Source organism: Odoribacter sp. N54.MGS-14 (genome assembly GCF_000980295.1).
GTDB classification, from domain to species: Bacteria; Bacteroidota; Bacteroidia; order Bacteroidales; family Marinifilaceae; genus Odoribacter; species Odoribacter splanchnicus.
On sequence record NZ_LARL01000001.1, the window covers coordinates 1 to 57,671 of the forward strand.

The 57,671-nt window shown below is 41.3% G+C and carries 52 protein-coding genes and 1 pseudogene (1 of these 53 running past the window's edge); 38 read left to right on the forward strand and 15 right to left on the reverse strand.

What is annotated here, in order from left to right; translation table 11 throughout:
* Nucleotides 1-369, forward strand: a pseudogene (locus WS42_RS00005) (RagB/SusD family nutrient uptake outer membrane protein); the annotation flags it as partial.
* 301 nt (nucleotides 370-670) lie between these two features.
* On the opposite strand, the gene WS42_RS00010 reads toward WS42_RS00005, so the two are convergent.
* Together WS42_RS00010 and rbp are read right to left on the reverse strand one after the other, a co-directional pair.
* Entirely contained in the window at nucleotides 671-1,228 is a 558-nt protein-coding gene (locus WS42_RS00010) for an RNA polymerase sigma factor (RefSeq protein ID WP_013611008.1), read from the reverse strand.
* Between the two features lie 365 nt (nucleotides 1,229-1,593).
* The gene (gene rbp, locus WS42_RS00015; RefSeq protein ID WP_013611009.1) at nucleotides 1,594-1,914 is read right to left on the reverse strand and encodes an RNA-binding regulator; all 321 of its coding nucleotides are present in this window, start codon (nucleotides 1,912-1,914) and stop codon (nucleotides 1,594-1,596) included.
* 243 nt (nucleotides 1,915-2,157) lie between these two features.
* Here rbp and WS42_RS00020 point away from each other — a divergent pair, with 243 nt between their 5' ends.
* Entirely contained in the window at nucleotides 2,158-2,925 is a 768-nt protein-coding gene (locus WS42_RS00020) for a YaaA family protein (RefSeq protein WP_022160883.1), read from the forward strand.
* Nucleotides 2,926-3,003: 78 nt separating this feature from the next.
* Here WS42_RS00020 and buk read toward each other — a convergent pair whose 3' ends face one another.
* From buk to WS42_RS00035, 3 genes are all read right to left on the reverse strand, one after another.
* The gene (buk, locus tag WS42_RS00025; RefSeq protein ID WP_013611011.1) at nucleotides 3,004-4,074 is read right to left on the reverse strand and encodes a butyrate kinase; all 1,071 of its coding nucleotides are present in this window, start codon (nucleotides 4,072-4,074) and stop codon (nucleotides 3,004-3,006) included.
* A gap of 103 nt (nucleotides 4,075-4,177) precedes the next feature.
* Complete coding sequence (locus WS42_RS00030) at nucleotides 4,178-5,521, reverse strand: serine hydrolase domain-containing protein (RefSeq protein WP_022160885.1); 1,344 nt, start codon at nucleotides 5,519-5,521, stop codon at nucleotides 4,178-4,180.
* A gap of 150 nt (nucleotides 5,522-5,671) precedes the next feature.
* Nucleotides 5,672-6,457: an aminotransferase class IV gene (locus tag WS42_RS00035; RefSeq protein ID WP_013611013.1), complete on the reverse strand. Its 786-nt coding sequence runs from the start codon at nucleotides 6,455-6,457 to the stop codon at nucleotides 5,672-5,674.
* A 101-nt stretch (nucleotides 6,458-6,558) separates the two neighbouring features.
* Between WS42_RS00035 and WS42_RS00040 the strand changes: the two genes are divergently transcribed.
* Genes WS42_RS00040 through WS42_RS00065 form a run of 6 tightly spaced genes read left to right on the forward strand, consistent with a single transcriptional unit; the run spans nucleotide 6,559 to nucleotide 12,196 of the window.
* Nucleotides 6,559-7,050, forward strand: a complete 492-nt coding sequence (locus tag WS42_RS00040; RefSeq protein ID WP_013611014.1) for a hypothetical protein — start codon at nucleotides 6,559-6,561, stop codon at nucleotides 7,048-7,050.
* The gene (locus tag WS42_RS00045; RefSeq protein ID WP_013611015.1) at nucleotides 7,040-7,873 is read left to right on the forward strand and encodes a Rossmann-like and DUF2520 domain-containing protein; all 834 of its coding nucleotides are present in this window, start codon (nucleotides 7,040-7,042) and stop codon (nucleotides 7,871-7,873) included. Before WS42_RS00040 ends, WS42_RS00045 begins: the two co-directional genes overlap by 11 nt.
* Nucleotides 7,874-7,885: 12 nt before the next feature.
* On the forward strand, nucleotides 7,886-8,419 hold the full coding sequence (locus tag WS42_RS00050) for a KdsC family phosphatase (RefSeq protein WP_013611016.1): 534 nt from the start codon (nucleotides 7,886-7,888) through the stop codon (nucleotides 8,417-8,419).
* 38 nt (nucleotides 8,420-8,457) lie between these two features.
* Nucleotides 8,458-9,411: a geranylgeranylglycerol-phosphate geranylgeranyltransferase gene (locus WS42_RS00055; protein WP_022160886.1), complete on the forward strand. Its 954-nt coding sequence runs from the start codon at nucleotides 8,458-8,460 to the stop codon at nucleotides 9,409-9,411.
* Nucleotides 9,412-9,437: 26 nt separating this feature from the next.
* Nucleotides 9,438-10,013: a Maf family nucleotide pyrophosphatase gene (locus WS42_RS00060; RefSeq protein ID WP_046450609.1), complete on the forward strand. Its 576-nt coding sequence runs from the start codon at nucleotides 9,438-9,440 to the stop codon at nucleotides 10,011-10,013.
* A gap of 29 nt (nucleotides 10,014-10,042) precedes the next feature.
* The gene (locus WS42_RS00065; protein ID WP_022160888.1) at nucleotides 10,043-12,196 is read left to right on the forward strand and encodes a S46 family peptidase; all 2,154 of its coding nucleotides are present in this window, start codon (nucleotides 10,043-10,045) and stop codon (nucleotides 12,194-12,196) included.
* Nucleotides 12,197-12,254: 58 nt separating this feature from the next.
* Here WS42_RS00065 and WS42_RS00070 read toward each other — a convergent pair whose 3' ends face one another.
* The 4 genes from WS42_RS00070 to WS42_RS00085 form a co-directional block, all read right to left on the reverse strand.
* Nucleotides 12,255-12,896, reverse strand: a complete 642-nt coding sequence (locus tag WS42_RS00070) for a superoxide dismutase (protein WP_022160889.1) — start codon at nucleotides 12,894-12,896, stop codon at nucleotides 12,255-12,257.
* A 127-nt stretch (nucleotides 12,897-13,023) separates the two neighbouring features.
* Complete coding sequence (locus tag WS42_RS00075; RefSeq protein WP_022160890.1) at nucleotides 13,024-13,713, reverse strand: hypothetical protein; 690 nt, start codon at nucleotides 13,711-13,713, stop codon at nucleotides 13,024-13,026.
* Between the two features lie 17 nt (nucleotides 13,714-13,730).
* Entirely contained in the window at nucleotides 13,731-15,860 is a 2,130-nt protein-coding gene (locus tag WS42_RS00080) for a TonB-dependent receptor (protein ID WP_046405989.1), read from the reverse strand.
* A 61-nt stretch (nucleotides 15,861-15,921) separates the two neighbouring features.
* Entirely contained in the window at nucleotides 15,922-16,230 is a 309-nt protein-coding gene (locus WS42_RS00085; RefSeq protein WP_140398579.1) for a hypothetical protein, read from the reverse strand.
* A 159-nt stretch (nucleotides 16,231-16,389) separates the two neighbouring features.
* Here WS42_RS00085 and WS42_RS00090 point away from each other — a divergent pair, with 159 nt between their 5' ends.
* From WS42_RS00090 to gpmA, 3 genes are all read left to right on the forward strand, one after another.
* Complete coding sequence (locus WS42_RS00090) at nucleotides 16,390-16,815, forward strand: Fur family transcriptional regulator (RefSeq protein ID WP_013611023.1); 426 nt, start codon at nucleotides 16,390-16,392, stop codon at nucleotides 16,813-16,815.
* 41 nt (nucleotides 16,816-16,856) lie between these two features.
* The gene (locus WS42_RS00095; protein ID WP_013611024.1) at nucleotides 16,857-17,408 is read left to right on the forward strand and encodes a ferritin family protein; all 552 of its coding nucleotides are present in this window, start codon (nucleotides 16,857-16,859) and stop codon (nucleotides 17,406-17,408) included.
* A 91-nt stretch (nucleotides 17,409-17,499) separates the two neighbouring features.
* Nucleotides 17,500-18,246, forward strand: coding sequence for a 2,3-diphosphoglycerate-dependent phosphoglycerate mutase (gene gpmA, locus WS42_RS00100; RefSeq protein ID WP_013611025.1), 747 nt, complete (start codon nucleotides 17,500-17,502; stop codon nucleotides 18,244-18,246).
* A 142-nt stretch (nucleotides 18,247-18,388) separates the two neighbouring features.
* Here gpmA and WS42_RS00105 read toward each other — a convergent pair whose 3' ends face one another.
* Both WS42_RS00105 and WS42_RS00110 read right to left on the reverse strand, forming a co-directional pair.
* Nucleotides 18,389-19,450: a class I fructose-bisphosphate aldolase gene (locus WS42_RS00105; RefSeq protein ID WP_013611026.1), complete on the reverse strand. Its 1,062-nt coding sequence runs from the start codon at nucleotides 19,448-19,450 to the stop codon at nucleotides 18,389-18,391.
* A 57-nt stretch (nucleotides 19,451-19,507) separates the two neighbouring features.
* On the reverse strand, nucleotides 19,508-20,227 hold the full coding sequence (locus WS42_RS00110) for an SAM-dependent methyltransferase (RefSeq protein WP_022160894.1): 720 nt from the start codon (nucleotides 20,225-20,227) through the stop codon (nucleotides 19,508-19,510).
* 104 nt (nucleotides 20,228-20,331) lie between these two features.
* Between WS42_RS00110 and WS42_RS00115 the strand changes: the two genes are divergently transcribed.
* From WS42_RS00115 to WS42_RS00175, 13 genes are all read left to right on the forward strand, one after another.
* Nucleotides 20,332-21,123, forward strand: a complete 792-nt coding sequence (locus tag WS42_RS00115; protein WP_013611028.1) for an MBL fold metallo-hydrolase — start codon at nucleotides 20,332-20,334, stop codon at nucleotides 21,121-21,123.
* A gap of 124 nt (nucleotides 21,124-21,247) precedes the next feature.
* Nucleotides 21,248-23,770 (forward strand): DNA gyrase subunit A, encoded by a 2,523-nt coding sequence (gene gyrA / locus WS42_RS00120; protein WP_022160895.1) that lies wholly within the window; start codon nucleotides 21,248-21,250, stop codon nucleotides 23,768-23,770.
* A gap of 57 nt (nucleotides 23,771-23,827) precedes the next feature.
* Nucleotides 23,828-25,000, forward strand: a complete 1,173-nt coding sequence (locus WS42_RS00125; protein ID WP_022160896.1) for a tetratricopeptide repeat protein — start codon at nucleotides 23,828-23,830, stop codon at nucleotides 24,998-25,000.
* Between the two features lie 183 nt (nucleotides 25,001-25,183).
* Nucleotides 25,184-25,993, forward strand: coding sequence for an SDR family oxidoreductase (locus WS42_RS00130; protein WP_013611031.1), 810 nt, complete (start codon nucleotides 25,184-25,186; stop codon nucleotides 25,991-25,993).
* Nucleotides 25,994-26,000: 7 nt separating this feature from the next.
* Complete coding sequence (locus tag WS42_RS00135) at nucleotides 26,001-27,638, forward strand: DUF3078 domain-containing protein (protein WP_022160897.1); 1,638 nt, start codon at nucleotides 26,001-26,003, stop codon at nucleotides 27,636-27,638.
* A 33-nt stretch (nucleotides 27,639-27,671) separates the two neighbouring features.
* Entirely contained in the window at nucleotides 27,672-28,718 is a 1,047-nt protein-coding gene (locus tag WS42_RS00140; protein WP_013611033.1) for a nucleoid-associated protein, read from the forward strand.
* Between the two features lie 20 nt (nucleotides 28,719-28,738).
* Nucleotides 28,739-29,761: an endolytic transglycosylase MltG gene (mltG, locus tag WS42_RS00145; protein ID WP_022160898.1), complete on the forward strand. Its 1,023-nt coding sequence runs from the start codon at nucleotides 28,739-28,741 to the stop codon at nucleotides 29,759-29,761.
* A gap of 199 nt (nucleotides 29,762-29,960) precedes the next feature.
* Nucleotides 29,961-30,311, forward strand: coding sequence for a 30S ribosomal protein S6 (gene rpsF, locus WS42_RS00150; RefSeq protein WP_013611035.1), 351 nt, complete (start codon nucleotides 29,961-29,963; stop codon nucleotides 30,309-30,311).
* A gap of 3 nt (nucleotides 30,312-30,314) precedes the next feature.
* Complete coding sequence (rpsR, locus tag WS42_RS00155; RefSeq protein ID WP_013611036.1) at nucleotides 30,315-30,584, forward strand: 30S ribosomal protein S18; 270 nt, start codon at nucleotides 30,315-30,317, stop codon at nucleotides 30,582-30,584.
* A gap of 18 nt (nucleotides 30,585-30,602) precedes the next feature.
* Complete coding sequence (gene rplI, locus WS42_RS00160; protein ID WP_013611037.1) at nucleotides 30,603-31,043, forward strand: 50S ribosomal protein L9; 441 nt, start codon at nucleotides 30,603-30,605, stop codon at nucleotides 31,041-31,043.
* A 132-nt stretch (nucleotides 31,044-31,175) separates the two neighbouring features.
* The gene (uvrA, locus tag WS42_RS00165) at nucleotides 31,176-33,941 is read left to right on the forward strand and encodes an excinuclease ABC subunit UvrA (RefSeq protein ID WP_022160899.1); all 2,766 of its coding nucleotides are present in this window, start codon (nucleotides 31,176-31,178) and stop codon (nucleotides 33,939-33,941) included.
* Nucleotides 33,942-33,978: 37 nt separating this feature from the next.
* Nucleotides 33,979-34,740, forward strand: a complete 762-nt coding sequence (locus WS42_RS00170) for a dihydroorotate dehydrogenase electron transfer subunit (protein ID WP_013611039.1) — start codon at nucleotides 33,979-33,981, stop codon at nucleotides 34,738-34,740.
* Nucleotides 34,728-35,633: a dihydroorotate dehydrogenase gene (locus tag WS42_RS00175; RefSeq protein WP_046450610.1), complete on the forward strand. Its 906-nt coding sequence runs from the start codon at nucleotides 34,728-34,730 to the stop codon at nucleotides 35,631-35,633. Before WS42_RS00170 ends, WS42_RS00175 begins: the two co-directional genes overlap by 13 nt.
* Nucleotides 35,634-35,682: 49 nt before the next feature.
* Here the strand turns inward: WS42_RS00175 and WS42_RS00180 are convergent, their stop codons facing one another.
* Nucleotides 35,683-36,114 (reverse strand): helix-turn-helix domain-containing protein, encoded by a 432-nt coding sequence (locus tag WS42_RS00180; protein WP_041556351.1) that lies wholly within the window; start codon nucleotides 36,112-36,114, stop codon nucleotides 35,683-35,685.
* Nucleotides 36,115-36,765: 651 nt separating this feature from the next.
* Here WS42_RS00180 and WS42_RS00185 point away from each other — a divergent pair.
* The 3 genes from WS42_RS00185 to WS42_RS00195 all read left to right on the forward strand — a co-directional run bounded on the left by WS42_RS00185 (nucleotide 36,766) and on the right by WS42_RS00195 (nucleotide 40,511).
* Nucleotides 36,766-38,544, forward strand: a complete 1,779-nt coding sequence (locus WS42_RS00185) for an aminopeptidase P family protein (RefSeq protein WP_022160900.1) — start codon at nucleotides 36,766-36,768, stop codon at nucleotides 38,542-38,544.
* 139 nt (nucleotides 38,545-38,683) lie between these two features.
* A complete protein-coding gene (locus WS42_RS00190) occupies nucleotides 38,684-39,220 on the forward strand; it encodes an RNA polymerase sigma factor (RefSeq protein WP_022160901.1) in 537 nt (178 codons plus the stop codon).
* The gene (locus WS42_RS00195) at nucleotides 39,210-40,511 is read left to right on the forward strand and encodes an outer membrane beta-barrel protein (protein WP_046450611.1); all 1,302 of its coding nucleotides are present in this window, start codon (nucleotides 39,210-39,212) and stop codon (nucleotides 40,509-40,511) included. Before WS42_RS00190 ends, WS42_RS00195 begins: the two co-directional genes overlap by 11 nt.
* On the opposite strand, the gene WS42_RS00200 is transcribed toward WS42_RS00195, so the two are convergent.
* Nucleotides 40,508-40,879 carry a hypothetical protein gene (locus WS42_RS00200; RefSeq protein WP_013611045.1) on the reverse strand — a complete coding sequence of 124 codons (372 nt, stop codon included), beginning with the start codon at nucleotides 40,877-40,879 and terminating at the stop codon, nucleotides 40,508-40,510. The two genes, WS42_RS00195 and WS42_RS00200, sit on opposite strands and share 4 nt — an antisense overlap.
* 33 nt (nucleotides 40,880-40,912) lie before the next feature.
* Here WS42_RS00200 and WS42_RS00205 point away from each other — a divergent pair, with 33 nt between their 5' ends.
* The 10 genes from WS42_RS00205 to WS42_RS00255 all read left to right on the forward strand — a co-directional run bounded on the left by WS42_RS00205 (nucleotide 40,913) and on the right by WS42_RS00255 (nucleotide 55,242).
* Nucleotides 40,913-41,392, forward strand: a complete 480-nt coding sequence (locus WS42_RS00205) for a Rieske (2Fe-2S) protein (RefSeq protein ID WP_013611046.1) — start codon at nucleotides 40,913-40,915, stop codon at nucleotides 41,390-41,392.
* A 155-nt stretch (nucleotides 41,393-41,547) separates the two neighbouring features.
* On the forward strand, nucleotides 41,548-43,083 hold the full coding sequence (gene purH / locus WS42_RS00210) for a bifunctional phosphoribosylaminoimidazolecarboxamide formyltransferase/IMP cyclohydrolase (protein WP_046450612.1): 1,536 nt from the start codon (nucleotides 41,548-41,550) through the stop codon (nucleotides 43,081-43,083).
* A gap of 47 nt (nucleotides 43,084-43,130) precedes the next feature.
* On the forward strand, nucleotides 43,131-44,153 hold the full coding sequence (locus WS42_RS00215; RefSeq protein WP_013611048.1) for a rod shape-determining protein: 1,023 nt from the start codon (nucleotides 43,131-43,133) through the stop codon (nucleotides 44,151-44,153).
* Between the two features lie 12 nt (nucleotides 44,154-44,165).
* Nucleotides 44,166-44,999 (forward strand): rod shape-determining protein MreC, encoded by an 834-nt coding sequence (gene mreC, locus WS42_RS00220; protein ID WP_022160905.1) that lies wholly within the window; start codon nucleotides 44,166-44,168, stop codon nucleotides 44,997-44,999.
* Complete coding sequence (locus WS42_RS00225) at nucleotides 44,992-45,501, forward strand: hypothetical protein (RefSeq protein ID WP_013611050.1); 510 nt, start codon at nucleotides 44,992-44,994, stop codon at nucleotides 45,499-45,501. The genes mreC and WS42_RS00225 overlap by 8 nt, the downstream gene beginning before the upstream one ends.
* A 47-nt stretch (nucleotides 45,502-45,548) precedes the next feature.
* On the forward strand, nucleotides 45,549-47,420 hold the full coding sequence (gene mrdA / locus WS42_RS00230; RefSeq protein WP_013611051.1) for a penicillin-binding protein 2: 1,872 nt from the start codon (nucleotides 45,549-45,551) through the stop codon (nucleotides 47,418-47,420).
* Between the two features lie 10 nt (nucleotides 47,421-47,430).
* Entirely contained in the window at nucleotides 47,431-48,852 is a 1,422-nt protein-coding gene (rodA, locus tag WS42_RS00235) for a rod shape-determining protein RodA (protein WP_046450613.1), read from the forward strand.
* Between the two features lie 121 nt (nucleotides 48,853-48,973).
* The gene (gene hutI, locus WS42_RS00240) at nucleotides 48,974-50,227 is read left to right on the forward strand and encodes an imidazolonepropionase (RefSeq protein ID WP_022160906.1); all 1,254 of its coding nucleotides are present in this window, start codon (nucleotides 48,974-48,976) and stop codon (nucleotides 50,225-50,227) included.
* Between the two features lie 43 nt (nucleotides 50,228-50,270).
* On the forward strand, nucleotides 50,271-51,971 hold the full coding sequence (gene ftcD / locus WS42_RS00245) for a glutamate formimidoyltransferase (RefSeq protein ID WP_022160907.1): 1,701 nt from the start codon (nucleotides 50,271-50,273) through the stop codon (nucleotides 51,969-51,971).
* A gap of 625 nt (nucleotides 51,972-52,596) precedes the next feature.
* Nucleotides 52,597-55,242 carry a calcium-translocating P-type ATPase, PMCA-type gene (locus tag WS42_RS00255; RefSeq protein ID WP_022160908.1) on the forward strand — a complete coding sequence of 882 codons (2,646 nt, stop codon included), beginning with the start codon at nucleotides 52,597-52,599 and terminating at the stop codon, nucleotides 55,240-55,242.
* 183 nt (nucleotides 55,243-55,425) lie between these two features.
* Here the strand turns inward: WS42_RS00255 and WS42_RS00260 are convergent, their stop codons facing one another.
* Nucleotides 55,426-56,316, reverse strand: a complete 891-nt coding sequence (locus tag WS42_RS00260) for a hypothetical protein (protein WP_022160909.1) — start codon at nucleotides 56,314-56,316, stop codon at nucleotides 55,426-55,428.
* A 474-nt stretch (nucleotides 56,317-56,790) separates the two neighbouring features.
* Here WS42_RS00260 and WS42_RS00265 point away from each other — a divergent pair, with 474 nt between their 5' ends.
* Entirely contained in the window at nucleotides 56,791-57,432 is a 642-nt protein-coding gene (locus WS42_RS00265; RefSeq protein WP_013611057.1) for an NUDIX hydrolase, read from the forward strand.
* Nucleotides 57,433-57,482: 50 nt separating this feature from the next.
* Here WS42_RS00265 and bioC read toward each other — a convergent pair whose 3' ends face one another.
* On the reverse strand, nucleotides 57,483-57,671 hold the 3' portion of the coding sequence (gene bioC / locus WS42_RS00270) for a malonyl-ACP O-methyltransferase BioC (RefSeq protein WP_013611058.1). 564 nt of this gene lie beyond the right edge of the window; 189 of the gene's 753 nt are visible here — the last part of the coding sequence; its start codon lies off the right edge, out of view; the stop codon is at nucleotides 57,483-57,485.

Here is a 57,671-nt window from a genome sequence, read left to right on the forward strand (position 1 = left end):
CATCCCAATGAAGCAATGCAAGCCCTTAATGATTTTCGAAAATATCGTATTGCAAACAATGCTCCCGATGAAGTTCTCAAATTAACAGCCAATAACAAAGATGAAGCCATTAAGTTAGTAATGGAAGAACGTATGCGTGAATTTCCATTTACTTTGCGCTGGAATGATATTCGTCGTTGCAATTTTAACACTGATCCGAATGATGATGTGACTATCACCCGTAATTTTTATAATATAGATCAATACAGTGTAGATACTGGAAACATTAAAACATACACATTAACCCCACAATCACGGAGATATGCAGTCGCTATACCCAATGCGGATATTATAGCCGGTAACGGAGATATTGAACAAAACAAGTATTAAGTCTAAAAGAAAAGGGACTGAATTCTAAGTCTCCTCCAAATTTTTTCTAAAGAAAATCGTGATAAAATGTGTTTTTTATTGCGATTTTCTTTTTCCCCATGTCTATTTTTTTTCAGCAATCTCATGATTTAGTGGGAGATTTTTGAAAAGAAAATAATCCTTTCCTTCGTCGATACGTCAGTTCATATATGCTTTTACCTGCGGAGCCCATACCGGGCTGCGTTACTTCCTTCCTGCTTCGTGTTACTTCGCAAGCTCCTGATGGGGGAAGCCGGACTTTTTCTGGCCTTGCCCCAAAAAACTACTTCATCATCACAAGTAAAAAAGATAAAGGCCCGAGGATCTTTTTCAATTTTTGAATACCGTGTGATTTCAGCAATTTTACGGTTGCAACTGTAATTCCCATCTTACGGGCGATTTCTTCTTGCGACAAGCCGTCGCAGGAATAGCCGATTACGGTGGCTGTACGTGGAGGAAGTTGTTTGATCGCCTCAGAAAGCAGCCGGTATCTTTCTTCTTCTATCACCCAAAGCCCTGCCTTTTGTTCAAACAGATAAGCATTGGTTTGGGCAAGATGGTTTTTCTGCATCCGAAGGTGGTTCAGGGATAGATTACGAACGGCGAGATACAGAAAATTACGTAGGGATGGGCCGGGGGATAGTTTCCGTCTTTTTTCCCAAAGGTTGATAAATACTTCCTGTACAATATCTTCGGCAGCCAACGTATCTCCCACGATCCTGAATGCAAAAGCATAGAGTGCACCTGCATAACGCCGCATAACGATTCCGAAAGCCTCGGCATCATGCCGGGTAATACGTTCGAAAAGAGTACTGTCGTCTATCGAAGCATGTTGGATCATGAAGTAAAATTAGCTAAAACCTGTCTCTGATATCTCTGAAATTTCACATTTTTAGGAATATCCTCGAAAACAAAGATAATTTTTAAAACTGATACTTCCAACGATAATCGGTCTCATCCTCTTTGTTCCGGAGAATTTATTTCGGTTTATGTAGCTTTCGGGGAAATCAAAGCCAAACCCATCGGATCAGAAACCTTCAAAGTAATGAGGGAGCTAAAAGCTCCGAGCTTTGTGATATAAAAAAAGTGGAAACAGAATTTAAACAGGATAGAAAAAAATGAAAACGACAAATATGAAAATAAAAGCAAAGACTATTTAGGAGTTGAAAAAAGAGGCTGAACTCGAATGAGACAGCCTCCACAACTTTAGTATCTTCTTTCTTTGCGTTCACCGTTGAAGTTGTTGTTACGGTGGAAACCGCCACGATTTCCTGCAGGACGTTCTGTTCTAGGACGAGCTACAGTTACGTTGATTACTTTTCCATCATATTCAGCCTGATTCAGTTCGTCGATAGCTTTTTGTCCTTGTGCATCGTCAGCCATTTCTACGAAACCAAAGCCACGTGATCTACCGGTTTCACGATCAGTAATTACCTTTGCAGAGGAAATTTCTCCATATTCCCCAAATAAATCTTTTAAGTCGCCATCATTTACGGCATAACTTAAATTTGAAATGTAAATGTTCATTAAGTATAAAACTTTAATAATTAAAAATAAATTCGAAATGAGGTTGATAGCTGAAGGAAAGTCTACTTAACGATACATTATACATGAAGGCAAGTCGCTTTAAATACAAACTGATTCAATTCTCAAATACCTCGCAAAGATAAGCTATTATTTTAAATACAACGAATTATTATCCGTGAAAAATCCATAACTTTACCCAATATGAATTTATTGGAAATTTTTTGTTAGTTAAAATCGAAATTTATGCTCATTATCCTTTCGCCGGCCAAAACTATGGATATGAAAACTTTGGGAGATACTTATCCGTTTACTTGGCCTTTATTTCAGCAAGATGCCGATCTGTTGGTTGGAAAAATGCAACAATATGGTGTTGAAGAATTGCAGAAATTACTGAAAGTCAGCAAATCTCTGGCAGAGGAAAATTACAACCGTTATCAAAAATTCGATCAGGCGGACACGCCAATGAAACAAGCCCTTTTTGCCTATAACGGGAGTGTGTTCAAAACCATGCAAACCGACACGATTCCAGTGGCCGATCTCGGCTACATTCAGGACCACCTGCGGATTGTTTCTGTGCTGTATGGTTTACTCCGCCCGTTGGATCTGATAAAAGCTTACCGGCTTGCATATACGTTAAAATTGAAAGGGCTGAACCTGAAAAATTTGTATGAATATTGGCTTCCCAAACTAACAGCTCCCCTGATCGGCGATGTGAAGCGTTCGGATGGAATATTGATCAATCTGGCCAGTTTGGATGTATGGGGAGCTTTCGATGAGAAAGAACTCCGGGCACAAGTGAGAGTGATAACTCCGGAATTTCAGGAATGGCGGAATGGAAAATATGAAACGATTCGTACTTATGCCAAACAAGCCAGGGGAGCGATGACCCGTTATATTTTGCTTCATCGTCTCGAAACTCCGGAAGAAATAATCCGGTTCGAGTGGGAGGGATTTCAGTTTAATAAAGAGATCTCGGATACAGAAAGATATATTTTTACCCGAGCCAGATAAGAAAAAGCCGATTTTAGATTTTAAACAAACGGCTATCGAAGCTTAGCAGTTATTTAAAACCTAAAATCGGAACTAAAATCAGGCATAAGTTTTTGCCTGCATTTCTCCACGTAACACCATCAGGCCATTCATAGCCAAAGCCCGCATTTCATCCTCTCCCGGATAAACCTTCACGGGGGCGATAAAGCCGACCATACGGGTAATATAATCGGTGATGGGTTTGCCATAAGCAATACCTCCGGTCAGTAAAATAGCATCAACTTTCCCTTTCAACACAGCTGCCATAGCTCCGATTTCTTTCCCGATCTGGTAACACATGGCATCCTGAATCATACCATATTCTGCATCTACCGGTGCTTTCTCTTCCACCAGCCGCATATCGTTCGTTCCCAAATAAGCAACGACTCCGCCGTTCCCTTTCAGCATTTTCTTGACTTCGGCCTTTGATTTTCCACTAAAACACAATTCGACCAAAGCACCTGTCGGAAGACCTCCCGAGCGTTCAGGGGAGAAGGGACCGTCTCCGTCCAGGGCATTATTGACATCGACGACACGTCCGCAACAATGTGCACCGACCGAGACTCCACCTCCCATATGGGCGACGATCAGGTTCATTTCTTCGTATTTTTTCCCGACTTCCCGTGCATAGGTTCGTGCAATGACTTTCTGATTCAAAGCATGGAAAATAGATACCCTGGAAAGGGCAGGGTGACCGGAAAGCCGGGCGATCGGATCCAGTTCATCCACAACAACCGGGTCTGCGATATAGGCTTTAGTTCCGTTATGCATTTCACGTACGATATCCCGGGCGATCAATCCTCCCAGATTCGAAGCATGCTCTCCCATTACCGGATACTCCAGATCATGAGCCAAGGCATCATTTACCTCATAGATTCCCGATTCGATCGGTTTAACTAAACCGCCTCTGCCAACGATTGCATGAAAGCCGTGAATGTCCCAACCTGCTTGCTGCAATTCGGATAAAATGATATTCTTCCGGAATTGGAATTGTGAAGCGACGGTTGCATAAGGACTCAGTTCCTCGGCTGTATGACGGAGTGTTTTGGAAAAGATCTCTTTTTCATCTTCAAAAATCGCAATTTTTGTAGAGGTCGATCCCGGATTGATGGTTAAAATTTGAAATGACATACTTTCACTGTTGAGTTTAGATTATTAATTATTTTACTACAAAAGTTGTAAAATGAAATCAAAACTCAAAGAAAAGCAGCAATTTTATATTAATTTTAGGATATTAGCGAATAACCAGAAGTTTTTCATGATCGAATCGTTGCATTTCAAACAAATCGCGTTCGGGCCATGAATGGACAGAAGCCATAGCTTGTCTTACCGCATTGTCGATGTAATGAGGGAAACGCGAGCCCTTCCAGCTGCTGGTGTTGGTCAGGAATACCCACGAATAACCGTCTTTTTGCTTTTTCATCAATGCACTGGTACCTGCTAATGTACCGCTACGAAACCATTCTCCCCGGCTAGTCGTCTCTATCCAACCGATGGGGTAGGCACTGGGAACTTCCTGGGTCATGTAGTCGATCGACGCATCACTCAGCAGATCGGGGATACCCGGATCTTTATCGATGACTGCCAGGAAACGTAAAAGTTCGGCTGGAGAAGCGACCCAACCACCTGCACCGTAGAGTTCTTCAATATTATTGCCACCGTTACTACGTGCAACCAATTTTCCGCTTCCATCACAAGCCTGAATCTGTTCTGCATTGGAAACTTCATAATATTTTACCTCATTAGGCAATTTATCATCATACAGATTTTTACCTAAATGCATGTCGAAACAACCGGCAGGACGCAAGATATGTCTTTTTACATAAAGTTCGTAATCTTCACCCGAGACCTTTTCTATTACTTTAGATAAGATGCCGTAACCGATATTGGAATAGCGGGCTCCGGAACCGGGAGTAAATCCCAATCTTCGGGAAAGCACGAATCGTATCATCGTATTCAGATCGGCAGGAGGAGGTACCTGCATTTTCCTGGCAATCTCAACCGGACAAAACATGGGGTCACCATAGGCAATGGAAAATCCTCCCTGATGACGTAATAAATTTTCGACGGTGATTTTAGTCGTACGGGGGTCTTTTATATCTGAAAAAATGGTATCGTTTAAAATTCCCTCGGGACCGAAAACCCGATCCTGTAAAGTCAGTTTACCTTCTTCCTGCAACTTCATGATAGCCACGGCAGTAATTAACTTGGAGATAGAAGCTATCCGGAAAACATGCATGACATCCATGGGGACGTTTTCTTCTTCATCGGCAAAGCCATATCCTTTACTATAAATCAAACGATCGTTCTTCATCAAAGCAAAAGAAGCTCCCTTAATTTCCCATTTTTGCATAAATTTTCGGATTATCCGATCGAATTTCAAGGTGATGTCCAATTCAGAGTCATTGTTATTAATAACTTGATTTGCAGGGAAAAGCATAAGCGAATCGGAGGAAAGGGTTGAAGATAACAAGGTCGTATCTTCAGCCGGGGAAAATATACTCTCTTCCAGACTCATTCTCCAGGGCTTTACAAAAATAATCAGTCCGGCGACCAGTATCAATATAATATATTTCATTACTTATTTTAATGTTGTAATGAGCGGATCTCATACACAAGATGCTCATCGAACGAGTTTTAATACCATTATTTTGCAATATTATAAAAAAGATGACTTTTATAAAACTTTTGGGGAATAAAAACTTCTTAATATTACCTAAAAGTGGCTTTAACACTCTTCAAGCAATCTGAAATAATATTTCATCAGTTCTTGTAATAATGGTAATCCGGGATCGAAACGAAGCTCATCGATTCGGTTGATTGGCAAAATTAGAGGAGAAGTCCCGGACAGAAAAGCAGCATCATACCGGGCTAATTCAGAGACAGGAATACGCTTTTCAATGATCGGAAACCGATGTTTATGGCAAATATCGAATACTCTTTTCCGGCTTGTGCCGGGAAGAACATACTCTAAAGGGGCAGTAAAGATGACATTGTCCCCGATAAAGAACACATTGGAACGGGAACCTTCTGTGATATATCCTTCTTTATCGACCAATAAGACCTCGTACACCTGTTTTTGTTTTATCAGTCGGTTCGTACGTGTCCGTAAATCCGTATTGATGTATTTTACACCGGGATTTTCACGCATGGCAGAATAAGTCAGGGTCGGAACTCCTTGTTTATAATCTTCGGAAGTGGGATAAGCATGCGGAATTTGGAAAATATATTCATCCGGTTTGCCCGATGTAAAATGCAGTACGTATTTCAGATTACCTTCGGTCATGTTTTCCAGCCGGATAAAATGCTGCAATTTATCCGGTAGGTTTAAATCTTCCACATGAATATCGATGTTTGATTTTTTTAGTGAATTATCCAATCTTAAGAGATTATCTTTTAAGAAGATGGGATTCCCTTTAAAAATCCGGATCACTTCGTATATGCTCAGGCCCTTTTCAAATATTTTTTCTGAAAATCCGGCCTCTGATGTAACAAGGTTATTCTGTAAAATCATGGCTTTACAATATTCAAATCGTTTATTCTTATAAGTTTTTACAAAGATACAAAATACCTATTTCCGTTTCTCAATAATTTGGCGTAATTTTGGGCACATTTATGGAGAATAGCTTACAAATACAACAGATCGAGCTGTTCCTGGAAGAGGTGATTATCCGGGAGCTGGGTAAAATGCAGGAAATAGAAATTTCTTATATGCCATTTGTATTGATGGGACAGGCGATCGAGGTATTGGGCGGCTTTCTGGACAATAAACCGATGAAAGCGAAAGGACAGTCTTCCCGTCGGTTTTCAAATAGTGTAAACCGGTTGTTCGGAGGAAGATATCGTTTGTTGAACGATAAGCTTTATTTATATGATAAATTGCGCAACCAAATGACACATACATTTATTCCAGGAGGGGATTTGTTGCTTTTAAACCATGCAGATCCTGCCGGTCGTTATCAGCATTTACAGTATTCCGGAGGAAAATTAGTTTTAATAGCCGACGTGTTTTATCAGGATATTTGTCAGGCTTGCCGGCGTTTGGTGAATCATTTGAAGGAAGGCCGGATAAAACCGAAAAATATAGCATTTGAGAATGAAGGATAAACGGATCATATTGATCGGAGCAGGGAATGTCGCTCATCATTTAGCTCCTGCCTTATTGAAAGCAGGGTTGAATTTGTGTCAGATTTATAGCCGGAGTATCGAATCGGCCCGGGAATTAGGCAGGAAAACCGGTATTACTTATACTGCTGATCTTTTCGGTATCTATCCGGATGGAGATATTTATATTTTTTGTGTAAGTGACGATGCATTACTCTCACTGTTCAAGAGTATCCGGATCAATAAAGAGGCTATAATCCTGCATACGTCCGGCAGTTTGCCCATGGATATTTTTAAGCCCTATGTCACTTATTACGGAGTTTTGTATCCTTTACAGACTTTTACCAAAAAGAGGGATCTGGATTTTAAAGAGATCCCCTTGTGTATCGAGGCTTCGAATCCGGAGGTTCTGGAAGTGCTCCGGGGATTGACAAGACTCTTGTCGGTGAGAGTAGAGGAAATTTCTTCAGAGAAAAGGAAAACTTTGCACTTGGCTGCAGTCTTTGCCAATAATTTCGTCAATCATTTATACGGTATTGCCGGACAGATTTTGGAACAGGAAGGATTGGATTTCAGTTTATTACGCCCTTTGATTTTTGAAACGGCTCACAAAGTCATGCTGATGACTCCCGAAAATGCCCAGACAGGTCCTGCCCGCCGGGGAGATGAGTCGATCCTGGGTATGCATAAGGCGATGCTGAAAGATAACCGGAAATTATTAAATTTGTATACCCAACTTTCTGATTCTATCCGTGCTTCCGTATTGAAGTCTGCCGAACAGAAAGCGGAGAGCGATAATAAACCTTTAATGTTAACTTTGTGGTAATCAAAATAGAAAATGAAATTTTTTAAAGACGAACTTAAAAAAATACGGGCTTTTGTATTCGATGTCGACGGAGTATTGTCACATCAATCCCAAAATCTCACACCGGACGGAGAATTGATAAGAACTTCCTGCACGAAAGACGGATATGCCATTATGTACGCTATCCGGAAAGGGTATATCATTGCCGTTATTTCGGGAGGTGGGGCACCGGGCGTACGCGAACGTTTGGAGAAATTAGGAGTCAGACCGGAGGATATTTATCTCAAAGTCGCTAATAAAACAGAGGCTTTAGCAGAAATCGAACAACGTTATTCGCTGGACAAAGAAGCCATTATGTATATGGGCGACGACATTCCGGATTATAAAGTGATGACCCAAGTCGGATTACCGGTTTGCCCGCTGGATGCTTGCGAGGAAATCAAATCGGTTGCCAGGTATATTTCTGATATCACTGGAGGAGACGGATGTGTAAGAGATGTTATTTCCCAGGTGCTGAAAGCGAAGGGAGATTGGATGGATACCAACTGTTATGTAAAAAGCATGTAAATTGAAGAAAAAGTTTATTTATATAATAATAAGTAAGTATGTATGAGATACTTCGGTTAATACGGATTCGTACCATTGCTTTTGCAGCTCTGACGATGTATGCCATGCGTTATCTGGTCATTCGGCCGATGCTGGATATCAATGGATTGGCTTTACAAATGACCGGGTGGGCGTTTTTTCTGCTCGTTGTTGCCGTATGCTGTCTGATATCGGGGGCTTATGTGATCAACGATTATTTCGATACCAAAAGCGATCGGATTTCAGGAATTAAAAAGGTCGTTGTAGGAAAAAGCATTAGCCGGAGAGTGGCCATATCGTTACATACTGTACTTAACCTGTTTGCCGTTTCTATCGCCTTTTATCTGGGATTTGCCGTGGGAGTCTGGAAAATCGGAATCCTGTTCCTGTTGGTATCCGGAATCCTTTGGTTCTATTCTTCTACTTACAAGAAATATTTTTTGACGGGAAATTTGTTGGTGGGTATACTGGCTTCTTTGATTCCAATCAGTGCTATCGTTTACGAAATTCCGTTATTGAATATGGCTTATGCAGAACTCCTCATCGAAACCGGAACGAATTTTTTATACATGTTCGATTGGGTATTTGGATTCGCCTGGTTTATCTTTTTGAATACTTTGATGTATGAGATCAATAAGGATATATACACGGTAGAAGGAGACCGGGAAAACGGGAATCATACCATTCCTGTAAAGTTGGGAATCAGGGCGGCAGAAGGAATTATTACCGCTTTAGCAGGTGTAGCTATGATTTCGGCTGTGCTGGCCTATTTCGTCGAATTCTCAGCTTCTTTAGCCATACTGATTTACATCATCTTCGCTTTGTTGCTTCCTTATGGGATATATATCATCTCCATCTTGAGCGGTAAGCGGAAAAGACGCTTCCAATTGTGGCTGATTCGTCTGATTATGGTATTGTGTTTGGGTGTCAGTGTATTTTTAAGACATTTCTTTTTCCTTATTTTTGCAGATTGAACGATCGGATAATAAAAATAAGATCTATGGAATATAAATTAATATTGGCTTCGGCTTCTCCAAGACGGCATCAGTTGATGTGTGATGCCGGATTTAAGTTTGAAGTAAGACTAAAACATACGGAAGAAATCTGGCCTGAGGGATTGGCCGTAGAGGAGGTTCCGGAATATCTGGCTGGTTTGAAAGCCAAAGCGTTCGACGGGGAACTGAAAGAAGGTGAGTTATTGATTACAGCCGATACCGTGGTCTGCTTGGATGCGAAGATACTCGGCAAGCCTGAAAACCGGGAACATGCAATCGAAATGCTACATCGATTATCGGGAAGAAAACATCAGGTTGTCACCGGAGTGTGTCTGACCACGCTTCAGGAACACCGTTCCTTTTCTGCCTATACGGACGTCTATTTCAAAACTTTGTTGGATCAGGAAATTATCTGTTATGTAGATACCTATAAACCTTTCGATAAGGCAGGTGCTTATGGAATACAGGAATGGATCGGTTACATCGGGATTGAAAGAATAGAAGGTTCTTTTTATAATGTCATGGGACTACCGGTTCAACAACTGTACGAAGCTTTGAGACGTTTTCCGAAGAAATCATAACATAAATTATAAACAATAAAACCAAATCTATGAAGAAAAAAGCTCTGTTTTTAGTTCTGGCTTTATGGATGAGCTGGATAGGTTGTTATGCCGACGAAGGCATGTGGATTCCCATGTTGTTGAAGAAATACAATATCGAAGACATGCAAAAAGAGGGGTTCAAACTGACCGCAGAAGATATTTACGATATTAATAAAGCCTCTTTAAAAGATGCCGTTATCGGTCTGGGCCGGGAAGGGCAGCCTTTTTTTCATTTTTGTACCGGTGAAATCATCAGCAACGAAGGACTGGTAGTAACCAATCACCATTGTTCCTTCGACATGATTCAGAACCACAGTAGTTTGGAACACAACTACCTGAGAGATGGTTTTTGGGCTAAGACCAAAGCAGAGGAATTGGCTAATCCGGGAGTGACTGCTTCTATTTTAGTCCGCATGGAGGATGTGACTGAAAAAGTGAAGGCACAATTATCTCCGGAAATGACCGAACAAGAAAAGAATGCAAAGATTACCTCCATTTGTAAACAATTGGAAGCAGAAGCAGTCAAAGGGACTAACCTAATGGCGAATATTAAGCCATATTTTAATGGGAATCAATATTTTATGTCGGTATTTAAAATTTACAAAGACGTTCGTTTAGTAGGCGCACCACCATCGGCTATCGGTAAATTCGGAGGAGATACCGACAACTGGATGTGGCCGAGACATACCGGAGATTTTTCGGTATTGCGTATCTATGCCGATGCGAATAATGAACCTGCGGCTTATTCGGCCGACAACAAACCCTACCGTCCGGCGACTTTCTTCAAAATTTCCAATAAAGGGATACAGGAAGGAGATTTTACGATGGTTTTCGGATATCCCGGGACTACTAATGAATACCTGACTTCTTATGCGATAGAACAGCTTCAGAACATAGAAAATCCGCATAAGATAGCTATCCGTACGGCAAAATTGAATATCATCAACGACGCCATGGAATCGGATGAATTGCTGCGGATCAAATATGCTTCCAAAGCTGCCAGTGTTGCGAATGCCTGGAAAAAGTGGCAGGGAGAAACCAAAGGGCTGAAAAGATTCAATACGATTGCCTTGAAACAACAGCAGGAAAAAGAATTTCTACAATGGGCTGCAGATAAAAAAGAATACAATAGCTTACTGAATCAGTACAAGGAACTCTATCAGAAGAGAAAAGACCTGATACTGGCCGCTTCTTATCTTAATGAAGCCGGTAAACGAGGTGCCGAGATCGTTGGCTGGGCAGCCGATATTTATAAAAAACTGAACGTTTCTGCCGAAAAGCTAGAGGAAGCCAAAGAGCAACTGAAAGCAGGAGCTGAGGAGTTTTATAAGGATTATGATGCAGCTACCGATCAGAAAATCCTGGTGGAGATGTTGCGGCTTTATAATCAGAACCTGACTCCGGACTGGATTCCGGAAGAAGTGCAACTGGCTAACCGGAAAAAAGGCATCGAAGCTTATGTACAGACGCTTTTCTCTAAATCTATACTTGCAGATCAGGAAAATACGATGAAACTCATCGCGCAAGCTACTCCGGATACCTATAAAAAGTTAGAGAAAGATCCGGCTTACCGTCTATCGCTTTCGATGAATACTTTTTATGCGCAAAATATATTTCCCGAATTAGCTAAAATAGAAAAAGAAATTACCCGCTTAAATCAAATTTGGCTTGCCGGTTTGATGGAAATGCAGCCGGATAAAACCTTTTATGCAGACGCCAACTCTACGCTGAGGGTCGCTTACGGAAAAGTACAGGGCTATTCGCCATGTGATGCGGTTTATTACAAACATTATACGACTTTAAATGGGATTATGGAAAAAGATAATCCTGAAATCTATGATTATAATGTTCCGCAACGGCTGAGAGAGATTTATCAGAATCAAGATTTCGGAAATTATACCCAAAACGGAGAAATTCCGGTTTGTTTTATAGCCACCAATCATACTACCGGTGGAAATTCCGGTAGTCCGGTTTTAAATGCCGAAGGCCATTTGATCGGTCTGAACTTCGACCGGGCTTGGGATGGCGTGATGTCGGATATGCAATATGACGCTGAAATATGCCGGAACATTTCGGTGGATATCCGCTATGTCCTTTTTATCATCGATAAATTAGCCGGAGCCAGTCATCTGATCGACGAGATGGTCATTGTTACCGATTAAAAAAAACGCTCATCTGTCTAAGCTTTGGGGCAGATGAGCGTTTTTTTAGTTCTGTTTTTTATTTTACTCTTTTCTCTACAACTTCCCAGTTGACTATTTGCCAGAAATTTTCAATGTATTTTGCTCTTGCATTTTGTGTGTCGAGGTAGTAAGCATGCTCCCAGACATCCATGGTCAACAAGGGATATTTACCGTTTTTCAATGGATTTTCGGCATTCGGAGCCGGCCAAATCTCTAATTTATCATCTTCCTGTACCAACCATACCCAGCCTGATCCGAAGAGAGCCGTTCCGGCTTGGGTGAATTTTTCCTTGAAATCCTCGAAACTGCCGAAATTCTTTTCCAGCAGATTGCTTAATTTGCCTCGGGGAGCCTGTGCTCCGGAATGGTGCAGGGCTTCGAAATAAAAATAATGATTAAAAACCTGAGCTGCATTATTGAATAAACCGCCGGACGCTTTCTTGATGATCTCATGGATCGGCTGATCGTCGAATTGAGTTCCGGCCTTCAATTTGTTGGTATTGTCGATATAAGCAGCCAAATGTTTACCATAATGGAATTTGACCGTCTTTTCGCTGATGTAAGGTTCCAGACTATTTTCTGCGTAGGGCAGAGGTTGAAGGGTAAACTTATTGTCTTTATCTCTGGTGTTAACTTCTTTGCATGAAAGCAAACCGCAATGACAAGATTCTGTATTCATAATAAATAAGATTTGATAGTTGATATTAGTATTAATACGTAACGATAAAATTCAATGTTTCTAAAGTAATAAAAAAAAACGGTTGAATGAGTATTTCAACCGTTTTTTTTGTATTTGTAATCCTCTGTTATGCATAATCCAACTCATCCAACATAAGTACAAAGCCGATTTCTATTTTACGGATTTGTGTCAAAATTTCTCCCAGCTGATTTTTTACCTCTTTCATAATCATAGCTTCCATGCCTTCCGGCATCTGGCTGAAATCTATTTCCATCATATCGACGATCATAGCGGCAATCTGATTTTCCATCATGGAATAAATCACCTGAAGGTAAACTTTATCGAAATACATCGTCATCTGTTTTCCCCGGATATCGTACTTGAAACTGATAGCAGGAATATTGGCCGCTTTATCTCCCATCAGATGCGCCATGACCTCTTTGTCTAAAGTAATCTGCAAATAATTACCCGATAACTCGTAGGTTCCGGGGAGATTGTACACGTCACCCTCTTTCATCCGGGCTGAAATGATCAGCTGCTTATTTTCTTTAAACTGGATTCCCTTGAAATAGGCTCCCATTTTTTCGGTTGCCATGGCATTGAACATAGCTTTAAACTCTGTCACAGCGATTTTCTTTTCATAATACGGTTTCATGCCGATACGAATGGTATCGCTGGCATATTCGAATGCAAAATGGGGTTTTTCGTATGCCCCGTATCTATTGGCCAGATCGGGTGTATCCTTATCGTCGTCGTTACAGGATATCGTGCAAAACGCAACAAAGCTTATCAGGAATAAAGAGATTAATGTTTTCATATTCAAAGTTTTAATAATTAAATTTTAAAAGTAACAGAAGCACCGAAGCGGGCAGGGGCTCCGGATTGTCCCATATCGTTGTAGATCGGTAATTTTTGACCGACAGGATTGTTCAGCATATAAGTAAAGAAAGCTTTATCCAGTATGTTCTTCCCCCATATCCTAAAATCGGCGTATTTACCCGAAATAGAAAGATCCAGATTCCACAAAAAATAAGGTTTTTGTTTCAGCAGATTGGCTTCATCGAAATATTGTGTCCCGAATCCAGTCACAGTCGTTGAAGCGACAAATGAACGAAAACAGGAAGTTTTTACCGCTTTCTGGTAAATGAAACCCGTATTGCCTGTAAACTCAGGAGCCATGACGATCCGATTGCCTTCATGGGATTTATCCAGATTGTGGTAATATTCAGCATGGCTATATCCGGCCGATAGTATATAAGTGAGATTAGGCAAAAATTCCCAGCGCAAATCCATTTCACCTCCCAGACTATGAGCATCACCGGCATTCTTTATGCCAGGTCCCATCATTCCCATGACGAAGATCTGCTGGTCTTCCCAATCGATGTAGAACAGAGCAGCATTCAGATTGAATTTATAATCGGAACTGAAATATTTCATACCGATCTCATAATTCCAAAGTTTCTCTTCATCATAGCGGAGATCGACCACCTGTGAGCTCATCTCATTGACGATAATGTTGTAGCCCCCGGCTTTATAGCCTTTAGAAACACTCAAATATAAAGACAGGTTATCGTTCCATCTCTGTAAAAGTGAAAACTTGGGCAACCAGGCTTTAAAACCTTTATCTTCCTTCGAATCGTGGTAACTTGTATATTGTTGTTGTCCACTGAACAACAAACTATCCCGGTAGTTCAATTCCGATTTTTCGTAATCATACCGCAAACCTGCCGTCAGGGACATACCCGGCCATATTTCCTTTAGGGTTACCTGACCGTATCCGGCTATTCCCCAGGTTACCGTATTATTATGGTACTTAGCGTTATCCAAAGCCATGGGCAATAAATAAGCCTTGTCTTTCCCAAAGGTCGCCAGATAACGATTCGTCAGATCTTTATAAAAACCGAAAGCCCCGGCAGTCCAATCGACATGCCGGTTTTCATTTGACTGGATATTGAACTCCTGAGTCAGTAAGTTCTGCCTGGATTTTTTACCGTTATCGAATACATCCAGATAAGTAAAATCTGCATCGAGCATCTGTCTGTCCTGCGTCCGGGAATAAGAAGTGACCGTATTAAAAGCAAGTCTTTGCCATTTCTTTTTCAAATTCAGATAGGAAGAAAGCAGGTCGCGCTTATAAGAAGAAGGTATATTGTAATTTACCGTATAGCGATGTACTTTCAGCGAATCGATCGCAGCATAGGCATAACCTCCGTCGAAGGAATGGTTGAAGTTTATACCGAAACCAATTTCCCAGTTATTTCCCGTAAATACATTCCCCTGATAACGAATATTATAGGAGTCTGAAGGATTGGATTTCCGGTCTTGTTCATAGTGATTTTTGAAATAGCCTTCAGACTTATTGTACGAGAAAGACAATTTATTATATAAACGTTTCCAGGGAAGGTTCAGGACTAAATTATAATTTTGTGACCGGTAACTGGAATATCCTATTTTTACCTGTGCAGCGAATACATTCGACGGGGGATTGGTGTTTATATTGATCAAACCGTTGATACTATTACGCCCGTACAAGGTCGTTTGAGGTCCGCGCAGCACTTCGATTTGCCGGATGTCGTATAAATCGAAGACAAAGGCGTTCTTATCGAATACGGGTACACCGTCTACATAAAGTCCGACAGGTGGGGTACCCGAAACAGTACCGATACCGCGGATATAGAGGGGAGTTGATAATTTTAACCCTCCTTCCTGCATATAAAAATTAGGAACTATTCCGGAAATATTCCGTAAATCCGGATTGTTCTCTCCGGGAATAGAACGGGGGGTAATGACCGTTAAAGCGGTCGGAATATCACCTGGATTCAGTTCTCTCTTTTCGGCGGTAACGACTACTTCTTGTAATTCTCTTACTATATTGTAGGTGGAATCCGTCGATAAAACGGACATTTGTTGCGCAGAAAGTCCACTATATAGTAATACACCAATAATGCAAAAAATAAAACGCATATTGAATTTTTTTTAATTAAAAAACGATGTTGGTAAAATTCGGGCAGCCGAATAAATAAGTTTAAACAGTTGCAGGAGGTGCCCGTAAAAGCAGGTGGGTAAGGGCAGGAGAGAGGTAAAAAACGGATTGAAATAACGGAAGATCCGGCTTGCAGTCACAGAATACCTCTGCCTTGGAATAAGTTTTTTGTTCTTGTTTTTCAACCTGATAAAAGTAAGCCTTTTCAAAAGAAGATGTTCCGGTTTGTTGATACACAACAGCTTCCGGGAGTATTGGATCGACTTCCGGACTACCTGCAGCGCCTCTGAAATAAAAACACACGATCAAAAAGGCCGGAACCAGCAGGTAAATAAATAGGTGTGCTGACATTCCCAGAAAAAACATGTTACAAAACTACAAATAAAATGGAAGGATAGAGTAAAAATAGCAGATTAATTTTTTCCTCTAAAAAACATTGAAATTTTTGTTTTTTATAAAAAAGTTGTAATTTTGTATTCGTTATAAATTTGTAATGATTACAATTTAACAATGAATACAAATATCAATGCACGGGATTATTTGGAAAAGTGTGGGATTAAACCTTCTTTGCAACGGATAGCTATTGTAGAATATCTGATGGAAAACCGTATTCATCCTACTGCCGACGATATATATCATGCATTGTGTATCCAAGTACCTACTTTGTCTAAAACGACGGTATACAATACGATGCGTCTGTTTGCCGAGCAAGGAGCGGTACTTCCACTGGTTATCGACGATAAAAATGTTCGGTTCGACATCGATACTTCCTGTCATGCTCATTTCCAGTGTTGTGCGTGTAATCGGGTGTTCGATATTCCGGTTGAAAAAATAGGATTATTAAATACCAAACAGATCGGGGATTTGTATGTCACGGAAACCCATCTTTATTATAAAGGATATTGTAAAGCTTGTAGAAATAAAACGGCAGGGTAGTAACCCCTTTAAATTATATTAATCAATAAAATCAAGACGTTATGAAAAAGTTTATCTGTACGGTATGTGGTTATGTTTATGAAGGTGAAGAAGCTCCTGAATTCTGTCCTCAGTGTAAAGTTCCAAGAAGTAAATTCAAAGAATTGGTTGAAACCGAAGGTGCTTTAACTTTTGCAGACGAACATGTGATCGGTGTAGCTAAAGGAGTAGATGCTGAAGTTTTAGAAGGACTGAAAGCTCATTTCACTGGAGAATGTACCGAAGTAGGGATGTATTTGGCTATGAGTCGTCAGGCAGACCGGGAAGGTTATCCGGAAGTGGCGGAAGCTTTCAAGCGTTATGCCTGGGAAGAAGCAGAACATGCAGCTAAATTTTGTGAGTTGCTCGGCGAATGTGTCTGGGATACCGAGACCAACCTGAAAAAAAGAATGGAAGCTGAAGCCGGTGCTTGTGAAGACAAGAAGAGAATCGCTACGCTGGCTAAAAAACTCAACCTGGATGCTATCCACGATACCGTTCATGAAATGTGTAAAGACGAAGCCCGTCATGGAAAAGGGTTTGAAGGTCTGTACAACAGATATTTCAAAAAATAATCCCACATCCCGCGGGTAAGCTTTACCTGCGGGATATAAAACTCTGACGGGCCTTGCATCGTATGATTTAGAAACATTAAATCGAAATAGGATGAAAAGGATCGTTTTATTACGCCACGGAGAAAGTCTGTGGAATCAGGAAAATAAATTTACCGGCTGGACGGATGTCGATTTATCTCCCAAAGGGATTCAAGAAGCCATCAAAGCCGGAGATTTACTGAAAGAAAAGGGATTTGTATTCGACAAAGCCTATACTTCTTATCTGAAAAGAGCCATCAAAACACAGAATTATGTACTCGACCGTTTAGACCAGGATTGGATTCCGGTAGAGAAAAACTGGCGGCTGAACGAAAAACATTACGGGGCTCTGCAAGGACTCAATAAAAGTACGACTGCTGCCCGATACGGTGACGAACAAGTATTGATCTGGCGGCGAAGTTATGATATTCCGGCCCCGGCTTTATCACCGGAAGATCCACGGAATCCCCGATTCGATCCCAGATATAAAGATGTACCGCCAGCCTTATTGCCTGAAACAGAATCTTTGAAAGATACTGTCGAACGTATCTTACCTTATTGGAAAGAAGAAATATTTCCTTCATTGACACATATCGATCAAATTTTGGTTACTGCGCACGGAAACAGCTTGAGAGGAATCATTAAATACCTGAAAAATATTTCCGATGAAGATATCGTCGGTTTGAACCTTCCTACAGCCGTACCTTATGTTTTTGATTTCGACAATGACCTTCGCCTGATCAACGACTATTTTCTGGGAGATCCCGAAGAAATTAAGAAATTGATGGAAGCAGTAGCCAAACAAGGACAAAAAAAGTGAATCTTTTTTGTTTAAAGTTCCTCAATTCCCTGGACCCTATAGACGTGTCTCTACGGTCGCTGGTGTGACCGATCGGAAATAAAGTGCCAGTCCTGTAGGATCCAAGGAATTTATAAATTGAAAATCTGTCCATTTCTAATATTTAAGCCAGTTTAATATGGGAATCCAGATAGACATCCTGTATGGCATGTAATAATTGAACTCCTTCAGCCATTGGTTTTTGGAAGGCTTTTCGGCCTGAAATCAAGCCCATACCGCCGGCTCTTTTATTGACTACAGCGGTGATGACAGCTTCTTTTAAGTCACTTTCCCCGTGGGATTCCCCGCCCGAATTGATCAGGCCGATACGTCCCATATAACAATTAGCCACTTGATAGCGGCATAGATCGATCGGATGTTCGGAGGTTAATTCAGTGTACATCCGTTGATCGGATTTAGAATAATTCAAGGCAGAAAAACCACCGTTGTTCTCGGGAAGTTTCTGTTTTATGATATCTGCTTCTATACTCACGCCCAGATGATTTGCCTGCCCGGTCAGATCGGCTGCAACATGATAATCCTTACCGAATTTTTTGAATGCCGGATTCCGCAGATAACACCATAAAATGGTAAACATACCTAATTCATGCGCCTGACCGAATATTTTCGCAATTTCGACCAGTTGTCTGCGACTTTCCGGTGAACCGAAATAAATAGTCGCACCGATTCCGATGGCTCCCATATCCCAGGCTTCTTTGACCTGACCGAATAAAATCTGGTCGTATGAATTGGGATAACTAAGAAGTTCGTTGTGATTGATTTTTACTACAAACGGTATTTTATGGGCATACTTCCGGGCGACACTCCCCAAAACTCCGAAAGTAGAAACAACGGCATTACATCCTCCTTCAATAGCTAGTTTAACGATGTTTTCCGGATCGAAATACAGCGGATTAGGAGCGAAAGAAGCCCCTGCCGTGTGTTCGACCCCCTGATCTACCGGCAAAATGGATACATATCCGGTATTGGCCAATCTTCCCTGCATCAACAATCTCCGCATATTATTCAGGGTCGGGAGATTCCGGTCGCTATTCATCCAAACCTTTTCAATAACATCAGGCCCTGGAGTGTAGAGAAGTGATTTGTCGATCGTTTTACAAGAATGTCCTAAATAATATTCTTGCTTATCGCCAAGAATCTGGGCGATTCTGATAGATTTTTCCATAAACGAAATATTTTAGTTCATATTCGGTTTACGGTATTTTTTGCAGGTTGTTTCCGGTCAGCGGGTTTTAATTCCGGTAGAAGCATAGATCAGAAAGATTGCCGGCCGTTTATTGATATCCGGTTTCTGTTTCTTCCAATCCTGAATAGACATTGTTCTGATATATTCATTTTCAGTAGTAATATCACAAGCTATCGAAAGTAAAGTTTGAGGATGTAATACTTGAAGCATTTCTTCAAAAAGCTTCAGATTCCGGTAAGGGGTTTCAATAAAAATCTGGGTTCGGTTTTCAGCTTGTGACTGGCGTTCAAAATTTTTTAAGGCTTTATTTCTTTCGGGGCTCTTTACGGGCAGATAACCGTTAAATGAAAAATGCTGGCCGTTACAGCCCGAAGCGATTAAAGCCAACAAAATCGACGATGGACCGACCAGCGGCACAACTTGAATCGCTTTCCGATGGGCTAAAGCGACCAATTCTGCTCCGGGATCTGCGATTCCCGGACAACCGGCCTCTGAAATAATACCGACATCCTCTTTCTCCAGGTAAGGCAAACAAGCTTCGACTGCTTTGCGATCCGAATGTTCGTTTAATTCCAAAAAAGTCAATTCCTCCAAAACAATCGATTTATCGATCTGTTTCAAGAAACGACGGGTATTTTTAGGATTTTCGCTGGCGAATATTTTTATATTTTTAATGCGGGCGATTACTTCGGAAGGTAACACCCCATAGATATTTGAATCTCCCAACGTATTGGGAATCAGAAATAATTTTCCCATATTAAAATTCAGAAATCGATAGACATTTTAGGAATTAAAATCTGTTCAAAGGTAACACCAATTTTGTAATATATGTTATCTTTGTGGAGACAATTTAAGACTGTATGAAATTAACTATTCTGGGAAGTGGAACATCACAGGGTATTCCCGTGATTGCTTGTGATTGTCCGGTATGCCGTTCAGCCGATCCACATGATAAACGGCTGAGAGCTTCTGCCATGCTGGATATAAAAGGAAAGAAAATTATTATAGATGCAGGACCCGATTTCCGGTATCAAATGCTCCGGAGTCAGGTGAAAGACCTGCGGGCGATATTACTGACCCATGGCCATAAAGACCATATCGGTGGCTTGGATGATGTGCGGGCTTTCAATTGGGTGAAACAAGGAGCTGTCGACGTATACGGTAACGAGGGAACCCGGGAAGTTGTATACAAAGATTTCTCTTATGCCTTCGCAGCTTTCCGTTATCCCGGTGTGCCTGAAATCAACTATCATGTGATCGACGACCGGCCTTTTTACATAGATGATATTCAAGTGGTTCCTATTCCGGTTTTGCATTATAAAATGCCCGTACTGGGATTTCGGATCGGTAATTTTGCTTATATCACCGATGCAAAAACAATCCCGGCCTCTTCCATGGAACGGCTGAAGGGGGTCGAATATCTGGTAATAAATGCACTTCGCAAGGAATTGCATATGTCTCACTTCAATTTAGAAGAAGCACTTACCATGATAGCCCGTATCCAGCCTAAAAGTGCTTTTTTGACCCATATCGGTCATCAAATGGGACTTTCGGCAGAGGTATCGAAAGAGTTGCCTGTTCAGGTAAAATTAGCATACGATACCCTGGAAATTGAAATTCCTGATCGGGAGATTTTCGAAAATCGATCGTAAAAAGAAGAGGTAAATTTCTTTTATAATGTCTGAATTTATTACATTTGTGTGATTTTTACAGAATTAGGGAAAAACAGTGTGGTTTTCCCTTTTATTTCTTTGATTAACAGTAATTTAAATATAGATGGAAAACGGCGGAGAAAAAATTATTAAAATCAACATTGAAGAGGAAATGAAATCATCTTACATTGACTATTCAATGTCGGTGATTGTTTCGCGGGCTTTACCAGATGTACGTGATGGTCTGAAACCCGTTCATAGACGAGTCTTGTTCGGTATGGATGAATTGGGATTGACCTCGGGTAAACCATACAAGAAGTCAGCTAGAATTGTAGGAGAGGTGTTGGGTAAGTATCATCCTCACGGCGATAGTTCCGTGTACATGGCTATGGTCCGGATGGCACAGGAATGGTCATTGCGCTATCCGTTGGTGGACGGTCAGGGAAACTTTGGCTCGGTAGACGGGGATAGTCCTGCTGCAATGCGTTATACGGAAGCACGTATGGCGAAAATTACTGAAGATATGTTGATCGATATCGACAAGGATACCGTCGATATGATGGATAACTTCGACGGTTCGTTGAAAGAACCGACAGTTCTTCCGACCCGTATACCTTATTTATTAGTGAACGGAGCCTCGGGGATTGCCGTCGGTATGGCTACCAATATGCCGCCTCACAACATCAAAGACGCTATAGATGCTATTTGTGCTTATATCGATAATAACGATATCGACATCGAAGAGCTGATCAAAATTATTAAAGCTCCGGATTTTCCTACCGGTGGAACGATCTACGGATACAGTGGAGTACGTGAATCCTATCTGACCGGGAGGGGACGTGTCGTCATTCGTCCGAAAACTTCGGTAGAGGTGATGCCGAACGGTAGGGAAAAGTTGATCGTTCACGAAATCCCCTATATGGTCAACAAAGCAGAGTTGATTTCCCGGATTGCCGACCTGATCAACGAAAAGAAAATCGACGGTATCTCGAATATCAATGACGAATCCGACCGGGAAGGAATGCGTATCGTTATCGATATCAAGAAAGATGCGATTTCGAATGTTGTATTGAATACTTTATTGAAACATACCGCCCTCCAATCTTCTTTCGGAGTAAATAACGTCGCTTTGGTTCACGGACGTCCGAGATTACTCAATCTGAAAGATATCATCCGTTACTTCGTAGAACACCGGCACGATGTGGTCGTTCGTCGTACTCAATTCGAATTGAGAAAAGCGGAAGAACGGGCACATATCCTGGAAGGTCTGATCATTGCTTCCGATCACATCGACGAAGTGATTCGTTTGATCCGGGCTTCAAAAACGCCTCAGGACGCTCAGACTGCCTTGATGGATGCGTTCAGTCTGACAGACAAACAAGCAGCAGCAATCGTCGCTATGCGTCTGGGGCAATTGACAGGGCTGGAACAAGATAAATTAAGGGCCGAATATGAAGATATCGAAAAACTGATCGCTCATTTGAACGACGTTCTGGCCCATGTCGAACTGAGAATGGAGATTATTAAGAACGAGTTGTTGGCTGTAAAAGCACAGTATGGGGACGACCGCCGGACAGATATCGTTTATGCTTCCGAAGAATTCAATCCGGAAGATTTTTATGCAGATGAAGAAATGGTGATCACGATTTCTCATATGGGTTATATTAAACGTACTCCGTTGTCCGAATATAAAGTGCAGAACCGGGGAGGAGTCGGATCGAAAGGTTCGGCTACACGGGATGAAGACTTCCTGGAACATATGATTATGGCCACCATGCACAATACCATGCTTTTCTTTACAGAAAAGGGAAAATGTTTCTGGCTGAAAGTATACGAAATACCCGAAGGTACGAAACAATCCAAAGGACGGGCACTCCAGAATCTATTGAATATTGAACCGGACGATAAAGTGAAAGCTTATATCAATCTGCTGGATTTAAAAGATTATGACTATATCAACAGCAATTATATCGTATTGTGTACCAAAAAAGGTATCATTAAGAAAACAACACTGGAGGCTTATTCACGTCCCCGTCAGAATGGAGTGAATGCCATTACCATCAAAGAGGGCGACCAGTTGCTGGAAGCTAAGCTGACCAATGGAGAGAATGACATCATGATTGCCGTAAAATCCGGTAAAGCCATTCGTTTTCCCGAGTCTAAGGTGCGGCCGATGGGACGTACCGCTTCGGGAGTCAGAGGAATCTGGATGGAAGACGACGACGAAGCGATCGGTATGGTTTGTGTCGAGCCTAATAATGCCAATATTCTGGTTGTATCCGAAAATGGCTTCGGCAAACGCTCGGCGATCGAAGATTATCGGATCACCAATCGGGGCGGTAAAGGGGTCAAGACCATCAATATGACTGAAAAAACAGGTAATCTGATTGCGTTGATCGATGTAACGGACGAAGATAACCTGATGATTATCAATCGTTCGGGATTAACTATCCGGCTTGAAGTTTCTTCCTTGCGAGTGATGGGACGGAATACCCAGGGTGTGAAACTGATCAACTTAAGAAATGAGGATTCGATTGCTGCCGTAGCGAAAGTTTCTGCCGCGAAAGATGAAGAGAATAGTGAGGTAGTTGCCGAGGAAGAAAGGGGAGAAGCAGAGCCGAACGGACAGTCTGAAGAAAATGTGTAACCAAGATCACGTAAAATACGTGGAATAGAAACATAAATTAATGTAAAATTTATACTTATGAGAAAATTATCCTTTATTATGATTTTACTTTTTTGTGCGACTTTTACGTATGCACAAAAAGGAAAAGTAACTCAGGCAATCAGTTATCTGACTTCGGGTAAATTGGATCAGGCCAAAAAATTAATCGATGAAGCGATGGGACATGAATCCTGTGTCGCCTGGGATAAAGCATATTTCACTAAAGGCCAGATTTATCAGGCCCTATATGAAAGTCCTGTTGCAGATTACAAAAAATTAGATTCCGAAGCTGTAGAAAAAGCCTGGGAAGCTTATCAAAAAGTAATCGAATTGGATGTGAAGAAAAAATATCCCAAAAAGCTGGAAACTCAATATCGGAATTTAGCGATCGATTTCACCAACAGAGCTGCTGAACTTTACAATGCAAAAGACTTTAAAAAGGCCTTGGCGTCTTTCAAAAGAGTACTTGAAATAAAAAGTTCGCCGATACTGACAGCAAACGGAGAAGTTTCCATCGACACCGCCGTTATTTATAATGCCGGTCTATGTGCTCAGCAAGCCGAAGAATATGCCGATGCTGAAAAATTCCTGAAAGAATCTATAAAATTGAATTACGAACCGGCCCAAAGTTATGCGATGTTGAGTAATGTTTTGAAACAACAAGGCAAAAACGAAGAAGCACTGGAATATCTGCACAAAGGATACGAACAATATCCCGATAATGCGTATATGTTAGTGGAATTGATCAATCATTATTTATTGGGGGGTGAACCTGAAAAAGCTGAAGTTTATCTGGATGCGGCTATCAAACAAGATCCGAAAAATGCATCTTTTTACAGAGCTAAAGGTACATTATACGAAAAAACCGAGCGGCCGGCACAAGCAGAGGAAATGTATGTAAAAGCGTTGGAATTGGATCCGAAAGACTTTTTGGCTCAATACAATCTGGGAAATATTAAATTGACAGAAGCGATCAATTTCCATAAAAAAGTTCAGGATATAGTCGATGTCAACGAATATAATAAAGAATTGGAAAAAGTTTACATCGCTTATGAATCTGTCATTCCGTATTTTGAAAAAGCATTGGAACTCAGTCCGGATGAAAAAAATACCCTGGCAACTTTGAGAGAACTTTATTTCAAACTGAGAAATCAAAAACCTGAATACCAGCAGAGATATGATGAGATAAAACAAAAGCTCGAAGCACAGTAAAAATAAAGGGGATTTTCCACTCCCCTTTATTTTAAAATGTTGTTATTAACATAATATAAATTATAGGACAAATATCCAGACGGAGTTTACCCCAATTCTTATTATAGATTTTAAATATTTGCTCAAAAAGATGTCAACAAAAATTATTATCTTTGTCCACATTGTTTTAACACACATCATACTATGCGGGATAAAGTCGTTATTATTACTGGTGCGTCGTCCGGAATTGGTAAAGCTTTAGCATACGAATTGGCACATCAAGGAGCTAAAGTTGTCTTAGCAGCAAGAAATATTGAGGAATTACTTCATATCGAACAAGATTTAAGACAGCAAGGAGCTGAGGTGTTGTCGGTACGTACCGATGTGACGAAAGAATTGGCTTGTAAAGAATTGATCGAACAAGCTTATGCCCGTTTCGGACGGATCGATGCTTTGATCAACAATGCCGGAATTTCTATGCGCGCTTTGTTGGAAGATCTGGAACCGGCAGTACTCCGCAAAGTAATGGATGTCAATTTCTGGGGAACCGTATATTGTTCGAAATATGCCTTACCTTATTTATTGGAATCCAAAGGAAGTTTGGTCGGAGTGATTTCTATTGCAGGATTTATAGGTCTGCCGGGACGTACAGGCTATGCGGCCAGTAAATTTGCCGTTCGTGGATTTTTGAATACCGTCCGGATCGAAAATATGAAAAAAGGACTTCATGTGATGGTGGCAGCCCCCGGTTTTACAGCTTCCAACATACGGAAAACTGCTTTGAATGCCAATGGACGGCAACAAGGAGAAAGTCCCCGGAACGAAAACAAAATGATGACTGCCGAGAAATGTGCTGCAATCATCGTGAAAGGAATCAGAAAAAGAAAAAGAGAAATTATAATGACTTTTGTAGAAGGTAAATTAGCCGTATTCTTAAGTAAATGGTTGCCGGGTTTAGTGGATCGGCTCAGTTATTCACTGATGGCAAAAGAACCGGATTCTCCTTTTAAATAAGTGTGTTATGAGAAATATATTTCTTTTGTTTCTGTTTATATGTATAACCGGAAGTGGTTGGGCCCAGTTGTTATATCCGGAAGTCATGGAGCCCCGGACACCACTGAACGGCCCTGTGGTAAATAAACTGACGGGGCTCTCCTTCCCTCCTTTTCTCTACAAAGTAAGACAGGAAAACCGGACTATTGAAAACCCGGGAGTCCGGTATGCCATACAAAATCTGAAGAAGGAACGTTATCCGGAACCACAGGTCAATGAAGCCATCAATACCCTGATTCGCTATGCTGAAGATGAAAGGTTAAAGCATGTGGTGGAGTATCTGAAAAGATATGCCCAAACGATGGGAAAAAAGGAACAAGCCCTGGAAACACTCGAACAAAAGATCACCTATGATAGTATCGAATTTTATAAAAATACTGAGTATTTACTGACCGGAGATTTTGAAGAATATATCAATACCGATTTACAGACCTTTGTCAACTATATTCATCAGGATTCCAATTATATATGGCTTAGGGATGCCAGCCGGGATTCTGTCCTGCTGGAAATCATGAGTGTGGCCGATAACTCTGTTCGCTTTTGGGTCAATAACGGGCGGATGCAATATCATCGTTTTTGGGCTTCCAATAAAATATGCGACACGATCGGCACCTGGATTCAGGTGATGCCACAAGGTAACCGGCTGAAAATCTATGTTGACGAAGATGTATACCAGAGTCCCGCCATAGAGAAAAAACATGCTGAAACCAATGAAGCCGGCATTTCCAATCGCTTCGACGATGAATATTTCAAGCTCAATCCGATGCTGGTCGGGCAATTACATCGGAGATACTGGACCTATTATTCCGAAGTCGAGTTGGCCATGAGTCAGGGTAAACTGGCCAACTGGACCAGTGGGGGGGAAAATTCCTTATCCCTGTTGAGTAATATCCGTTATTTCTGGAATTACAACCGGAATAATACCAGCTGGGAAAACTGGGTACACTATCGCTTCGGTTTCATGAAAAATGGGGATGAAGATATCCGGAAGAATGAAGATCGCTTTGAGTTGAACTCGAAATTGGGACAAAGGGCCTTTAAACATTGGTATTATACCGCCCAGTTCAATGTCATTACCCAGCTTTTCAACTCCTACGAGTATCCGCAGGATCAGGACAAGAAACTGGTTGCCAATTTTATGAGCCCGGGAGATTTCACCCTGTCATTGGGTCTTGATTTTAAGCCTAACGATCGTTTTTCGTTGTTTATCTCCCCTATTGCCGGTAAATGGAATTTTGTCCGGGATACGGCGAAAATCGACGTCGGACGTTATGGAGTGGAACAAGGTAAGCGGGCCAGAAGGGAGGCCGGTGCAAGAATAGACCTGAGGAGCACGCAAAACAATATCTTTAAAATCATGAACATCAGGAACGAATTGACCTGGTTTATGAGTTATGAAAAAAAAGACCATTATCTGAATTTTGAATCCGATAACGAAGAAAAAAAGAAAATTCCTTTTACAGTAAACTGGAAACTCAATATAGACTTTAATATCAACTATTTCATGAGGGCTTCGATTTATACGGAAACTATTTATAATGAGAACAATTCCAAAAAGTTACAATTCAAGGAAAATTTGAATCTGGGTGTAAATTTCAGATTCTGATATAGGAATATTTACCTTAACTATTTTATCGTCATGATCAATTTTGAAAATAGCGACATCAGTAATATTGTGATTCATCATGTAGGCAATAAATTCGAAGGCGGTGGGCTCACTTTGTCCGACGGTTGTTTCCTACCCGAAGATCCCGATGTGGTAAATTTATTGAAAAGTTATTTCTTGTCCGCCTTCAAGAAGGATGCTTATTACAACTTTTTGCCCTATGAAGAAGAGTTGATGAATAACCCGGTCTATGCGTCGGTTTCCCAGATCTTCGACAATGAGTCTGAATTTTATCAGCAATCTGTCCAAATAGCCGAACATCTGTTCGAACAATCCAACAACCCGAATATCAAACCCGGAGAATTGTATATCGTTCATTTTCGAAATTGTAATGTTGAAGAAGGTGTCTGTGATGCTGTCGGCATTTTCAAATCAGAAACCAAAGACACTTTTCTGAAAATAGTGATGAATCAGAATACTTATCAACTGGTGGGAGAATCGGGGATCAATATCAAAAAACTGGACAAGGCTTGTATCGTCTTCAATGTCAACCGGGACAATGGATACAAAGTTTGTATCCTGGATAAAACGAATACCAAAGAGGCGATCTACTGGACAACCGATTTCCTAGGACTGGAACCGGCTGAGGCCAGTTATTTCCAGACCTCTAATTATCTGAACCTGTGTAAGGATTTTGTAAAAGATATTTACAATCAGGAGAATGATGTACCACGGGCAGACCAAATAGACATGCTCAACCGATCGATTAATTTCTTTAAGGATGCGGACGTCTTTTCGGAAGAACGTTTCAAACAAGAAGTCGTACAAGAACCCGAAGTAATCAATGCTTTCGAGAACTTCAAATGCCAGTACGAAACGGATAATAATGTCGAACTCACCGACCAGTTCGCCATATCGGATTTTGCTGTGAAGGATGAGAAAAAATATTTTAAACATGTCCTTAAATTAGACAAGAATTTTCACGTCTATATTCACGGAGAAAAAAAATATATCCGCAAAGGTTACGATCCTGACCGAGATATGAATTATTACGTACTCTATTTTCGGAATGAAGAGTAAAAAATGAAAAATGTCAACGGATGAAAAAGACAGGAATAATCGTCGGCTTGATTGTTTTACTCGGCTTGGGAGGTATTGCAGGAGGTTATTATTACTTTGTGCAGCGTCCTAACATCACTGTCGGCGATGATGGGATTATTTTCATTCAGCCGGGAGATTCCTTTGAAACGGTCATGACAACACTGATCAGTAGCGGATATGTAAAAAACGAATACACCCTTCGCAAGCTTGCAGAACTGAAAAAATATCCTTCTGCAGTAAAAACCGGCCGGTATCGCCTGGTCGACAAGATGAACAATAATCAATTGATCAATATGTTACGTGCCGGTCGTCAGGAACCGGTTCACCTGACTTTTAACAATATCCGTACTTTAGAGGACTTTGCTGCGATTTTATCCCGTCAGTTGGGTATCGATTCGACCGAATTTCTGCAATTGGCCCGTAACGCCGAATATGTAAAGAAATTAGGTTTTACGCCGGAAAATTTCATCGGTATGTTTATCCCTAACACCTACCAGGTGTATTGGCATACGCCGGTTGAAGATTTTATTCAGCGGATGTATAAAGAATACCGGAAATTCTGGACAGAAGAGCGGCTAGTGAAAGCCCGGAAAGCCGACCTCTCTCCTATGGATATTCTGATATTGGCCTCGATTGTAGAAGAAGAGACCAATATTGCCGACGAATACCCTGTCATCGCAGGGGTTTACATCAATCGCTTGAATAAAGGCTGGAAGTTAGAAGCTTGTCCGACCCTGAAATTTGCCTGGGGAGATTTCTCCATCAGACGGGTGCTGGATAAACATATGGAAATAGACTCTCCTTACAATACCTATAAAAATACAGGCCTTCCTCCCGGACCGGTACGTATGCCCTCTATCCGGGTAATCGATGCGGTATTGAATTATCAGCACCACGATTATATGTTTTTCTGTGCCAAAAGTGATTTTTCCGGTAGTCACTATTTTTCCCGTACCCTGCGGGAACACAACCGGCATGCCAACGAATATCACCGTGCCCTGAATATAAAAAGAATTTATTAAAAGAGGCAGTTATATACATATTTACCATCGGTCGCCTCAGTGATCCTAAAAAAAGTACCCGCAGGGAACATCGATTTTATAAACTTTACGGACTTTATAAACTTTATAACTCAAAAGCCCCCTGTTTGTTTGGCAGTTTCAGTTGAAAATACTACCTTTGCGGCCGATAAATTATTTTTATACTAATAATCAAATCATTATGTTGAATCATTACGAGACCGTTTTCATTACAACTCCCGTTTTATCTGAACAACAGATAAAGGAAGCGGTAGAAAAATTCAAGAATACCATCACCGATAATGGTGGTACGATTGAACATGAGGAAGCTTGGGGACTTCGCAAGCTGGCTTATCCGATCCAGAAAAAGACGACCGGATTCTATCATTTGTTACAGTTTGAAGCAGAAGGTGCACTGGTTGACAAACTGGAAACCGCTTACAGACGTGACGAGAGAGTTATTCGTTTTTTAACGTTTAGATTAGACAAGTATGCTTATGAGTATACTTTAAAAAGAAGAAGTAAATACGCAGCTAAACAAGAGGAGAAATAAGCTATGGCACAGAACGAAAGTGAAATCAGATATCTGACCCCCCCAACGGTGGATGTTAAAAAGAAAAAATACTGCCGTTTCAGAAAAGCAAGAATCAAATTCATCGATTACAAAGATCCTGAATTTTTAAAGAAATTTTTGAACGAACAAGGTAAAATCCTTCCCAGAAGAATTACCGGTACTTCTGTGAAATTCCAGAGAAAAGTTGCAACTGCTGTAAAAAGAGCAAGACACCTTGCTTTGTTGCCCTACGTAACCGATTTGATGAAATAATTAAAAGGAGGACACGAAATGCAGATTATATTATTGACAGATATCGCAAATCTGGGACATAAAGACGACGTGATCAACGTAAAACCCGGATATGGCCGTAACTACCTGATTCCTCAGGGATATGCCATTTTAGCTACCGAAGCTGCAAAGAAAATCGTTGCAGAAAATACCAAACAACGGGCACATAAGGAAGCTAAATTGAAAGCAGAAGCTGAAGAATTGGCTGCAAAACTGGCTGAATTGAAACTGACTGTAGGTGCTAAAACCAGCAGTACCGGTAAGATTTTCGGTTCCGTAAACAATATCATGATTTCAGAAGCTTTATTGGCTCAGGGATTCGATATCGACCGGAAGAAAATCATGCTGAAAGAAATTAAAGAAGTAGGAACTTATACCGCTGTCATCAAACTTCATCGTGAAGTGAAAGTCGATGTTCAGTTCGAAGTAGTTTCTGAATAATTAACCAAAGTCATAAACGGACTATAAACGTATTTCCAAACATATTCCAAACGCTTAAAAGCACCCTTCGCCGGGTGCTTTTATTTTTCGCAACATTTTCATTATCTTTGTATGCTAAATGTGAAAGATAATATGAATAAACCATATATTGATTTGAAGGGTGTACGGGTGCACAATCTGAAAAATATCGATCTGAAAATCGAACTCAATAAACTGATTGTCATCACGGGAGTATCAGGTAGCGGCAAATCTTCTTTGGCTTTCGACACGCTATATGCCGAAGGTCAGCGCCGGTATGTCGAGAGTCTGTCGTCGTATGCCCGGCAGTTTCTGGGACGTCTGAATAAACCGGAATGTGATTATATCAAAGGAATTCCCCCTGCCGTTGCAATCGAACAGAAGGTAAATACTTCTAATCCACGCTCGACGGTAGGTACTTCTACAGAAATATACGATTATATCAAATTATTATACGCCCGGGCAGGACAAACCATATCCCCGATATCGGGACGGGAAGTAAAAAGAGATCATACTGACGACATTACCCGGTATATTCTGGAAGACCACCTCGGCAAAACTGTTATTATCCTGGCACGTCCTGAACATTTGCAGGATGTGGAAACTTTAAAATTGTTGTTGAGCCAGGGATTTACCCGTATAAAATCAGGAAAAGCATATCACCGGATCGACGATATCCTCGCTGAAAATAAAGTTCTTTCGAGCCCATCCGATCTATATCTCGTCATCGACCGGATCAACATCACCCAGGAAAAAGATACCGTTTCCCGGGTTTCCGAATCGGTAGAAACGGCCCTGTATGAAGGAAAAGGAGAATGTTTTATAGAGATCGACGGGGAAATTCGCTCCTTTTCCAATCGTTTCGAAGCAGACGGTATGAGCTTTGTCGTGCCTACAGTCAATACCTTTAGTTTCAACTCTCCCTTGGGAGCCTGTCCGAAATGTGAAGGATATGGGAAAATTCTGGGTATAGACGAAGACTTGGTCGTTCCGAATAAATCGCTCAGTATCTACGAAGAAGCTGTGCTGTGTTGGAGAGGGGAAAAAATGGGCGAATGGAAAAACGAATTGGTGAAACATGCACACAAAGTTAATTTCCCGATTCATACTCCCTATTATGAATTGACAGAAGCGGAAAAGAATATCCTATGGAACGGATGTCCGTACTTTGGAGGAATTTACGATTTCTTCAATTATTTGGAATCCAAAAAATACAAAATTCAAAACCGGGTGATGATTGCCAGGTATACAGGAAAGACCAAGTGCCCAGAATGCCATGGTACTCGCTTAAAACCCGAAGCTTCATACGTGAAGATCGGCGGTAAATCGGTGCCCGAACTGGTTGAAATGCCGGTATCCGATCTGAAAGTATTCTTCGATACCCTTTCTTTGACTCCGGCTCAAAACAAAGTGGCAGAAAGGATCCTTCCCGATATTAAGAACCGACTTGAATTTTTACTTGAAGTAGGTTTGGGTTATCTCACTCTGAACCGGCTTTCTTCTTCACTTTCAGGTGGAGAATCCCAGCGGATCAATTTAGCTACTTCCCTGGGTTCGGCTTTGGTCGGTTCGCTCTATATCCTGGATGAACCTAGTATCGGATTACATTCCCGGGATACCGAACAATTGATCAAAGTATTGAAAAAACTAAGGGATTTGGGAAATACCGTCATCGTCGTCGAGCATGACGAAGACATCATTAAAGCAGCCGATCAGGTGATCGACATCGGCCCTCAGGCTGGACGCCTGGGGGGTGAAGTTGTATTTCAGGGCGATATGAAAGCACTGAAAACTGCCGGTACGTTAACCGCCGATTATATTTTCGGGAAGCGTAAAATCGAAGTTCCTGCCCGGAGACGTCCCTGGAAACAAAAAATAACAATCAGCGGAGCAACCGAGAATAACCTGAAAAATATCACTGTCGATATTCCTTTGAAAATCATGACTGCGATTACCGGAGTCAGCGGTTCAGGTAAAAGTACTTTGATAAAAACGATTCTGGTACCTGCCTTAAAGAAATTATATGGAGATTATTCCGATCGCACAGGTAGTTTCGATAAACTCACCGGAGATTTGAAAGCCATTACCGGAGTCGAATTTATCGACCAAAATCCGATAGGAAAATCTACACGCTCCAATCCGGTTACCTATTTAAAGGCTTGGGACGATATCCGTAAAATTTTCTCAGATACACAAGCTGCTAAGGTACAGGGGTTTAAACCGGCACATTTTTCTTTCAACGTACCCGGTGGGCGTTGTGAAGAATGTCAGGGAGAAGGAATTATTAAAGTGGAAATGCAATTTATGGCGGATGTATTTCTGGAGTGTGAACACTGCAAAGGCAGACGCTTTAAAGACGAGGTACTGGAGATCAGTTATAAGGGTAAAAATATTTATGATATTCTGGAAATGACCGTAAATCAGGCCCTGGAATTTTTTTCTGCGGGGAATGGTCATAGCGAACGTAGTATTGTAGATAAGTTACAAAAATTGGTAGACGTTGGATTAGGTTATGTGAAGCTGGGCCAGTCTTCCAGTACTCTCAGCGGTGGTGAAAGCCAACGGGTCAAACTGGCTTATCATTTAAGCCGGGAAAATGCCGATCCTACCCTTTTTGTTTTCGATGAACCGACGACAGGTCTGCATTTCCACGACATTCATAAATTGATGAGTTCGTTGAATGCTTTGATCGAACGGGGACATTCCGTATTGATCATCGAACACAATATGGATGTTATCAAATGTGCCGACTATGTTATCGACCTCGGACCTGAGGGAGGAAAAGAAGGTGGACGTATCGTTTGTACCGGTACACCGGAACAAGTGGTAAAATGTCCGGAATCCTATACAGGGCACTATCTGAAAGAAAAATTGCAATAAATAATAAATCAGTGATCACCAGATCTCATTAAACAGCATGAAGAAAATACTAGATTTTACTGTTAAAGAAAACCGCCGGCTCAATGCAGACAATTTTTTATTGGTATTGCATTCCATAGAGTTACCGGAGATCCAGGCAGGACAATTCGTCAATGTCAGAGTAGACCATTCCCCTTCTACTTTTTTACGCCGGCCGATATCCGTGCATGATGTGGATAAGAAACAAGGCCTGCTTTATCTTTTAGTAAAAATTGCAGGTAAAGGGACCGAAAAATTGTCCACGCTTAAGCCCGGTGAACAGTTGAATATTATACTTCCATTGGGAAATTGCTTCTCTCAACCCGAACAAGGACGATGTTTACTGGTTGGTGGCGGTGTCGGTATCGCTCCCCTTTTGCATTTATCCAAAGAACTCTCCGATAAAGGGCTACACCCGGTGGTTCTGATCGGAACCCGGACAGTGAAAGATATTATCTTAAAAGAAGAGTATGAAAAGTATGCAACGGTATACTATACAACCGAAGACGGTTCTTATGGAGAAAAGGGATATCCCACTCAGCATACCATTCTAACTGAACAATTCGACCATATCTTTTGTTGTGGCCCCGAACCGATGATGAAAGCAGTTGCCAGGTATGCTTATTCTAAACATATCGATTGTGAAGTTTCTCTGGAGAATACGATGGCTTGTGGAATCGGAGCTTGCCTTTGCTGTGTAAACGACACCAAAGAAGGTCATAAATGTGTATGTACAGACGGTCCGGTATTTAATATAAATGATTTAAAATGGCAGATTTAAATATAAACCTCAATGGCTTAGAGCTAAAAAATCCTGTATTGACAGCATCAGGAACATTTGGTTATGGTTTAGAATTCCAAGATTTCATTCAACTCGATAAGTTGGGTGGATTTATAGTAAAAGGTACTACCCTAAAACACCGCGAAGGGAATTCCTATCCCCGTATGGCTGAAACCCCGTCCGGTATGTTGAATGCAGTCGGCTTGCAAAATAAAGGGGTCGATTATTTCATCGAACGTATTTATCCGGAAATAAAGGATATCGAAACGAATATTCTGGTAAATGTTTCCGGGTCTACCATCACTGATTATGCGGAGACTGCAGAAAAAATCAACGCCTTGGATCACATCCCTGCCATCGAATTGAATATTTCCTGTCCCAATGTAAAGGAAGGTGGAATGGCTTTCGGTACCAGTTGTGCTTCTGCTGCCGAAGTCGTAAAAGCAGTCAGACGGGTATACAAAAAGCATTTGATGGTAAAATTATCCCCCAATGTGACTAATATACAGGAAATAGCTTTGGCTGTAGAAAGTGAAGGAGCCGATTCGGTTTCTCTGATCAATACTCTGCTGGGAATGGCTATTGACGCCAAAAAACGCAAACCCGTTTTAAGTACGATTACCGGGGGATTGAGCGGAGCTTGTGTAAAACCGATCGCTCTACGTATGGTTTGGCAAGTCGCTAAAGCAGTAAAGATTCCGGTTGTCGGCCTTGGAGGAATCATGTGTGCGACCGATGCTATCGAATTTTTATTGGCAGGCGCTTCTGCTGTTCAAATCGGAACCGCTAATTTTATCGATCCGGCGATCACCGTAAAAATAATCGAAGGTATAAACAATTATCTGGATGAAAATGGTTGTAAGTCTGTCAAAGAAATTATCGGACTGATATAAATACTTCAAATCAGAAATGAGGCTGTCTGAATGCTATATGAAGATAACCTCATTTCTCATAATCTTCGAAGCTGCCGTCTTCAAAAAATAAGATAATCCGTTTGACCTTCTTTCCTTTGGCTGTAGGTATCGAAGCGACGGAAACGGCCGGTCGTAAAATCTCTTCTGCTTTTGTATTTTTTTCTTCGATAGGAAAGCGTTTTTCTTCTTCTTCAAATAAATTTTTCTGAACAGGTATTTTTTCAACCTCTTTAGCCGGAGTGGAAATACGGTTATTGTATAGAGAGCCTTTACCGGAAATCAACCAATTTAAGTTTACGTCCGGAAAAGCTTGTGCAATTTTGTCCAATACATCGAATCCGGGTTTACTTCGCCCGTTCAGAATATGTGACATCGCCGAAGCATTGACCTTGATCATTGCAGCAAAACGAGTTGCTGTCAGATTTTTTTCTTCCAAAAGCTGCTTAAATCTCTCTTGCATCTTGTAAAATATTGCATTACAAATGTAATATATATTCTGCAACTATCAAAATTACATTTGTAATATGATATACATTACAAATGTAATAATACAATCAATCCATGATTTATCGGTATGGTTAAATCCTTAAAATCAGTAATTTAGTGAGCAGTTAAAAGGTTATTCGATACTAAGTTTCTGTAAATTAACAATTTGAATATATATTCCTAAGGTTGTATTTCTGTTTTTTATATGAAGTGAAATATGAAATGATACAACATAAATAACTGGATATTAAACAAATACATAAATATAAATACCTTCAAATTGCCTTATTTATCGCTTTAACAACTGAAGTTTGCCCTAGGTAATTAAAGTAATTTATTCAAAATAGGATATATAATACTGATAATCATTATTATATATCTTAAAATATAAAAAATGTAAAATATTCCAAATCCCCTGAGTTAAGATTGTAATTCACTTCTGTTGTTTTGGAATTTGATTACATTTGTAATACAAGAACCTTTAATTCCTGTAAAATCCCCATATATTACAATTGTAATGTATAACATTTCTATTCTTTTATTAGAAAATAGCACTACTCGATGACAACCGCTGCTAGAATTTTAATTTTTCTTATTATATTTGGTGAAATTTAAAATCTGGATTATGACGATCAAGGAAAAACTTTCAGCTTTAAGAGCCATTATGGAACGCGAATCACTGGATGCATATATTATATCCGGAACCGATCCGCACAATAGTGAATATTTACCGGCAGCCTGGAAACAAAGACAATGGATTTCCGGTTTCACAGGATCTTTCGGTACGGTTGTCGTCTTGAAAAATGAAGCCGGACTTTGGACAGATACCCGTTATTTTATACAGGCGGAAAAACAACTGAAGGATTCGGGAATACAGATGCATAAATTGAGAGTGCCGGAAGCGGTCGATTATCCGGAATGGCTGGCAACCAACTTACCGGAAGGAAGTCGGGTCGGTTTGGATAGTTTCTGTATTTCTGTCTGTGACATGAAAAATCTGCAAGAGACCCTAACCCCCAAACAGATTACTGTTGTAGAAAAAACAGATCTATTAGGAGAGATATGGCTGGATCGTCCTTCCTTACCCGATGCCCAACTCTTTTTAGTACCTACCGCTACTGCCGGAAAATCGGCTAATGAAAAGATAACCATGATCCGGGAAAAGTTACAAGCTGCACATGCAGATTATATGCTTTTCAGTTGCCTGGATGAAATCGCCTGGTTATATAATGTAAGATGCAACGATATCATTTACAATCCTGTTGCCATCAGTTATGCAGTTGTCGGTAAAGCCAAAGCCTGGTTGTTTATAAAAAATACCAAAGTCTCTCGCGAAATCGCAAGTCAATTAAGTCAGGAAGGTATAGAAATCCGGGATTATCATCATTTGTTTTTATTCCTGGAAGAACTAGACAAAAATTCGGTGTTTACCGTGGATTCGGCCACCTTAAATTATGCTGTCTATCATAAACTCTTTACAGAATTTCAGGTAAAAGAACAAGAGTCACCTATTGTTTTGGCAAAAGCCATCAAAAATCCGATAGAAGTTGAAGGGTTCAGAAAAGCTTGTATAAAAGACAGTGTAGCCCTGACGAAATTCTTTTATTGGGTGGAACGTAATATCGGCAACCATTTGACGGAAATCTCTGTTTCCGAACAACTTTCGGCTTTCAGAGCCCAAAATGACGGATATGCAGAAGATAGTTTTGCCAACATTTCAGCTTATGGTGCCAATGCAGCACTGCCTCACTATTCGGCTATTCCGGGAGAAGATGCAGAACTGCAGCCACGTGGATTTTATCTGATCGATTCCGGGGGCCAATATACACATGGTACGACCGATATTACACGGACAGTTCCACTTGGAGAACTAACTCGCTTGGAAAAAGAAGATTACACCACCGTATTAAAAGGAATGATTGCACTGAGCAGATGCATTTTTCCGAAAGGTACCAAAGGTTGTAATATAGACGCTATCGCTCGTCAGCCTCTTTGGCAAACTTGCCGGAACTATGGACATGGTACGGGGCATGGGATCGGCTTTTTCTTAAATGTACATGAAGGTCCTCAGGCTATCCGCCAGGAATTGAAAAACCAGGATGTGGTTCCCGGTATGGTAACCTCCGACGAACCTGGTCTGTATCGGGAAGGTTCGCACGGTATTCGGCATGAAAATATGATTTTATGTATCCCGGTCAGTAAAAATGAATTCGGGGAATGGTATGGATTTGAGACATTAACACTCTGCTACTTCGATACTTCAGCTCTATTACTTGATTTGTTAAGTGAAGATGAAAAAAAATGGCTGAACGACTATCACAAAACAGTCTATGAAAAAACTGCACCTTATCTGACTCCCGAGGAAGCTCAATGGCTGGCTGAAAAGACCAAACCGGTACTATGATCCGGCTTCTATTCTACTCATATTTACCAATGTTCATAATGGAATTGTGAACATTGGTAAATCATTTCATTTTTTCTGATTTTCTTTTTATCAGGGACGCAACCTTTTTAAATTTCTTACATCTCTATAACAGATATTGATGTGTAATTTGGACCGAATAATAGATAAATGCAAACAGGGTGACAGACAGGCAGCAGAGAAAATCTATCAGATATTTTCTGCAAAAATGTTTGCATTATGTCTCCGTTTTTCCAAAGACCGGGCAGATGCCGAAGATACGTTGCAGGATGGATTTATCAAAATTTTCACTTCTATCGGGCAATATACCGGAAAAGGTTCATTTGAGGGATGGATGAAACGGATCATGATCAATACGGCAATGGAGAAATTCAGGAAAAATTCCCCATTGCAAATTGTAGAGGAGTTACCTGAAATCGAAGATAACGAGGACATAGACGAAGAGGTCAGCATTCCGGAAGAAGTGTTGGCTGATTTTGTAAATCAACTTCCGGAACGGTACAAAATGGTTTTCAACCTCTATGTGATCGAAGAAATGTCCCATAAGGATATCGCAGCCTTACTCGGTATTAACGAGGGTACGTCGAAATCCAATCTGGCCAGAGCCAGGGAAATATTAAAAAGAAAAGTGAAGGAATATTTAGACCATGAACAATAATTTAGATCATCTTTTTAAAAAGGCCCTTCAGGATAAAAGTTGTGAGCCTCCTCCCTATATCTGGGGAAATATAGAACGACAGCTGAACAAAAACAAACACAAAGTGGCGTTGTGGTGGTGGCGTACTGCAGCTGCAGCAGCAGTGGTCGCCGCTTTTATCGGAATTTGGTTGTTCTATTCCGTCGAATCACCCGAAATAGAAGTTGCCGGTATTACCGGTACAGAAATATTAAAAACAAAAGATTCCACGAATTTGCCGGCTACCTTCTCCGATTCTATACAAGAAGAAAAGACCGTTCAATATGTAACGAAGGAGACGGTGACGGAAGTACCGGTTTTGATAGCACAAAACAAGAGGACTGAATTAGAACCGATTCAAATGCATCGAGCCGGTGAAGCCGGATTTATCGAGCAGACAGCACCGGACTATGCAATTTCTACCCGGAAGCTTCAACGCAATTTTATTCCTTTAACCAGTAAAGAAGCCTATCAAAATCAAAAAGAATATCAGAAATTACTGAATACGCCCACTTCCTTGACAACGGATGAAAAAAGAAAAATCAAAGTGATGGTCAGCGGCCACTTTGTTCCGGCCTATTCATCCGGTAGTTATTCCTCTTCGTTAAAAAATTCCAGGGGAGTGAGTTATTCCAGTAACCAGATGGACGGCTTGATGAATGTCGGAGGTGGATTAAAATTATCTGTCTCTGCCAATAAAAGATTTTCCGTACAAACAGGATTATTCTATTCCCGTATGGGACAGAAAACTTCCGGAGCAGGCTCGGGAGTCCGGGCGATGATGCTCCCTTCGCTCCAACATAGTGACCGGATGATCGCCACTCCGTTGGGAAATATTAAAACCCATACCCAAGGTGTCGCCTACCGTAGTCCGGAAGCTATTTTGCTCAGTAGTTTGAACAGTAGCAGCAGTGAAACCATCGAACAAACTTTCGGTACGCTCGAAATTCCTCTTCATGTGCGGTATTTACTGAATAATAATAAAGTATTGTTTGCCGTATCGGGAGGAGTAAGCGGCAATTTTATCGTAAATAACAAGGTATTCTTAAGGAATGGAAGAGACAAAGAATATATCGGAAGTACAGAAGATATCCGTAATTTCAATATAAGTACGGATATCGGATTGGGGATGGAATATCCGGTCACGTCTAACATCAGAATTATGATCGAGCCGGGCTTCAAATATTTTCTGCAATCTTTAAGTCGGAATGACGACATCGATTTCAAACCTTATTTATTCACCTTCTCTACAGGTATCGGTATCCGGTTTTAATATTGAGGCCGTTTTAAAATTTCACTGCTGATAATAGCCTGCCGGATGTCGAACTGTACGTGTTCTTCCTCTTCATTTTCTTCGGCCGGTAATTCATCCCTGTCGTCAATCATGACTTTCGGATCTCTGTAATAATCAGCAACGATTTCCTGTATAACCGGTCCATCTGAAACATCTTTATTTTCAGTTATTGTATACTCTTCTACATTGGGCAGAATCTCTTCTTCTTCCCCGATCTGACCGGGTTGTTCAAAAACAGGCGGGACTTGGGTTTTCTTTGCATTATTACTTTTTATCCAACCGATAAGTCCAGCCCCTATGACCAATATCAGGGAAATCCAATCGAATTCTGCTGTAGAGATATTCATATTTATTATATTTGTGTCGCAAATTTCTTATTCATGAAATCAAAAATAGTATTTTTTTTATTAGTTTCCATCACTTTGGGAATAAATATCGGTTGCGGGGATAAATTCAACGAAAAACTCAGGGATAAACACCTCATTCCTTATGTCCCGGTATATACACAGATTAATTTAGGAATAGGAGGCGAAAGTAATCTTCAGGTTCCCGGCCAGCCTATTTACCTGACCAGTTCCCAGCCGGACGCCAAATCATTGGGATATAATGGCCAAGGAATCGTCGTCATCCGTTTGAACGATACCGAATATGCTTGCTGGGATGCCACCTGTACCAACTGCCAGGAACTGACTTCCCATTTTACGAAAGAAGATTTGGACGGAGAACTGGCTGTTTGTCCGGTTTGTCACACTCAATTTTCACTTCGTTACGGAACCCCTTTCAATCTGACTTATGAAATTTACCCCTTGAAAGGATATCCCATTTCAAAAGTAGGTAATAAACTCATTGTCAATTATTAAAACACAGCGAATAGGTGTATCCATAAAAAAAATGCACTATCTGCGATTTTATATAAAAATAATCTTCTTTTTTTTTACCTTTGCAACGAAATACGATTTGTATAAAATGAATAAAATCCGATAGCTCGGATGATAACTAAAAAAATATAATCCGGATGAAGAGAGCATTAATTAGTGTATTTGATAAGACAGGTATTGTTGAGTTCGCTAAATCACTGGATTCTATGGGCTGGGAGATCATTTCAACCGGCGGGACCTCTAAAAAACTGAAAGAAGAAGGCATTAAAGTTCAGGATATTTCAGATCTGACTAAGTTCCCCGAATGTTTTGACGGCAGAGTGAAGACCCTGCATCCCAATGTAGAAGGTGGTATTCTGGCGATCCGTGACAACGAAAAGCATCGGAAACAGATGGCAGAACTGGGAGTAGAACCGATCGATATTGTGGTTTGTAACCTTTACCCTTTTAAACAAACCATTCTGAAAGAAGGGGTATCCCATGCAGAAATCATTGAAAATATAGATATCGGCGGGCCCACTATGATCCGGGCCGCTGCTAAAAACTACAAATTCGTTACGGTCATCACCGATCCCGAAGACTATCGACTGGTAATCGATGAGTTGAAAAACAACGGAGATACGACAGCCGAAACCAAAGAAATGCTGGCAGCGAAAGTATTTATCCACACCGCCCACTACGATGCTCTGATTGCAGGATATTTTTCCGAACGTCTGAATATCAAATACCCGAAAACACTGACTCTCACCTACGAGAAAAAGCAAGATCTTCGGTACGGCGAAAATCCCCATCAAAGTGCTGCTTTTTATGCTTCTGTACTAGGGACGCAAGGCACACTTACCGGAGCTGTCCAATTGCATGGTAAAGAGCTTTCTTACAACAATATCGGAGATACCGACGGAGCACTCGAAACCTTAAAAGAATTCGACGAACCGACTATAGTTGCAGCCAAACACGCTAATCCATGTGGGGTCGGGAGTGCAGAAACATTGGTAGAAGCCTATCGGAGAGCCTATGAAGCCGATCCGGTTTCTATCTTCGGTGGAATCGTGGCGGCAAACCGGGAAATAGATGCAGCCACGGCAACCGAAATGGCCAAGATTTTCCTGGAAGTGATCGTAGCTCCTTCTTTCTCTAAAGAGGCATTGGAAATATTGACTAAAAAGAAAAATTTACGTTTATTACAACTCGACCATATCGATCAGAAAAACCGGAAAGCCAGCAAAGCGAAAACAGTGCTTGGCGGCTTATTGATTCAGGATTCGGATACCCAGCTACTTCATGAATCGGAATTGAAAGTCGTCACAAAACGGCAACCGACCGAAGCTGAAATGAGAGATCTGCTCTTCGCCTGGAAAGTAGTGAAACATACCAAATCGAACGGTATCGCTATCGCTAAAGATTTGTGTACAACGGGTGTCGGCCCGGGACAGGTCAGCCGGATTTGGGCCTTAGAAAACGCTATCCGTCAGGGAAGCGATCGTATTGCGGGAAGTGTGATGGCATCGGATGCCTTTTTCCCTTTCTCCGATTGTGTAGAAGCTGCTCACCAAGCAGGTATTACAGCTATCATACAGCCTGGAGGATCGGTCAGAGACCAGGAGTCTATCGATGCTGCGAACAAATACGGTATCGCTATGATTTTCACCGGCATGAGACATTTTAAACATTAAACAATCCATTGAGGTTGACGCTCATAAATTATTAACGTTCATTTAAAATGGGATTATTTTCATTTCTAACACAAGATATAGCTGTCGATTTAGGAACAGCGAATACGATTATTATCTGTAACGATAAAATGGTGGTAAACGAACCCTCCATTGTCGCTATCGACCGGAAGACCGAAAAGGTTATCGCTATTGGAGAAAAAGCCCGGCAGATGCAGGGAAAGACACATGATAACATCAAAACCATCCGGCCTTTACGGGATGGGGTTATTGCCGACTTTAACGCTGCCGAACAAATGTTGCGCGGTATGATTAAAATGGCAAGTGTAAATAGTAAGTTCTTCTCTCCCTCTTTGCGGATCGTCGTTTGTATCCCGTCGGGAAGTACGGAAGTTGAAGTCCGGGCTGTCCGCGACTCTTCAGAACATGCAGGAGGAAGAGATGTATATATGATTTATGAGCCGATGGCGGCTGCTTTGGGGATCGGCTTGGATGTAGAAGCTCCCGAAGGAAATATGATCGTAGATATAGGTGGTGGTACAACCGAAATTGCCGTTATTTCTTTAGGTGGTATAGTTAGCAACAAATCTATCCGGATTGCCGGTGACGATTTGACCGACGACATTCAGGAGTATATGCGTCATCAGCACAATATTCGGATCGGGGAAAGAACTGCCGAGCAAATCAAAATACATGTAGGTTCTGCGCTGTCCGAACTGGATGAACCGCCTGCCGATTTTATCGTACAGGGACCGAATCAGATGACTTCGTTACCTGTCGAAGTACCGGTATCTTATCAGGAGATCGCTCACTGTCTGGAGAAATCTATATCGAAAATTGAAATCGCTATTCTAGGAGCTTTGGAACAAACTCCCCCTGAACTATATGCAGATATCGTCAATAAAGGAATTTATTTGGCAGGAGGTGGTGCTTTATTGAGAGGTTTGGACAAACGTTTGACCGATAAGCTCAATATCCCTTTCCATATTGCAGAAGATCCGTTGAGAGCTGTTGCCCGGGGAACAGGTATTGCTTTAAAGAATGTCGATAAGTTCTCTTTCCTGATCAGGTAAACCCATTAGGCTGTGAAAGAAATTATAAAACTGATATTAAAATATCATTTTACTATAATTTTTATTTTGTTGGAAGTCCTCTCCTTTTCTCTGATAGTTTTACACAATAACTATCAGAGAACTGTGTTTTCAGGCTATACAGCATCATTTTTCGGAACCATATCTTCCGTGGTTACCCGGGTAGACGATTATTTCTATCTGAAAGTAACCAACGAAAAATTAGTTGCAGAGAATACCGAATTGAGAAATGAGATTGAAAAACTGAAACTTCTCAATCGGATCAGTAATGCGGATACATTATGGGCCCCTACCGATTCTGCCGATGTCGATTATGTATACAAAACAGCTGAAATGATCAATTCCAGTTTTAACAAGACTAAAAATTATATTGTTATCGACAAAGGCGCAACTGAGGGGATCCAACCCGAAATGGCCGTTTGTTCGAGTGAAGGAGTGGTCGGTATTATCGAGAAAGTAAGCAATCGTTATGCGCGGGTATTACCCTTGATCAATACCAATCTTCGGATCTCAGCGAAAATCAAAAAAAACGGTTACTACGGTTCACTTCAATGGGACGGAGACGATTATCGGTATTCTTATCTGAACGACATACCCTTTCATGTAGATACAGAAGTGGGCGATACGATTGTGACTTCAGGATTTTCCAGTATTTTCCCGGAAGGTGAGATGATCGGCTTCGTAGAATCGGTAAATAAGGAAACGGCTAATTTTCTGACGATAAAAGTAAAACTTGCAACTGATTTTAAACGCATCTCGGATGTATACATTATCGCTAATACCAGAAAAGAAGAACAACAGGCTTTAGGGAGGGAAAATCATGAGTAATATCAAATTTGTTATACATCTCTTCGTGTTGCTATTACTCCAATTGACCATATTGGATAATATTCAGCTTCACTCCTACGTCTATATCAACATTTATATTCTGGCCATATACATTCTGCCTTACCGTTTACGTAATGCAACGATTTTGTTTTTCGGTTTCTTTTTAGGTTTATTTGTCGATCTGGCCAACCACACCATGGGTATTCATGCTGCGGCAACGACTTTATTGGCCTATATTCGTCCCCGTTTGTTGATGCTGACTTCAAACCGGGAACAGATCGACGATATTCAGGGAAAACAGAAAATCAGTGATTTCGGTTGGTTTTTCAAATATGTCTTTATCAGTACTGCGATTTTCAACACCGTGCTGATCCTTTGTGAAACGTTCAGTGTCCACAATTTCGTGATCACCGGCCTGCGTATTTTATTCAGCACTTTAGCTTCTACTTTTTTCATCTTGCTATATTATTTTATAGCTTTGAAGAAAAAACAGAACCAATAGAATTGAATTCGAGCATATTGAATTTTCAAATTCCCGGTTAGATTGTTATGAACAAATACACACATCGGAAAACAGTTATCTCGGCTATCATTATCTGTGTTTGTTGTATTTATATCATCCGCTTATTTTATATGCAGGTGATAGACGATTCATTCCAGATAAAAGCCATGATGAACTCTCAACGAATTGCGACTCAATATCCGGCCAGAGGATTGATTTTTGACCGGAACGGTAAATTATTGGTAGAAAACCAGCCGGCATACGACCTCATGGTGATTCCCCGTCAGGTGAAAGATTTCGATACAACCGAGCTGATCACTATTTTGGGTATAGATAAAGATATGCTGATTAAAAATATGGTCAAATGCCGGAAATACTCTCCTTTCAAGGCTTCTGTCCTGATCTCTCAGATCACGGCCAACAAATATGCCGTATTGCAGGAAAAATTACACAAATATCCGGGATTTTTCATGCAGACCCGAACATTACGAAAGTATAACGTTTCCCATTCTGCCGATGTCTTCGGATATATCGGAGAAGTCAGCCAAACTTTGGTCGAACAGGACAGCACCTACGCTCCCGGTGACTATATCGGAGTCAACGGACTCGAAAAAAGTTATGAAAATCTGCTGAGAGGTACGAAAGGGGAACAAATCCTACTGGTTGACAATTATAATCGTGTAAAAGGCTCTTACCAAAACGGTCTATATGATAAACCCGCTATCGTAGGACAAAATCTCACGACTACGCTGGACATCGACTTACAGGAATATGCTTACCAGCTCATGCGAAATAAGAGAGGCGGAATCATCGCTATGGAACCCTCGACAGGTGAAATCCTACTGAAAGTTTCCAGCCCCGGTTACGATCCCCAACTGATGATCGGCCTGGAAAGAGGTAAAAATTATAAAAAATTGAATCAGGATCCCAATAAGCCTCTGTTCGACCGTACCGTTTCAGGAGCTTATCCTCCCGGTTCTACTTTTAAAACACTGCAAGCACTGTATGGTTTAAAGGAAGAAGTCATTACCCCTGAAACTTGTTTCGAATGTTACGGGAAAGCTAAGACAGCTATCGGAGGGATCCGGATGGGATGCCACAATCACAATTCTCCCCTGAATCTGTACCAGGCTATTCAGCAGTCTTGTAATCCCTATTTTGTAAATGTGTGGCGAAGGATACTGGAAAACCGGAAATACGATAGTGTTCGGGATGCTTACATCGAATGGAGAGATTTTATTTGTTCCTTCGGTTTAGGTGCGAAGATATGTCCTGATTTCTCCAATGAGATCAGTGGTTCAATTCCCACTCCTCCGCTATTCGATCGCAAATTCCGGACTCAGGATTGGCGCTGGAGTTATATTATGTCTCTTTCTATCGGACAGGGAGAGTTGGAGCTTACTCCTTTGCAGATAGCCAATATGGCCTGTGTATTGGCTAACCGGGGGTATTATATGACTCCTCATATCGTACGTCCGATCGAAGGGGCGAACAATCAGGTCGAGAAACATACGGTCGACTGTGACCGGAAATACTTCGATATCGTCGTAGAAGGTATGGCGATGGCAGCCAGCAGCGGAACGGCCCGCGGGGCTTCTATCGATTCGGTAGTCATATGCGGTAAAACCGGGACAGCTCAGAATCCGCATGGAGAGGATCACTCCATTTTCATGGCCTTCGCTCCTAAAGACAACCCTAAAATTGTGATCGCTATCTATATTGAAAACGGAGGATTCGGTGCCCAATATGCAGTACCTATCGGAGGACTGATTATGGAGAAATACCTCAAGGGCAAGATCGCTCCCCGCAAAAAAGCAATTGAGGAAAGAATGTTGAACTCTAATCTGATTATCCCGGAAACTCCGAAGAAAGAACAGCATTTGAAGACAGCAGAAGAAAAGCAAAACGAAGAAGATTAATCTTGGAATTATGAACAGGCAATCAGAACTTTTGAAAAATATAGACTGGCTCTCCATTTTCTTATATACCCTCCTGGTTTTTATGGGATGGCTGAATATCTATGCGGCTGTATACGATGAAAGCCACAGCAATATTTTGGATATCGACCTGAAATACGGAAAACAATTGTTGTGGATCGGGGCTGCCTTCGTATTGGGTATTTTTATCTTACTTACCGACAGTAAATTTTTTACCGCTTTTTCTTTTGTGATCTATGGACTGACGATCGGACTTTTGGCCGCCGTACTGGTCTTCGGGGTAGAATCCCATGGAGCCCGTTCGTGGTTTGAAATCGGAGGTATCCGGATACAACCGGCCGAATTCGGAAAATTCGCTACTTGTCTGGCTATTGCGAATGTAATGAGCAGGCATGGTTTTAAAATCATGCGCTTTTCAAGCCTGGCATTGATCGGTTTGTTATTGGCTATTCCGGCCGGTTTGATTGTCTTGCAGAACGATACCGGTTCTGCACTGGTATACAGTTCGTTTATCCTTGTAATGTATAGAGAAGGTTTACATGGTTCACTTCTATTATTATGTTTTATAGCTATAGCTATTTTTATATTCACCCTGATCTATCCCCCCATCGTCGTATTATCTCTGATTATTGCAGGGACGTTGATAGCCTTCCTGTATTACCGTCAGAATAAACAGGAATTTTATCGGATCATTATTTTCCTGGTAAGCTGCTTCCTATTTTTATTATTTTTGAAGTGGTTATTTGAATTCAATATCGGAAATGAAAGATTATTATTGTACGCTTATTTATCGACCGGTTTGATCGGTATTTATTTTATATATAAGCGTAAGATGAAGCATATACTGCTCGTTTTACTGGCTTCCTGGGTTTGTATCGGAGCGACGGTAGGTGTCGACTATGCTTTCGAAAAATTACAGCCCCACCAGAAAGACCGGATCAATAATTTATTGGGGATAGAAACCGATTTGACCGGAGCCGGTTATAACGTCAATCAATCTAAAATTGCAATAGGTTCAGGAGGCTTATTAGGAAAAGGATTTCTACAGGGTACCCAGACCAAATTCAATTTTGTTCCCGAACAAAGTACCGATTTTATATTCTGTACAGTCGGCGAAGAATGGGGTTTTGTCGGTTCGGCCATACTGATCGGACTACTTATGGCCTTTATTTTAAGAATTATTTACCTGGCGGAACGTCAGCGTTCGGATTTTTCCCGCATCTATGGATACGGGGTAGCCAGCATTTTATTCTTTCATGTGGCGATCAATATAGGAATGACGATCGGAATGGCTCCCGTCATCGGCATCCCCCTGCCTTTTTTCAGCTACGGAGGTTCTTCCCTTTGGGCATTTACTATTTTGATCTTTATCTTTTTACGTCTGGATGCCAACCGCCTTCAGGTATTCAGTTAAGCGGCGAACATCTGCCGGGTAAAATCTTCGGGCACAAACGTTTTAAATATATCTTAAAGCGCGTTTTTATTCGTTTTTTTTAATATTTTCGTGCGGCTATAAACATTAAAAAGTACGAAAGATGAAAACACTCATTCTGAACATAAAACAGCTGGTACAAACGGAACTATCTCCCCGCAAATGGGTTGCAGGTAAAGATATGGCCCGGTTAGGTATCCTGGAAAATGCTTATTTACTTGTTGAAGAAGATAAAATTGCCGGATTCGGAAAAATGGAGGATTTAAACCGGGAGGTTGTCTATGCCGGCGGGGATATCGTCAAGGAAATCGATGCAACCGGCCGTTTGGTCATGCCCTCTTATTGTGACTCTCATACTCATCTGGTTTATGCCGGAAGCCGTGAAATCGAGTATATCGATAAAATCCGTGGTCTTTCTTACGAAGAAATAGCCAAACGCGGAGGCGGTATTCTCAATTCATGCGAAAGGATACGTAAAGCTTCTGAAGAAGAGCTTTTCGATGCAGCCTATGACCGGATTCAGGAAATCGCCGGTTTCGGTACAGGTGCAGTCGAAATAAAAAGTGGTTATGGGCTGGATACCGAAAGCGAATTAAAAATGTTGAGGGTGATCCGCCGTTTGAAAGCCGAAACTCCCCTATTGATTAAATCGACTTTTTTAGGGGCACATGCCGTACCTTTGGAATATAAGGGCAGACAAACAGAATATGTAGATCTTATTATCAACGAAATGATCCCAATGGTCGCTGCCGAAGAATTGGCCGATTACATCGACGTATTTTGTGACAAAGGTTTCTTTACTGTCGAAGATACCGACCGGATGCTGAATGCCGGAATGAAATACGGATTACGTGCGAAGATACATGCCAATGAACTCGACTACTCGGGTGGTGTGCAAGTCGGTGTGAAATACAATGCAATTTCTGTCGACCACCTGGAATGTATGGGAGAAGAAGAAATCGCCTGTTTATTGGAAAGCGAAACTATGCCGACCGTATTGCCCGGAGCCGCTTTTTTCCTGAATATGCCTTATTCTCCCGTTCGTAAGATGATTCAGGCCGGTTTACCGGTAGCTTTGGCTTCCGATTATAATCCGGGTTCTTCTCCTTCCGGTAATATGAAATTCATTATGTCCTTAGGATGTATCAATTACAAAATGTTACCTGAAGAAGTGATCAATGCGACGACTTTAAATTCGGCCTATGCGATGGGAGTTGAAGAAGAAGCAGGGAGTATCGCTGTCGGTAAACTTGCCAACTTTTATATAACGACTCCTATTTCGGGCATCGAATACTTACCCTATGCCTATACGGCTGATTTAATAGAAGCGATTTTCTTAAAAGGAGAACAATATTAATTGAAATCGACTGAAACATACTTAAAATTAAAGTTTATATACCATGAAAAAATTAATTGAATGCGTGCCTAATTTTAGCGAAGGAAACGACATGCATATCATCGATCAGATCACCGATGCCATGAAAACCGTTGAAGGAATCAGTGTTATTGATGTCGATCCCGGTAAGGCGACCAATCGTACTGTGGTGACTATGGTTGGAGAACCCGAACCGATTTGTGAAGCAGCTTTCCGGGCAGTCAAGAAAGCCGCCGAATTAATCGATATGACCAAACACAAGGGAGCTCATCCCCGCTTCGGAGCAACCGATGTATGTCCATTGGTGCCGGTTTCCAATATCACGATGGAAGAAACCGTGGAATACGCCCGGAAATTAGCCGAGCGTATCGGCAAAGAGCTGAATATCCCGGTATATTGTTACGAAAGTGCTGCTTTTGTTCCGGAACGGAGAAATTTAGCTACTTGTCGGGCCGGAGAATATGAAGCTTTGGGAGAACGTCTTTCCAGTGAACAGTGGCATCCGGATTTCGGTCCCCGTGAACTGAATAGCTGGACTGCCAAGACCGGAGCTACAGCAGTCGGTGCCCGTAATTTTCTGGTCGCTTATAATGTTAACCTGAATACCACCTCTACTCGCCGGGCCAACTCGATCGCTTTCGATGTACGCGAACGCGGAAGGGTGAAACGGGAAGGCAACCCGATCACCGGTAAAAAAGTATTGGATGAAAAAGGAAAGCCGGTGATGATTCCGGGGAGCCTGAAATCTGTAAAAGCGATCGGCTGGTTTATAGAAGAATATGGAATAGCTCAGATCTCTATGAACCTGACGGATATTTCCGTGACTTCCATGCATGAAGCCTTCGACGAAGTTTGCCGTAAGGCTGCCGACCGGGGCATTCGGGTTACCGGTTCCGAACTTGTCGGTGTACTTCCGTTAAAAGCGATGTTGGACGCCGGTCGGTATTTCCTGCGTAAACAACAACGTTCTACGGGGGTATCCGACAAAGAGCTGATCAAAATAGCCGTCAAATCATTGGGATTGGACGAATTATATCCTTTCGATCCGAAAAAGAAGATCATCGAATATATTCTCGAGGAAGAAGCTTCGAAAGGTAAGAAAAAACTGGTAGACATGACTTTAACCGATTTTGCCGACGAAACGGCTTCTGAATCTCCGGCTCCCGGTGGGGGGTCGATCTCTGCCTATATGGGGGCCTTGGGTGCCGCTCTCGGTTCGATGGTCGCCAACCTCTCCTCACACAAACGGGGATGGGACGACCGTTGGGAAGAATTTAGCGATTGGGCTGAAAAAGGAAAAGTATATCAGACTGAATTGACCAAACTGGTGGACGAAGACACCAATGCTTTCAATAAGATCATGGATGCTTTCAGTTTGCCTAAAAAATCTGAAGAAGAAAAAGCTGCCCGGCAGAAAGCTGTTCAGGATGCCACCCGCTATGCTACCGAAGTACCGTTCAAAACGATGAAACAATGTTACGAATGTATGTCTGTAGCCAAAGCTATGGCTGAAATAGGTAACCCGAATTCCGTAACGGATGCCGGCGTAGGTGCATTGGCAGCACGTGCCGGAGTCATGGGAGCATTTCTGAATGTAAAAATCAATGCAGCCGGATTGGAAGATAAGGAATTTGCAGCTCAAATCATACGCGAAGGTGAAGCTATCGTGGAAAAAGCCAATGAACTGGAAGCTGAAATTTTGAAGATTGTAAATTCAAAAATCTAAGTTCCCGATCTATTGCTATGTTATATAAAATCGTTTAGCCGGGCCACCGGTTAAACGATTTGCTTTTTTTATCACAGACTTTCTTACTTTCGATCGATTTTTCCGGATAGCAGGATAAAATATCGGGGGTTTTGCTTTATCTTTGCGTACGTATGACAAAGCAGAATTTAATAGTTAGAGAGATTTCAGGGATAACAAGGGTTTCAGAAATTAACCGTTGTGACTGTTGTCATTGGAAAAGGTACTTCTTTGGGGGGATACTGGTCGTTATCCTTACTGTTTTCCAGCAAGGAGCCGATCAGGAACCGATCTCTTTTGCCGGCCAGTATCCCGGAATCGAGACTGAATTTATTGCAGATTATACCCTGTATGGGGAGGACGACGAAAATTGTATCTGTCCATCCAGTTCGCGCAACCGGAAAAATCTATTACACTCTGTTGCTGAAAAATATCATTTTTCAACTTGCTTTTCTCCTGCGGGAGAAAGGAAAATAGTTTTTACACGTTTCTGCCCTATTCCCATATTGCGTTCTTTTTTATGCGTTTATAGAATTTGAAGTCAGCCAATGCAATCAAAAAGATTATTTACGAATGGAAGAATTAAAATATACTACACACAGCTAAAATGGAAACAAAACATTATTCCGGCTTGAACGATTCAGAAGTGCAGCAAAGCCGCAAACAATTTGGAGAAAATATCATCACTCCACCTCCGCATACTCCTTTGTGGAAACTTTTCCTTGAGAAATTTAAAGATCCGATTATCCGTATATTGTTGGTAGCAGCCGTCTTGTCGCTGATTATTTCTATCATGCACAATGAATATGCAGAGACGATCGGTATTTTCTTCGCTATATTTCTGGCTACCGGAGTCGGTTTCTGGTTCGAAATGGATGCCAATAAAAAATTCGAATTATTGAACCAGGTCAATGATGATATACACATAAAGGTTCTTCGCAATGGAAACATACACGAAATACCTAAACGTGAAATTGTAGTCGGCGATATTGTCGTACTTGAGACCGGAGAAGAAATTCCCGCTGACGGAGAATTGATCGAAGCTATTTCTTTGCAAGTGAACGAATCTACCCTAACGGGCGAACCGGTCATCGATAAGACTACCGATCCTGCCGATTTCGATCCGGAGGCTACCTACCCTTCCAACAAAATCATGAGGGGTACCACTATAGTCAACGGGCATTGTGTCTACAAAGTAGAAAAAGTAGGTGACGCTACAGAATTCGGAAAAGTGGCCCAAAAATCTACAGAGATCAATCACGATAAAACTCCGCTCAGCAAACAACTGGAAGGCCTGGCCAAGTTTATCAGTATTATCGGTTTTACAGTTGCCGGGGTTACTTTTGTCGGATTACTTACAAAAGATATTATAGCCGGAATTTTCACTGCCGATACGATCTTCACTTTAGAAACGGCAGGAAGGATTTTGAAATATTTCATGGTTGCAGTCACTCTTATCGTTGTATCCGTCCCGGAAGGCTTACCGATGAGTGTTACACTAAGTCTTGCATTAAGCATGCGTAAAATGCTAAAGACGAACAATTTGGTACGTAAGATGCATGCCTGCGAAACGATGGGAGCCACAACCGTTATCTGTACAGATAAGACAGGAACCCTGACTCAAAATCAAATGCAGGTTTATCAAACCCGGTTTTACGGTTTGCCGGACCAAGAACTGCAACAGGATAATCGCCTTCAGGTATTGATCAAGGAAGGGATTTCCATCAATTCAACGGCCTATCTGGAATACGGTAACGATCAGATCAAGACCTTGGGAAATCCGACCGAAGCCGCTTTATTACTTTGGCTGCATCAGCAGAAGGTCAATTATATGGATTACCGGGATAATACTGAAATTTTGGAACAATTGACCTTTTCTACCGAACGGAAATACATGGCAACCCTGGTCCGCTCCGTGCTGGAGGGAAAGCTTATTCTCTATCTGAAGGGAGCTCCCGAAATTGTATTCGCCAAATGTAAACAGGTAGAAACCCCCGCAGGTTTAGTTCCTGCACAAGAATATCATGCTACTGTAGAAAAAGAATTGCTGGACTTTCAGAATCAGGCGATGCGTACATTGGGATTTGCCTATAAGCTAGTAGATTCTGCTTCAGAAGGCGAGATCGAAGCTATCGCTCAGGAAGATTTTATCTTTTTAGGAATTGCGGCGATTTCCGATCCGGTACGTCCGGATGTCCCCGCTGCAGTAGCCAAATGTTTGAATGCGGGAATCGATGTAAAGATTGTCACCGGAGATACTCCGGCAACCGCCCGGGAAATCGGACGGCAGATCGGTATTTGGAAATCCGAAGATTCGGAGGAACAGATTATCACCGGAGTCGACTTTGAAAAATTGCCGGACGAAGAAGCGGCGAAACGGGTTTTGAAACTCAAAATAATGTGTCGTGCCCGCCCTACCGACAAACAACGTCTGGTCGAACTGCTGAAACAATCGGGAGCAGTCGTAGCTGTAACCGGGGACGGTACAAATGATGCACCGGCATTGAATCATGCCGATGTGGGACTTTCCATGGGCTCCGGAACCTCGGTGGCTAAGGAAGCCAGTGATATTACTTTATTGGATGATTCGTTCAACAGTATTGCCACAGCCGTAATGTGGGGACGTTCGCTTTATCACAATATCCAACGTTTTATACTGTTTCAGCTGACGATCAACTTATCGGCTTTGCTGATTGTACTGATCGGTTCAATGTTCGGCCGGGAATTACCCTTGACTGTAACTCAAATGTTATGGGTGAACATGATCATTGATACATTCGCAGCAGCTGCCCTGGCTTCTCTCCCTCCCAACCCCAAAGTAATGAATGAAATGCCCCGCAAATCGACAGATTTTATCATCAGTCCCAAGATGCGGAATTACATCCTGGGGATAGGACTTTCGTTTACGGTATTGCTGCTCGGCCTGATGTATTGGTTTACCATAAACGACGGAGTCATGTCCCGACACGATCTGTCTGTATTTTTCACAACTTTTGTGATGCTACAGTTCTGGAATATGTTCAATGCGAAAGCTTTTCTTTCTCATGGCTCTGCATTCAAGAATTTAAAGGACAGTACCGGTTTCCTGATCGTTATGTTTATCATTCCCATCGGGCAGTATTTGATTGTACAATTCGGAGGAGAGGTATTCCGTACCGTTCCTTTAAGTTGGAAAGACTGGGGGATCATTGTCGGTTTGACTTCGCTGGTACTGTGGATCGGTGAAATCCTCAGATTGATGAAGAAACAATGAGTCATAAGTCATTTTCTGGCAAAGCTAGAAAAAGATAAGGCTAACCTTCGGTTAACCGACGAGTGCCTTGCTGATTGGCGGAACCAGGTTCAGGATTGAAAGTCAGAACCGAAAATCCGCCAATCCGCCAGGACCTCAGTTCAAATGATTTATAAACTAAATCTTATCGTCCCGATCAAGTCTTCACTCCTTCGATAAGTCACTTTTCTCTTCCTGGGAATTCTCGCGGGATTTCGATAAGGTCTCTAAGAATTTGATCCTTTCCTTACAAAATTTTTTGATTACTTTCTCTGTTTTGCAGGTAAAAGTCAGACAGCGGGTCAACAGATCGGAGTTGACGGTATACGGATAGCTGAAGCGGGTTTTATAACTAAAAGATTGCAAGCGTCCGAATAAAGTCCATTCGGCCAATTGTCCGTCTCCATACCACAAGGCAGCAATTTCTTTCGTACAGTATCTGATTTTCAGGTAAGTCGTCACCAGATCTTCTCTCCCTTCGGCCAGAAAGCCATAATGTACCATATTTCCGGCCCGAAGAAATTGGACGACAGCCTGATACAAATAATAAGCGGCTAAACGGGGAATACCACCGTCGATATGTCGCTGTGCATCTTGCAGAAAAGCTCTTCCTAAGGCCAGACACTGATCGGAAAGGCCGACAATTTGCTGATAAGAACGGGTCGGTTTATAAGCGACAGACTCTTTTAAAATACAATTTTCACTCTCATACAACAAGATCCCCTCTTTTCTAATTGCATAGAAAAAATAACTTAAAGAAGTGCGATGATGAATAAATTCAGCTGTAAAAATATGAAGGGACAGATTCTTCTCCTTCCGGTTATCAAGCGGATAATGAGTCTTTAAATATCCGACCAACTCCCTAACCGTCAGCGTCGGTTTTTCCTCCATGATAACAAGTATTTCATACCCTTTCAAAGCGTTATGAAAGTCCATACCTGCATAATAACCGAACAAAATAACCATCTGAGGATGAATATACTCACAAATAAGATCTGTTAGCTTGTGGAGTTCTTCCATGTTCTGACAAGCTGGTACCATTGGAATTGTCTTCATAACCGTTAAGTTTTTAATTAGAGAAATTTTACAATTACCCCGTCAAATCTCTATATCATCCAAATCCGGAATATATACACATAAAAAATCGGCCCTTGAACTGATGGGGTGCCAATAATATTTTACAAAAAATTACCAGGTTTTTCACCTGCCCCATCAGCCAAGAACCGAATATTTAAAGCAGCAGGCAACCGAATGCCTGCTACGTTAATCAACAGTCCTAAGCTGCTTTGTAAAATATATTGGCATTACAAAGATAGGACAATTTTTCATTATATCCATATAAAATTGGAATAATTTTCATATTTATTTCACCAAGCTATCGTTTAACAGGTTAAAGATAAGTCTTTTTTATTTAAATCGCCATTATTTTTATTTATAATTTTGTATTTTCGGATAGTTTGTCCAATTTAAAACACATGTTTCTTATCTTATATCTTTATTTCTTATCTTTGTCAAATCAGTAATAGAAATATGAAAACCAGAAAAATCAGAACTGCTTTATATAATGTCCTTCCCGGAGAAAAAGCACATGCTCTCATGGCTCCTCGCCCGAAGTATATCGAAGGAATCGAAGGCGTACATCCCTGTCCTCCTGTCAATAGTGCCATCCTTGCCTTAATCGTTCCTTTTGAAAACGAATTGGCCCTTCCTCTCATCAAACGGGTAAACCGGGGAAAATATCATGGCGGACAAATTGCTTTTCCCGGTGGAAAGATGGAAAAAGAAGATGCCGATGCTTTACAGACAGCTTTACGGGAATGTCACGAAGAAATAGGAGTACCCGAAGAAAAAGTGTCTATCCTGGGAGTATTGAGCGATATCTATATTCCTTTGAGCAATTTCAATATTACTCCGATTGTCGGGACAACATTACAATTACCTGATTTTATCTTATCCCAGGATGAAGTGGAAAAAGTCATTTTAGTAAAATTAAGGGATCTTTTCGATGACCGGAATAAAACCACACACTCTTTTGTACGACACGATCATAAAATTATTGCACCGGGATATAAGATCGGAGAGAATTTTATTTGGGGAGCCACTGCAATGATTATTGCAGAATTAGAGCAATTAATGAAAACCAATACTTTCAATCATTTAGGAAAGCTGTAAGGCTATTTTAGCATTGCAATTGGGGCTGTAGCCGAATTGCAATGCCAGATTTATTTTTTCCGGCATACCAGATAAAGGGGATGATAGCTCAGCGGACAATACCCGTCTGTCAGGAAACGGATTTTGTAGTCTTCACAAAACTCGTGAAGACGTCCTTTGGTCCAGGCTGTCGGTAGACTGGTTGCATTCACTCCGGTTTTCTTTACATGCCGAAGAATATCCAGGGGATCGGAAAATTT

Excerpts from the sequence above, each read along its gene's own strand:
- rplI (WP_013611037.1), top strand. The coding sequence starts at position 30,603 with ATGCAGATTATATTATTGACAGATATCGCAAATCTGGGACATAAAGAC.
- WS42_RS00045 (WP_013611015.1), top strand. The coding sequence starts at position 7,040 with ATGAAGGATAAACGGATCATATTGATCGGAGCAGGGAATGTCGCTCAT.
- WS42_RS00080 (WP_046405989.1), bottom strand. The coding sequence starts at position 15,860 with ATGCGTTTTATTTTTTGCATTATTGGTGTATTACTATATAGTGGACTT.
- WS42_RS00125 (WP_022160896.1), top strand. The coding sequence starts at position 23,828 with ATGAGAAAATTATCCTTTATTATGATTTTACTTTTTTGTGCGACTTTT.
- WS42_RS00260 (WP_022160909.1), bottom strand. The coding sequence starts at position 56,316 with ATGAAGACAATTCCAATGGTACCAGCTTGTCAGAACATGGAAGAACTC.
- WS42_RS00050 (WP_013611016.1), top strand. The coding sequence starts at position 7,886 with ATGAAATTTTTTAAAGACGAACTTAAAAAAATACGGGCTTTTGTATTC.
- WS42_RS00010 (WP_013611008.1), bottom strand. The coding sequence starts at position 1,228 with ATGATCCAACATGCTTCGATAGACGACAGTACTCTTTTCGAACGTATT.
- WS42_RS00215 (WP_013611048.1), top strand. The coding sequence starts at position 43,131 with ATGGGATTATTTTCATTTCTAACACAAGATATAGCTGTCGATTTAGGA.
- WS42_RS00110 (WP_022160894.1), bottom strand. The coding sequence starts at position 20,227 with ATGGGAAAATTATTTCTGATTCCCAATACGTTGGGAGATTCAAATATC.
- WS42_RS00205 (WP_013611046.1), top strand. The coding sequence starts at position 40,913 with ATGAAATCAAAAATAGTATTTTTTTTATTAGTTTCCATCACTTTGGGA.
- WS42_RS00105 (WP_013611026.1), bottom strand. The coding sequence starts at position 19,450 with ATGGAAAAATCTATCAGAATCGCCCAGATTCTTGGCGATAAGCAAGAA.
- rodA (WP_046450613.1), top strand. The coding sequence starts at position 47,431 with ATGAACAGGCAATCAGAACTTTTGAAAAATATAGACTGGCTCTCCATT.
- WS42_RS00190 (WP_022160901.1), top strand. The coding sequence starts at position 38,684 with ATGTGTAATTTGGACCGAATAATAGATAAATGCAAACAGGGTGACAGA.
- gpmA (WP_013611025.1), top strand. The coding sequence starts at position 17,500 with ATGAAAAGGATCGTTTTATTACGCCACGGAGAAAGTCTGTGGAATCAG.
- buk (WP_013611011.1), bottom strand. The coding sequence starts at position 4,074 with ATGTCATTTCAAATTTTAACCATCAATCCGGGATCGACCTCTACAAAA.
- hutI (WP_022160906.1), top strand. The coding sequence starts at position 48,974 with ATGAAAACACTCATTCTGAACATAAAACAGCTGGTACAAACGGAACTA.
- WS42_RS00075 (WP_022160890.1), bottom strand. The coding sequence starts at position 13,713 with ATGAAAACATTAATCTCTTTATTCCTGATAAGCTTTGTTGCGTTTTGC.
- uvrA (WP_022160899.1), top strand. The coding sequence starts at position 31,176 with ATGAATAAACCATATATTGATTTGAAGGGTGTACGGGTGCACAATCTG.
- WS42_RS00020 (WP_022160883.1), top strand. The coding sequence starts at position 2,158 with ATGCTCATTATCCTTTCGCCGGCCAAAACTATGGATATGAAAACTTTG.
- WS42_RS00195 (WP_046450611.1), top strand. The coding sequence starts at position 39,210 with ATGAACAATAATTTAGATCATCTTTTTAAAAAGGCCCTTCAGGATAAA.
- WS42_RS00200 (WP_013611045.1), bottom strand. The coding sequence starts at position 40,879 with ATGAATATCTCTACAGCAGAATTCGATTGGATTTCCCTGATATTGGTC.
- mltG (WP_022160898.1), top strand. The coding sequence starts at position 28,739 with ATGAAAAAGACAGGAATAATCGTCGGCTTGATTGTTTTACTCGGCTTG.
- WS42_RS00090 (WP_013611023.1), top strand. The coding sequence starts at position 16,390 with ATGAATACAAATATCAATGCACGGGATTATTTGGAAAAGTGTGGGATT.
- WS42_RS00185 (WP_022160900.1), top strand. The coding sequence starts at position 36,766 with ATGACGATCAAGGAAAAACTTTCAGCTTTAAGAGCCATTATGGAACGC.
- WS42_RS00060 (WP_046450609.1), top strand. The coding sequence starts at position 9,438 with ATGGAATATAAATTAATATTGGCTTCGGCTTCTCCAAGACGGCATCAG.
- WS42_RS00175 (WP_046450610.1), top strand. The coding sequence starts at position 34,728 with ATGGCAGATTTAAATATAAACCTCAATGGCTTAGAGCTAAAAAATCCT.
- WS42_RS00255 (WP_022160908.1), top strand. The coding sequence starts at position 52,597 with ATGGAAACAAAACATTATTCCGGCTTGAACGATTCAGAAGTGCAGCAA.
- WS42_RS00225 (WP_013611050.1), top strand. The coding sequence starts at position 44,992 with ATGAGTAATATCAAATTTGTTATACATCTCTTCGTGTTGCTATTACTC.
- rpsR (WP_013611036.1), top strand. The coding sequence starts at position 30,315 with ATGGCACAGAACGAAAGTGAAATCAGATATCTGACCCCCCCAACGGTG.
- WS42_RS00035 (WP_013611013.1), bottom strand. The coding sequence starts at position 6,457 with ATGATTTTACAGAATAACCTTGTTACATCAGAGGCCGGATTTTCAGAA.
- WS42_RS00130 (WP_013611031.1), top strand. The coding sequence starts at position 25,184 with ATGCGGGATAAAGTCGTTATTATTACTGGTGCGTCGTCCGGAATTGGT.
- purH (WP_046450612.1), top strand. The coding sequence starts at position 41,548 with ATGAAGAGAGCATTAATTAGTGTATTTGATAAGACAGGTATTGTTGAG.
- gyrA (WP_022160895.1), top strand. The coding sequence starts at position 21,248 with ATGGAAAACGGCGGAGAAAAAATTATTAAAATCAACATTGAAGAGGAA.
- WS42_RS00095 (WP_013611024.1), top strand. The coding sequence starts at position 16,857 with ATGAAAAAGTTTATCTGTACGGTATGTGGTTATGTTTATGAAGGTGAA.
- WS42_RS00065 (WP_022160888.1), top strand. The coding sequence starts at position 10,043 with ATGAAGAAAAAAGCTCTGTTTTTAGTTCTGGCTTTATGGATGAGCTGG.
- WS42_RS00040 (WP_013611014.1), top strand. The coding sequence starts at position 6,559 with ATGGAGAATAGCTTACAAATACAACAGATCGAGCTGTTCCTGGAAGAG.
- rpsF (WP_013611035.1), top strand. The coding sequence starts at position 29,961 with ATGTTGAATCATTACGAGACCGTTTTCATTACAACTCCCGTTTTATCT.
- WS42_RS00085 (WP_140398579.1), bottom strand. The coding sequence starts at position 16,230 with ATGTCAGCACACCTATTTATTTACCTGCTGGTTCCGGCCTTTTTGATC.
- WS42_RS00070 (WP_022160889.1), bottom strand. The coding sequence starts at position 12,896 with ATGAATACAGAATCTTGTCATTGCGGTTTGCTTTCATGCAAAGAAGTT.
- WS42_RS00170 (WP_013611039.1), top strand. The coding sequence starts at position 33,979 with ATGAAGAAAATACTAGATTTTACTGTTAAAGAAAACCGCCGGCTCAAT.
- WS42_RS00115 (WP_013611028.1), top strand. The coding sequence starts at position 20,332 with ATGAAATTAACTATTCTGGGAAGTGGAACATCACAGGGTATTCCCGTG.
- ftcD (WP_022160907.1), top strand. The coding sequence starts at position 50,271 with ATGAAAAAATTAATTGAATGCGTGCCTAATTTTAGCGAAGGAAACGAC.
- mrdA (WP_013611051.1), top strand. The coding sequence starts at position 45,549 with ATGAACAAATACACACATCGGAAAACAGTTATCTCGGCTATCATTATC.
- WS42_RS00055 (WP_022160886.1), top strand. The coding sequence starts at position 8,458 with ATGTATGAGATACTTCGGTTAATACGGATTCGTACCATTGCTTTTGCA.
- WS42_RS00135 (WP_022160897.1), top strand. The coding sequence starts at position 26,001 with ATGAGAAATATATTTCTTTTGTTTCTGTTTATATGTATAACCGGAAGT.
- WS42_RS00265 (WP_013611057.1), top strand. The coding sequence starts at position 56,791 with ATGAAAACCAGAAAAATCAGAACTGCTTTATATAATGTCCTTCCCGGA.
- WS42_RS00030 (WP_022160885.1), bottom strand. The coding sequence starts at position 5,521 with ATGAAATATATTATATTGATACTGGTCGCCGGACTGATTATTTTTGTA.
- WS42_RS00180 (WP_041556351.1), bottom strand. The coding sequence starts at position 36,114 with ATGCAAGAGAGATTTAAGCAGCTTTTGGAAGAAAAAAATCTGACAGCA.
- rbp (WP_013611009.1), bottom strand. The coding sequence starts at position 1,914 with ATGAACATTTACATTTCAAATTTAAGTTATGCCGTAAATGATGGCGAC.
- WS42_RS00140 (WP_013611033.1), top strand. The coding sequence starts at position 27,672 with ATGATCAATTTTGAAAATAGCGACATCAGTAATATTGTGATTCATCAT.